The organism is Streptomyces sp. MUSC 14, from assembly GCF_001866675.1.
Lineage (GTDB): Bacteria > Actinomycetota > Actinomycetes > Streptomycetales > Streptomycetaceae > Streptomyces.
In genome coordinates this window covers 55,798-111,525 of sequence record NZ_MLYN01000005.1, presented here as the reverse complement: position 1 = coordinate 111,525, position 55,728 = coordinate 55,798, and the positions used below count along the sequence as shown (strand labels likewise).

The window sequence follows — 55,728 nt, the reverse complement described above, 5'->3', positions numbered from 1 at the left end:
CGGTGATGCCCGATGAGCGCCACCGTCCCCACACGCGAGGCGGCCACCGCCGCCGACGCGCCCGTCTTCTCCGTCTCCGGCCTGTGGAAGGTCTTCGGTCCGAAGGCCGAACGCGTCCCCGCCGACGCCGAGCTCACCGCCCTGGACCCCGCGGGCCTGCGCGCCCGCACCGGCTGCACGGCCGCCGTCCGGGACGTCTCCTTCGACGTCCGCAAGGGCGAGGTCTTCGTCGTCATGGGCCTGTCCGGCTCCGGCAAGTCCACCCTGGTGCGCTGTCTGACCCGGCTCATCGAGCCGACCGCCGGCACGATCGCCATCGACGGCGAAGACGTCCGCGCCATGGACAAGACCCGGCTGCGCGAACTGCGCCGGCACCGCGCCGCCATGGTCTTCCAGCACTTCGGCCTGCTCCCGCACCGCACCGTCCTCGACAACGTCGCCTACGGCCTGGAGATCCAGGGCATCGGCAAGGCCGAGCGCCGCGCCCGCGCCGCCGAGGTCGTCAAGAAGGTCGGCCTGGAGGGCATGGAGCAGCGCCGACCCAGCCAGCTCTCCGGCGGTCAGCGCCAACGCGTGGGCCTGGCGCGGGCGTTGGCGGTCGATCCCGAGGTGCTGCTCTTCGACGAGCCGTTCAGCGCCCTCGACCCGCTCATCCGCCGCGACATGCAGGACGAGGTGGCCCGGCTGCACCGCGAGGAGGGCCGCACGATGGTCTTCATCACCCACGACCTCGCCGAGGCCCTCAAGCTCGGCGACCGGATCGCCCTGATGCGCGACGGCAAGGTCGTCCAGCTGGGCACCCCGGAGGAGATCGTCGGCTCCCCGGCCGACGACTACGTCCGCGAGTTCGTCCGCGACGTGCCGCGCGAGCAGGTCATGACGGTCTGCACCGCCATGCGCCCGGCCTCCTCCGACGAGGACGGCGGCCCGGCCGTACGCCCCGACGCCACCGTCGCCGAGGCCATCGAGGCCGTCGCCCGGGCGGGCGCCCCGGCCCGTGTGATGGACGAGGGCACGTGCCTGGGCGTCGTCGACCACGAGCGTCTGCTGGACGTGGTCGCCGGCGTCACGGACCTGCCGAGCAGCACCCCGGAGGCCGTCTGATGGCAGCGCTCACCGTGTCGGCCGCCCGCGGCGCCACACCCAAGATCCTCAAGAGCCGGGCCGTGGGCAAGCTCCTGCTGCTCGCCCTCCTCACCGCGGTCCTGCTGCCCGTCCTCGGCCGCTGGGGCAACGGCGCCTGGCCGCACGAGCTGACCGTCAGCCTGACGGGGCCGCTCACGTCGGCCAGCAACTGGGTCATCGACAACCGGGACAGCCACCCCCTGTTCCTCTACTTCTTCGGCTACATCAGCAACGCCGTCGTCCTCTCCGTCCGCGCCGTCTACCTCACCCTGCTCGCCCTGGGCTGGGCCGGCGCCACGGTCCTCGGCGCGCTGGTCGCCTGGCGCGTCGCCGGGGTCCGGCTCGCGGCCGGCACGGCCGCCGCCTTCCTGGCGTGCGGCGCGCTCGGCATGTGGGTGCCGACCATGCAGACCCTCGCGCTGATGGTCGCGGCCGTGCTCGCGTCCGTGCTGGTGGGCGTGCTGCTCGGCCTCGCCGCCGGGCTCTCCGACCGCCTCGACCGCGCCCTGCGCCCGGTCCTGGACACCATGCAGGTGCTCCCGGCCTTCGCCTACCTCCTCCCCGTCGTCCTGGTCTTCGGCATCGGCGTCCCCGCGGCCGTCCTCGCCACCGTCGTCTACGCCGCCCCGCCGATGGCCCGCCTCACCTCGCTCGGCCTGCGCGGCGCCGACCCCGAAGTCCTGGAGGCCGTGGAGTCACTCGGCGCCACCCGCCGCCAGCGGCTGCTGACCGCCCGGATCCCGCTGGCCCGGGGGGAACTCCTGCTCGGCCTCAACCAGACGATCATGATGGCGCTGTCCATGGCCGTCATCGCCTCGGTCATCGGCGCCGGCGGCCTCGGCGACCGCGTCTACCAGGCCCTCGCCTCCGTCGACGTCGGCCAGGCCCTCGCGGCCGGCATCCCGATCGTGCTGCTCGCGATCGTCCTGGACCGCGTGACCGGAGCGGCCGGTGCCGCGCGGGAACCAGGCGTGCGGACCATCGGCTGGGTGTACGCCCTCGCCGTCACCGCGGCCGTCGCCCTCGCCACCCGTCTGCTGCACGGCCTGAACTGGCCCACCGGCTGGACCCTCGGCATCGCCGCTCCGGTCAACAGCGCCGTCGACTGGATGACCGCCCACCTCTACTCCGGCGTCCCGGTCATCGGCGGTACCGCCGACTGGGCCGGCCACTTCACCACCTGGGTCCTGGACCCGGTCCGCAGCGGCCTGCAGTGGCTGCCCTGGTGGGCCCTGCTGCTGATCGTCGCCGCGCTGGCCTGGCTGATCGGCACCTGGGCCACCGCCGTGACCGCCGTCCTCGCGATGGCCGCGATCGGCGTGCTCGGCGTCTGGGACCCGGCCCTCGACACCCTCTCCCAGGTGCTGGCCGCCGTCGCCGTCACCCTGGTCCTCGGCTTCGCGACCGGCATCGCCGCCGCCCGCAGCGACCGCGTCGAACGCGCCCTGCGCCCGGTCCTGGACGTCTTCCAGACGATGCCGCAGTTCGTGTACCTGATCCCGGTCGTCGCGCTGTTCGGCGTCGGCCGCGCCCCGGCCGTGGCCGCCGCCGTCGTCTACGCCCTCCCGGCCGTCGTCCGCATCACCGCGCAGGGCCTGCGCCAGGTCGACCCGGCCGCGCTGGAGTCGGCGCGCTCGCTCGGCGCGACCGGCCGTCAGCAGCTGTGGCAGGTCCAGCTCCCGCTCGCCCGGCGCTCGTTGCTGCTCGCCGTCAACCAGGGCGTGGTCCTGGTCCTCGCCGTCGTCATCATCGGCGGCCTGGTCGGCGGCGGTGCCCTCGGCTACAACGTCGCCTTCGGCCTCGCCCAGGGCGACCTCGCCACCGGCCTGGTCGCCGGTGCCGCCATCGTCTGCCTGGGCCTGATGCTGGACCGGGTGACCCAGCCCACCGAACGCCGCGCGAGGAAGGGAGCCTGACATGCGCGTACGTACGACCGTCCCGGCCGCCCTCGCCGTCCTGGGGCTCGCCACCGGATGCGGGGCCGCCGACATGACCAAGCAGGCCTCGCCGTTCGCGAACGCCCAGGGCGCGAAGTCCGTGACCCTGTCCGTGCAGTCCTGGGTGGGCGCGCAGTCCAACGTGGCCGTCGCCCAGTACCTGCTGGAGCACGAGCTCGGCTACCGCGTCGACACCGTCCAGGTCGACGAGGTGCCCGCGTGGGACGCGCTCAGCCAGGGCCGCGTCGACGCGATCCTGGAGGACTGGGGCCACCCGGACCAGGAGAAGCGGTACGTCGAGGACAAGAAGACCATCGCCCGCGCCGGCGACCTCGGCGTGACCGGCCACATCGGCTGGTTCGTGCCGACCTACCTGGCCGAGCAGCACCCCGACATCACGGACTGGAAGAACCTGAACAAGTACGCCGGCCTCTTCCGCACCCCGGAGAGCGGCGGCAAGGGCCAGCTGATGGACGGCTCCCCGTCCTACGTCACCAACGACAAGGCCCTGGTCGGCAATCTGAAGCTGAACTACCAGGTGGTCTTCGCCGGTTCCGAGGCGGCGCAGATCACCCAGATGAAGCAGTTCGCCAAGGCGAAGAAGCCCTTCCTGACCTACTGGTACTCGCCCCAGTGGCTGTTCAAGAAGGTCCCGATGACGGAGGTGAAGCTGCCGCCGTACAAGGACGGCTGCGACGCGGACGCGGCGAAGGTCGCCTGCGCGTACCCGCACACCCCGCTGCAGAAGTACCTCAACGCGGACTTCGCCAGGTCGGGCGGCAAGGCGGCGGCCTTCCTGAAGAAGTTCCGGTGGACGACGGAGGACCAGAACGAGGTCTCCCTGATGATCGCCGACCAGAAGATGTCCCCGGCGGACGCGGCGAAGAAGTGGGTGGACAGCCACCCCGGCGTGTGGAAGAAGTGGCTGTCCTGAACCGCCCTACTCCGCCTGCTGTCTCATCAGCTGTTCGGCCATCCCCTGCAGCGCCAGCGCAGCCCAGCGCTGCAGCCCCGGTCCGAACGTGATGCGAGTGGCCCCGAGTTCGCCGAGTCCGGCGAGCGAGGGGCCGCCGCCGTCCAGGTGGCCGTGGACGTTGATCGGGCCCTGGACGGCGGACCGCAGCAGCGGCAGTACATCCTCGGGGGCGCGGATCGGAAAGACGCAGTCCGCGCCCGCCGCCACGTACAACGCGGCCCGCTCGACGGCCCGTTCGGGATCCTTCTCGCCGCGCAGGAAGGTGTCGACGCGGGCGTTGAGGAACAGCCGGTCGCCCGCGGCCGCGCGGAACCCGGCGAGGAACTCCGCCTGCTCGTGCGGGTCCCTGAGGACACCCCCGTCCGAGTCCTCCAGGTTGCAGCCGGCGGCCCCCGCCTCCAGCAGCCGCTCCACGATCTCCCGCGGCGCGAGTCCGTACCCGGCCTCGATGTCCGCCGACACCGGCACGTCCACGGCCCGCGCGATCCGGGCGACCGCGGCGAACATCTCGTCGGCCGGGACGGCCCCGTCCTCGTACCCGAGCGACGCGGCGACACCCGCGCTCGGCGTGGCCAGCGCCGGGAACCCGGCCGCCACGAACACCCGCGCACTGGCCACGTCCCACGGGCCGGGCAGGACCAGCGGATCACCCGGGGCGCGCCCCAGGTGCAGCGCGCGGAACTCCTCGGCCTTGCTGCTCATGGCTGGTAACCCCCTGGCTGGACTCGACGGCTGACCATCAGGCGGTTCCAGCCGTTGATGACGGTGATCAGGCCGATCAGATGGGCGAGTTCGCCTTCGGTGAAGTGTCGCGCGGCCCGCTGGTACACCTCGTCCGACACGCCGCCGGTCAGCAGCGTCACGGCCTCGGTGAGCGCCAGTGCGGCCCGCTCCCGCTCACTGTAGAGCCCCTCGGCCTCCTCCCACGCGTCGAGCAGCTGCACGCGTTCCTCCGACTCCCCGTTCTTCCGGGCCAGTTGGAGGTGCATGTCGAGGCAGAAGGCGCAGTGGTTGAGCTGCGAGGCGCGGATCATGACCAGTTCGGCCAGGGCCGGATCGCCGAGTCCCTTCTTGGCGGTCGCGCTGAGGGCGGACATCGCCCTGCCGACGGCCGGGTCGAGCAGCTGCGTACGGCTCACGCGTGCTGCCCCGGCTGGTAGTGGCCGGGCACCATCCGGGTGCTCACGCCGATCCGGTTCCAGGCGTTGATCACCGTGATCGCGGCGATCAGCTGCGCCAGTTCGGGCTCCTCGAAGTGCTTCGCGGCGTGCTCGTACACCTCGTCCGGCACGAAGCCGTCGGTCAGGACGGTGATCGCCTCGGTCAGCTCGATCGCCGCCAGCTCCTTCGCGGTGTAGAAGTGCTTCGACTCCTCCCACGCGCTGAGCTGCACGATCCGCTCCACGCGCTCACCGGCCGCGAGCGCGTCCTTGGTGTGCATGTCGAGGCAGAACGCGCAGTGGTTGAGCTGCGAGGCGCGGATCTTGACCAGCTCGTACAGCGTGGGGTCCAGCCCGCGCCGGGCGGCGGCGTCCAGCCGGACCATCGCCTTGTAGACCTCGGGCGCGTGCGCGGCGAACTGCATCCGGGGCGTGTGCTCGGGGACGTACCCGTCCTGCTTCTCGGTGCTGATGTCAGTGCTCATGTCCGTACTCATGTCATCGACCCTACGAACGAGGCAGCCCAGGAGTATGGTCCATTTCCATGGCGAAACCTTGGGCCACTCTGGGCGTCGACCTCCACCTCGAACCGACCGGCGCGGGCGGGCTGCGCCGGGGTCTGACCGACGCCCTGCGCGACGCCGTCCGCACCGGCCGCCTCGCCCCCGGCACCCGGCTGCCGTCCTCCCGCAGCCTCGCCACCGACCTCGGCATCGCCCGCAACACCGTCGCCGAGGCCTACACCGACCTGGTCGCCGAGGGCTGGCTCACCGCCCGCCAGGGCTCCGGCACACGGGTGGCCGAACGGGCCGCCGTCACCCCGGCGGACCCGGCGCGGAGCAGGGCGGCGGCCCCACGGCCCAGGGCACCGGCCCGCCCGGCGTACAGCCTGCTGCCCGGCAGCCCCGACCTGGCCGCCTTCCCGCGTGCCGCATGGCTCAAGGCCGCCCGCCGCGCCCTGGCCACCGCCCCGCACGACGCCCTCGGCTACGGCGACCCGCGCGGCCGCCCCGAACTGCGCACCGCCCTCGCCGGCTACCTCGCCCGCGTCCGCGGCGTCCGCACCGACCCGGAGACCCTCCTCATCACCTCGGGCTTCGCCCACGCCCTGCGGATCATCGGCCCCGTCCTCGCCGCGCGCGGGGTGCGCGCGGTGGCGGTGGAGTCGTACGGCCTGGACGTGTACCGGCGCCTGCTCCAGCAGGCGGGTCTCGCGACGCCCCCGCTCCCGTACGACGCACTCGGCACGGACCCCCGGGTGCCGGGCGAGGCCGGTGCGGTCCTGCTCACCCCCGCCCACCAGTTCCCGATGGGCCTGCCGCTGCACCCCGACCGGCGGGCCGCCGTCGTGGACCGGGCACGGCGCACCGGCGGGCTGATCCTGGAGGACGACTACGACGGCGAGTTCCGCTACGACCGCCAGCCCGTCGGCGCCCTCCAGGGCCTGGACCCCGACCACGTGGTCTACTTCGGCACCGCCAGCAAGTCCCTCGCCCCCGGCCTGCGACTGGGCTGGATGGCACTGCCGCCCGCCCTGGCCCGGGAGGCGATCGCGGCCAAGGGCAGCCAGGACACCGTGGGGGTGCTGGAGCAGCTCACCCTCGCCGAGTTCATCACCTCCGGCGCCTACGACCGGCACGTCCGCTCCGCCCGCCAGCGCTACCGGCGCCGCCGCGACGCCCTGGCCGAGGCGGTCGCCGCCCGCGCCCCCGAGGTCACGGTCACGGGCATCGCCGCCGGCCTGCACGCCCTCCTGCGCCTGCCGCCCGGCCTGGAGGAGTCGGTGGTCCAGGCCGCCGCCTGGCAGGGCCTGGCCCTCCAGGGCCTGGCCTTCCACCGGCACCCGGAGGCGGCCACCGAGCCGCTGGACGCGCTGGTGGTGGGGTACGCGACCCCGACGGACAGCGCGTGGACGGGCGCACTGGAGGCCCTGTGCCGGGTGTTGCCGTAGGAACCGAGCGTCGCCGGTACGTCGACCGGAGCAGGCTTGAAGATGCCGTTTTCCACGAATCGGACCACGGTCGCCCCCCCGCTCCTCGTCCTTGAACGCGCCACCCGCTCAGGCGGGCTGCTCCTCCGCGGGCGCCTCCCCGAAGCGCGCCAGCGCCATCGCGCCCGCCACGGCCACGGCGAACCCAAGCACCGCCAGCCAGGTCAGCCCCTCGCGGGTACGGTCGCCCAGCCAGACGACGCCGACCGCCGCCGGTCCGAGCGTCTCGCCGATCACCATGCCGGCCGTGGCCGTGGTCACCGCACCGCGGGTCAGGGCGGAGGTCAGCAGCATGAACGCGGCGCCGCTGCCGATGATCAGCGCGTACGTCGCCGGGTTGGTGAGCAGCTGGGCCGGCCGCAGCGAGTCGATCAGGCGCACCGACACCTCCACCACCCCGAACCCGAACCCGGCGCCCAGCCCGAGAACCAGCGACCGGCTCCGCCCGGTCAGCCGCCCGCCCGCCAGCGCGAGCAGCAGCATGCCGACGGCCACCGCGAGCATCACGTACCGCAGGGTGTCCGACCCGTCCTGCCTGCCCTCCGGCCCGGACGCCAGCGCCAGCATGGCGAGCCCGGCGCACACCACGGCCACCGCGCCCCACTCCGTGCCGTTCAGCCGTACCCGCAGCAGGCGCGCCGCCACCACGGCCGTCACCGCCAGGCTCGACGCGAGGGCGGCGCTGACGGCGTAGATCGGCAGGGACCGCAGCGCCACGATCTGGAACAGGAAGCCGAGCCCGTCCAGCGACAGCCCGGCGATGTACTTCCACTGTCTGAGCGCGCGCAGCAGCAGCGCGGCCTCACCGCCCTCGCCCGTACCGGCCGTCCGCGCGGCCACCGCCTGCAACACCGTCGCGGTACCGAAACAGACCGCCGCGCCCAAGGCGCACACCATTCCAAACAACACAAAGGGACTCTAGGTGAGTGGTAAAGCCGCAGGCCGCCTGTACGGCGGTTCTCACCGATCTCTCGTCTGATCCGAACGTCCTACGAACCAAAGTCCGATACCGGAGGGGGGAGACACCACGATGGAGAACACGCGCCGCCGGCTGCGGTCCGGCACCGTCGTCCTCGGCGGCATGGGCCTGCTGCCCGCCTACCTGGACGGCCCGCGCGAGCCGGCCACGACCGCGGGCTACGTCGCCAAGCCCCTGCTCGGCCGCGAGGGCGAGGGCGTCACCGTGCACCGGCCGGGCGCCGCGCCGGTCCCGCGCGACGAACCCTGCTGCTACCAGCGGCTCGCCCCGCTGCCCGCCTTCGACGGCAACCACGTCGTGCTCGGCGCCTGGGTCGTCCAGGGCCAACCGGCGGGCCTCGGCATCCGCGAGTCCTCGGGCCTGATCACGGACGAGTACGCCCGCTTCGTGCCGCACGTGATCCTCTAGGACACGCCGAGAACCGCCCGTACCTGCTCCAGCCCCCAGTCCAGATCCGCCTCGGAGACGACCAGCGGCGGCGAGAGCCGGATCGTCGCGCCGTGGGTCTCCTTCACCAGCACCCCGCGCCCCATCAGCCGCTCCGCGACCTGCCGCCCGCTGCCGACGTGCGGGGCGACGTCCACCCCGGCCCACAGCCCCCGCCCCCGCACCGCCGTCACCGCGCCGGTGGCCGGCAGCTGTGCCAGCGCCCGGTGCAGCCGCGCGCCCAGCTCGGCCGCCCGCGCCTGGAACTCGCCGGTGCGCAGCATCGCGATCACCTCCAGCGCCACCGCGCACGCCAGCGGATTCCCGCCGAACGTCGACCCGTGCTCGCCCGGCCGGAACACCCCGAGCACCTCCGCGCTCGACACCACCGCCGACACCGGCAGGATCCCGCCGCCCAGCGCCTTGCCCAGCACGTACATGTCCGGCACGACCCCCTCGTGCTCGCACGCGAAGGTCCGCCCCGTCCGCCCGAGCCCCGACTGGATCTCGTCGGCGACGAACAGCACGTTCCGCTCGCGGGCCAGCTCCCGCACCGCCGCCAGATAACCGGCCGGCGGCACGATCACCCCGGACTCGCCCTGGATCGGCTCCAGCAGCACCGCGACGGTGTTCTCCGTCAGCGCCGCCCGCATGGCGGTCAGATCGCCGTACGGCACGATCTGGAAGCCCGGCGTGTACGGCCCGAAGTCCGCGCGGGCCTCCGGGTCGGTCGAGAAGCTGATCACCGTCGTCGTACGCCCGTGGAAGTTGCCGCCCGCGACCACGATCTTCGCCATCTCGGCCGGCACGCCCTTGACCTTGTACCCCCACTTCCGGGCCGTCTTGACCGCGCTCTCCACCGCCTCCGCGCCGGTGTTCACGGGCAGCACCATCTCCATCCCGCACAGCTCGGCCAGCTCGGTGCAGAACGCGGCGAACCGGTCGTGCAGAAACGCGCGCGACGTCAGCGTCACCCGCCCCAGCTGCGCCGTCGCCGCCTCGATCAGCCGCCGGTTGCCGTGCCCGAAGTTCAGCGCGGAGTACCCGGCCAGCAGGTCCAGATACCGGCGGCCCGCCACATCCGTCACCCACGCCCCCTCGGCCGTGGCCACGACGACGGGCAGCGGATCGTAGGTGGGCGCGCAGTGCCTTTCTGCGGCGGCGATGAGATCTTCGGCGGTGGTCATGGTCGCTCCCGGTGCGGCGGTGCCCCCTTCGATGCCCTCACCCCATCCTCGCTCGCATGGTGGACGCGCGGCCTGTCGTGCGCGGCACGCCCGGTAGGCTGATCAGCGGGCCGTGACTGGCGCGCTGGGATGGGACCGACCATCAGGGAGCGGCCCTGCGGGACAGTGGGGTCCCGCGGGAAAACAGTGCCGTGCGCCTGGGCCGAACGTGAACGCTGTACGCACACCGTCCGGAGGTCCCCGATGCCTGAGCAGCAGCCCCTCTCCACCGAGTCCACCGCCTTCCGCGCCGCCCTCGACGTGATCCGCGCCGTCGAGCCGCGCGTCGCCGACGCCATCGGCCAGGAGGTGCACGACCAGCGCGAGATGCTCAAGCTGATCGCCTCCGAGAACTACGCCTCGCCGGCCACGCTCCTGGCGATGGGCAACTGGTTCAGCGACAAGTACGCCGAGGGCACGATCGGCCGCCGCTTCTACGCCGGCTGCCGCAACGTCGACACGGTCGAGTCCCTCGCCGCCGAGCACGCGAAGGCGCTCTTCGGCGCCCGGCACGCCTACGTCCAGCCGCACTCCGGCATCGACGCCAACCTCGTCGCCTTCTGGGCCGTACTCGCCGACCGCGTCGAGGTCCCCTTCCTGGAGAAGGCGGGCGCCCGCCAGGTCAACGACCTCAGCGAGGCCGACTGGGCCGAGCTGCGCCAGGCCTTCGGCAACCAGCGCATGCTCGGCATGTCCCTGGACGCGGGCGGCCACCTCACCCACGGCTTCCGCCCGAACATCTCCGGCAAGATGTTCGACCAGCGCTCCTACGGCACCGACCCGGCGACCGGCCTGATCGACTACGAGGCGCTGCGCGCCCAGGCCCGTGAGTTCAAGCCGCTGATCATCGTCGCGGGCTACTCGGCGTACCCCCGTCTGGTGAACTTCCGGATCATGCGCGAGATCGCCGACGAGGTCGGCGCGACGCTGATGGTCGACATGGCGCACTTCGCCGGTCTGGTCGCCGGCAAGGTCCTGACCGGCGACTTCGACCCGGTCCCGCACGCCCAGATCGTCACCACGACCACCCACAAGTCGCTGCGCGGCCCGCGCGGCGGCATGGTCCTGTGCGACGACTCCCTCAAGGACCAGGTCGACCGCGGCTGCCCCATGGTCCTCGGCGGCCCGCTCCCGCACGTCATGGCCGCGAAGGCCGTCGCCCTGGCCGAGGCCCGGCAGCCCGCCTTCCAGGACTACGCCCGGCGCATCGTCGACAACTCCCGCGCCCTGGCCGAGGGCCTGACGCGCCGCGGCGCGACGCTCGTGACCGGCGGCACGGACAACCACCTGAACCTCATCGACGTGGCCACGTCGTACGGCCTCACCGGCCGCCAGGCCGAGTCGGCCCTCCTCGACTCCGGCATCGTCACCAACCGCAACGCCATCCCGGCCGACCCGAACGGTGCCTGGTACACCTCCGGCATCCGCATCGGCACCCCGGCGCTCACCACCCGCGGCCTGGGCACGGCGGAGATGGACGAGGTCGCGGGCCTGATCGACCGCGTCCTCGCGACGACGCAGCCGGGCACCACGAAGTCGGGCACGCCGAGCAAGGCCTCCCACGTCCTGGACGCGAAGGTGGCCGAGGAGATCGCCCAGCGGGCGACGGACCTGGTGGCGGGCTTCCCGCTGTACCCCGAGGTCGACCTGGGCTGAACCCGCCGCGGAGCGCGGGGTCGCGCGCGTGCCGTCGCCACTGTCCACACCTGAGAGAATGATGAACATGGCCTCTGCTGACCGACCCCGCGTGCTCTCCGGCATCCAGCCCACCGCCGGCTCGTTCCACCTCGGCAACTACCTCGGCGCCGTCCGCCAGTGGGTCGCGCTCCAGGAGTCCCACGACGCCTTCTACATGGTCGTCGACCTGCACGCGATCACGGTCCCGCAGGACCCGGCCGAGCTGCGCGCCAACACCCGGCTCGCCGCCGCCCAGCTGCTCGCCGCGGGGCTGGACCCGGACCGCTGCACCCTCTTCGTGCAGAGCCATGTCCCCGAGCACGCCCAGCTCGCCTGGATCATGAACTGCCTCACCGGCTTCGGCGAGGCCAGCCGCATGACCCAGTTCAAGGACAAGTCCGCCAAGCAGGGCGCGGACCGGGCGAGCGTCGGCCTGTTCACGTACCCGGTCCTCCAGGTCGCCGACATCCTGCTCTACCAGGCCAACGAGGTGCCGGTCGGTGAGGACCAGCGCCAGCACATCGAGCTGACCCGGGACCTGGCCGAGCGCTTCAACGGCCGCTTCGGCGAGACCTTCGTGATCCCGTCGCCGTACATCCTCAAGGAGACGGCGAAGATCTACGACCTCCAGGACCCGACGATCAAGATGAGCAAGTCGGCGTCCACGCCGAAGGGCCTCATCAACCTCCTCGACGAGCCGAAGACCACCGCCAAGAAGGTCAAGAGCGCCGTCACCGACACCGACACCGTGATCCGCTACGACGCGGAGCACAAGCCCGGCGTGTCGAACCTCCTCACCATCTACTCCACGCTCACCGGCAGGACCGTCGCCGAGCTGGAGCGGGAGTACGAGGGCAAGATGTACGGCGCCCTGAAGACCGACCTCGCCGAGGTGATGGTCGAGTTCGTGACGCCGTTCAAGGAGCGCACCCAGCAGTACCTGGACGACTCCGAGACGCTCGACTCGATCCTGGCCAAGGGCGCGGAGAAGGCGCGCGCCGTCGCCGCCGAGACGCTCGCGCAGGCGTACGACCGCGTGGGATTCCTGCCGGCGAAGCACTGAGCCGGCTGCCGCACCGGGCAGAGCGCTGCACATCACTTCCCTCGCGCCTGCCCACAGGACACCCGTGGCCGTACAGTCAATAGCCACGGGCGGGGAAGAACGCGGTAAGGAACGCAGGGCGCGGACGACAGGAGACGACGTGGGGACCGTAACGATCGGCGTGTCGATCGCGGTCCCGGAGCCTCACGGCAGCCTGCTTCAGAAGCGGCGCGCGGGCTTCGGCGACGCCGCGGCTCACAGCATTCCGACGCATGTCACGCTGCTGCCGCCGACCGAGGTCGACGCGGCGGACCTGCCGGCCGTCGAGGCGCACCTCACCGAGGTCGCCGCGGCCGGCCGGCCCTTCCCGATGAAGCTGTCGGGCACGGACACCTTCCGCCCGCTCTCGCCCGTCGTCTACGTCCGGGTCGTCCAGGGCGCCGAGGAGTGCGCCCGGCTCCAGCAGCGGGTGCGGGACGCCTCCGGGCCGGTGCCGCGCGAGCTCCAGTTCCCGTACCACCCGCACGTCACCGTCGCGCACGGCATCTGCGACGCCGCCCTGGACCGCGCCTTCGCGGAGCTGTCCGGCTTCGCGGCCGACTGGCCGTGCACCGGCTTCGCCCTCCACGAACAGGGTCTCGACGGCGTCTGGCGCAAGCTGCGGGAGTACACGTTCGGGGGCTCCGTGGTCCCGCCCCAGGCCGGCGGCGCCGACGTGGAGCGGTGCGCTAGGCCGGGAGTCGCCTGAACAGCGCCCTCGGCGTGTGCCGCAGCGCGGCCATCACCACCCTGAGCACGCCCGGCACCCACACGGTCTCCGCGCGGCGCCGCAGGCCCAGCTCGATCGCCGCGGCGATGGCCTCCGGGGTGGTGGCGAACGGGGTCTCCGGCCGATCGACGGACCCGGGGCGTACGACCATGACGTGCACGCCGGTGCCGTGCAGGGCGTCGCCGAGGCCCTGGGCGAAGGCGTCGAGGCCCGCCTTGCTGGAGCCGTAGATGAAGTCCGCGCGGCGGGCCCGCTCACCGGCGACGGAGGACAGCACGACCAGCGAGCCGTGGCCCTGCGCCTGGAGGGCGCCCGCGGCGACCAGGCCGGCCGAGACCGCCCCGGTGTAGTTGGTCTGGGCGACCCGCACGGCCCGCGCCGGCGCGCGCTCGTCCTCGGCCTGGTCGCCGAGGATGCCGAAGGCCAGCAGCACCAGGTCGATGTCGCCCTCGGCGAAGACCTTGCCGAGCGCGGTCTCGTGGGAGTCGGGGTCGAGGGCGTCGAAGTCGGCCGTACGGACGTCCGCGCCGAGCCCGCGCAGGCTCTCGGCGGCCTCCTCCAGCGCGGGGGAGGGGCGCCCGGCCAGCCACACCGTGCGGGTGCGCCGGGCGATCAGCCGGCGCGCGGTGGCCAGCGCGATCTCCGACGTGCCGCCGAGGACGAGCAGGGACTGGGGGAGACCGAAGGCGTCCTTCACGGAAGCTCCTGGGGGGCCTGGAGGGCTAGAGGGCGAGGCGGCGGGCGAGGTCGGAGGCGAAGACGCCGCGGGGGTCCAGCCGGGCGCGCAGGGCGCGGAAGTCGGCGGTGCGCGGATACATGGCGGTGAGCAGGTCGGGGCGGAGCCGGGAGTCCCGGGCGAGTCCGACCCGGCCGCCGGCCGCGGCCACCTCCTCGTCGAGTCCGTCGAGGAGGGCGGCGAGCCCGGTCAGCGCGACCGGCAGGTCCAGCGTCAGCGACCAGCCGGGCACGGCACCGGAGAGCCAGCCGGGACCGCCCGCCCCGAGGCGCTGGAGGACGGCGCGGGCCGAGGGACAGCGGCGGTCGGCGACGCGCCGCACGATGCGGTGCAGTGCCTCCTCCTGGCCATGGCCGAGGGCGAACTGGTAGCACACGCGGCCGAGACGGCCGTAGCAGCGGCCGCCGAGCGAGACGGTGTCCAGCGGGTGGCGGAAGGCGGACAGGTGCCGGAGCCGGCCGGGGTGCGCGCGGGGCGTGGTGGGATACCGGATCCCGGCGGGGACGAGGGAGCCCAACTGGCGGACGGGCGGGAGGAGTTGGAGGGAGCGCGGGGAGAGCGGGTGTCGCCGTGCGCGCGGAACGGCGCCGCGCAGGGCGTCGCGCGGGGCGTGGCCGGCGCGGGTGAGGACCGCCCGTCCGGCGGCCGCACCCCGGGCCGTCAGGTCGATGCGCGCGGCCGCGTAGCCGTGCGGCCGGCCGGTGTCAGGGGCCGTCAGGCGGGCCAGCAGGTCGTCGAGGCCGGCGGCGCGCTCGGTGCCGACGGTCAGGTACGCCGTCTCCACCGGCAGCAGCCGGATCGTCGCGGTCAGGATCACCCCGGTCAGGCCGAGTCCGCCGGCCGTCGCCCCGAACAGCTCGCTGTCCGGGCGGACCGCGCGCACCTCGCCGTCGGCCGTGAGCAGTTCCAGGGCCACCACATGGCGGCTGAAGGAGCCCGCGGCATCCTGGGCGAAGCCGTGCAGGTCGGCGCCGATCGCCCCGCCGACGGTGACGTGCCGGGCGGCGGGGAAGGCGGGCACCAACCAGCCGAGCGGGAGCAGGAGTTCGGCGAGCCGGTGCAGGCCGAGGCCCGCGTCGCACAGCACGACGCCCTCGGCGGCGTCGACGACATGGACGCGGTCCAGCCCGGTCATGTCGAGGACGGCACCGCCCGCGTTCCGTGCCGCGTCCCCCAGGGCCCGGTCCGGTCCGCCCCGGGCGACGGCGCCCCGCACCCCGCACGCGCGGACGGCGACCGCGGCCTCCTCGTGGGTCCGCGGACGGATGACGGACACCGTGTCTCCTGACATGTCGGGGACCGTATCGCCCCTGTATGGGAGGTTGGTTACGGAACATTCGCGCACTGCACACAACGGGTGATTAGTGGGATGTCATACGAGCGCGTGGGCGGGGGCAGGAGCGGATCATGGACTGGCTGAAGAGACTCCCCGGCATCGGGCCGATCGTCACCCGCCTGATGACCACGCACGCGTGGCACTGCTACGAGCGGCTGGACCGGGTGAAGTGGTCGCGGCTGGCCGCCGCCATGACGTTCATCAGCTTCGTCGCGCTGTTCCCGCTGCTGACCGTGGCCGCCGCGATCACCGCCGCCACGCTCAGCCCGTCCCGGCAGAAGACCGTCGAGCAGAAGATCGCCCAGCAGTTCCCGGGCGTCGTCTCGGACCAGCTGAACATCACCACGCTCGTGCACAACGCCGGCACCGTCGGTCTCATCGCGGGCGCGGTGCTGCTGCTGACGGGCATCAACTGGGTCGGCCAGATGCGCGGCTGCCTGCGCACGGTGTGGGAGCTGCCGGACAAGGCGGACAACCCGTTCCTCGCCAAGGCCAAGGACGCCGGCATCCTCGTCGGCCTCGGCGGCGCCCTGCTGCTCACCTTCGCCGCGTCCACGCTCGCCTCGGCCACCGTCAGCCTGGTCTCGCGCCAGCTGGGCCTCGCCGAGTACGGCTGGGGCAGCGCGCTGCTGCGGGCGGCCGCCGTCGCCGTCGCCGTCCTCGCCGACTTCCTGATCCTGCTCTACGTCCTGACCCTGCTGCCCGGCGTCGAGCCGCCGCGCCGCCGCCTGGTGGTGGCCGCCCTGCTCGGCGCGATCGGCTTCGAGTTGCTGAAACTCCTGCTCAGCGGCTATATCCAGGGGGTCGCCGCGAAGAGCATGTACGGCGCGTTCGGCGTCCCCGTGGCGCTGCTGCTGTGGATCAACTTCACCGCGAAACTCGTCCTCTTCTGCGCGTCCTGGACGGCGACACAGAACGGCCGGCCCGAGTCGGCCGGGGCCGCCGAGGTCACGGGCGGTTCCGGCGGCGCAGCAGGTCCGGCAGCGGCCAGCGCCGGTTGACCAGGAAGGCCCCGCCCGCGAGCAGCACCAGCACCCCGCCCGTGATGGCCGCGGCGGTGCCGATCCCGGCGCCGGATCCGGCGGCGGCACCCGCGACGGGCTTCGCCCCGGACCCGTGCCCGGCACCGGAGCCGGACGCGCTCGGCCCGGGGCTCGGCACGGCGTTCTTCGGCGGCACCAGCTCGCCCACCGGCTTGACCTTCCCGGCCGCCTGGAAACCCCAGTCGAACAGCTTCGCCGTCTCCTTGTAGACCTCGTTGTGCTCGTGCTTCTCGGGGTTCATCACCGTGACGAGCAGCACCCGCCCGTTCCGCTCGGCGACTCCGGTGAAGGTGGCGCCCGCATGCGTCGTGTTGCCGTTCTTCACGCCCGCGATGCCCTGGTAGACGGGGACGTCGGCGTCCCCGCTGAGCAGCCGGTTGGTGTTCCGGATCTCGCCCGGGCCGAACTTCGCCCGCACCGTCGAGCAGTAGTCCCGGAAGTCCTTCTTCTGGAGCCCGGAGCGGGCGAACAGCGTCAGGTCGTACGCAGACGACACCTGCCCCGGCTCGTCGTAGCCGTCCGGGGTCACCACATGCGTGTCGAGGGCCTGCAGCTCGTCGGCGTGGTTCTGCATGTCCTTGACCGTCTGCTGGACCCCGCCGTTCATCGCGGCCAGCACGTGCACGGCGTCGTTGCCCGAGCGCAGGAACACCCCGAGCCACAGGTCGTGGACGCTGTAGCTGTTGCCCTCCTTTATGCCGACCACGCTGGAGCCCTCGCCCATGCCCGCGAGGTCCGAGGGCGCCACCTTGTGCGTGGTGGTCCTGGGGAAGCGGGGCAGCACGGTGTCGGCGAACAGCATCTTCAGCGTGCTCGCCGGCGGCAGCCGCCAGTGCGCGTTGTGCGCGGCCAGCACGTCGCCCGACTCGGCGTCGGTGACGATCCAGGAACGGGCGGTGATGTCCTTCGGCAGCACGGGCACGCCCGGGGCGAGGTTCACCTGCGTACCGGGCCGGCCGAGCCGGGTGCCGCCGACGACCGACATCCCGGCCTGGGGCGTGGCGGTCGGGCTCGTCGAGGGGGCGGGTGCGGCGAGCGCGGCGGGAACGGCGCCGGCGAGGGACAGCAGCGTGGCGGAGGCGACCAGCAGTGATCGCTGGACGATCTTCTTCGGTGCGGACACGGTCGGAAACCTACCCGTCACGGACGGCGAAGTCCCGCGTACGCCCCCACCCCCGACGGGGAACCGGACCCGGCCCGGCGATACTGGACCCATGACGCTCAGCCGCCGCCTCTCCTGGTTCCTGCTCGCCTTCGGGGTGTGGAGCTGGGTCATCTGGATCACTTTCGTCAAGAACCTCGTCAAGGACGGCAGCGGGCTGGCCTTCGACCATGGTCGTCCGACCGCGTACTTCTGGGTACACCTGCTGCTGGCCGTCGTCTCCTTCGTATTGGGGACGGTCATCGGGGGCATCGGGTTGCGTGGTCTGCGCACACTGCGCCGCACGTCATAACGGGGGTTCGTCCGGTCCGTAGATCACGTAGCATCCTGGTCGAATTGACCAACTGTCGTAGTTGTCCGTTTGGCTGGAGACATCTCCCGCCTCGACCAGGGACGACTGCGCAAGGGGGAAGGAAAAGACCAGGATGACCTCATCGAGTCTGCGCCGACGCGTCGCCGGAACCGCCGCCACCGTTCTGCTGATCGGTGCCGGAGCCCTGGCGACCGCGCCGTCGGCGGTGGCCAAGGCCAACCTGCTGTCCATCGACAAGGTGTCCCTGCACACCCCCGGCCTGCAGGTGAAGGTCACCTACTCCTGCGACGTCGGCATGGACCACGAGCTCGTGGCCAACGCCACCACGCTCGACCACAGCCCGCACGACCAGTCCATCGCCGCGGGCACCGTCAAGAAGGACCGGCTGGTCTGCGACTACGACCAGCATGTCGCGCTGGTGACCATGCGCCCGGCCGCGGGCGCGCACTTCGACAAGGGGGACAAGGCCAGGGTCACCGTCTTCTACTTCGACAACGACGGCTTCCGGTACGGCGACACGGAGACGGTCGCCGTCCTGTAGAACGGCGCCGCGGTGCTGCCCTCCCTGACCGGAATCGCTTCCACCCCTGTGAAGACGCTGTGAAACCCGGAGAAACAACGCCTGGGTAAGTTCTTGCTCATCTGGTCAGAAAGCCCTTCCCCCGGATCAAACTCATGTGATTAGGTGAGCCGCGTCACTTGGGGGAGTGGCCAAAACGTGCTGGCCAGGGGTAGGGGCCTGTTGGGGTCCTGGGGAGGGCACCATCCATGCGATCTGTTCGCATGCGCATTCTCGTGACGCTGCTCGTGCTCGCGGTCGTGGGAATCGGCGGCTGGCAGCTGCTGCCGTCGCAGGAGAACAAGAACAAGACGATCACGGTCGGTACGACGGACGCCGTCACGGACCTGGACCCGGCCGGCGCCTATGACGCCGGCTCGTGGGCCTTGTTCAGCAACGTCTTCCAGTCGCTGCTGACCTTCGATCCGGGCGGGGTCACCCCGGTCCCGGACGCGGCGAAGAGCTGCGCCTTCCAGGGCTCGGACCTGAAGACGTACCGGTGCACGCTGCGCTCCGGGATCACCTTCCCGAGCGGGCGGAAGATGACCGCCGAGGACGTGAAGTACTCCTTCGACCGGGTCAAGAAGATCAACTCCGATGTCGGCCCGGCGTCGCTGTTCGCCACGCTCGGCTCGGTGACCGCCGACGACGCCGCCACCGTCACCTTCCACCTGACCTCCCCGGACGCCACCTGGCCGCTCAAGGTCGCCACCGGCGCCGGGTCGATCGTCGACAAGGACACGTATCCGGCGAACGCCCTGCGCACCGGCACCTCGGTCGACGGCACCGGCCCGTACACGCTGACGTCGTACACGAAGGACGAGAAGGCCCAGCTCGCGCCGAACGGGCACTACGTGGGCTACCTCGGCGGCACCGGCCGGCCGGTCGAGCTGCGCTACTACACCGACTCGGCGAAGCTCGACAGCGCCTGGAAGGCCAAGCAGGTCGACGTCGCCACCCGGACCCTCTCGCCGGGCGTGCTCGCCCAGCTGAACCCCAGCGACCCCGACGAGCGCGTCACCGAGTCCGACAGCTCCGAGACCCGCAACCTGTACCTCAACACCCGCGCGGGCTCCCCGCTGCACGATGTGCGGGTGCGCCGCGCGATGGCCTGGCTGGTCAACCGCGAGCAGCTGGCCGCGACGGTCTACCAGGGCACCGTCGACCCGCTGTACTCGCTGATCCCGGCCGGCATCACCGGCCACGCCACGTCGTTCTTCGACGACTACCCGACGCAGTCCGCCGCCAAGGCCCGCGCACTGCTCACCCAGGCCGGCGTGAGCCTGCCGGTGCGCTTCACCTTCGGCTACGGCATCGGGCACGGCGCCGGCGCCGAGGAGGCCGCGCAGCTCAAGAAGCAGCTGGAGGCGAGCGGCCTGTTCCAGGTGGACGTCAAGGGCTACGAGTGGACCGACTTCCAGAAGCGCTGGGCCGCCGGGAAGATGGACGCCTGGGCGGTCGGCTGGGTGGCCGACTACCCCGACCCGGACACCTTCGGCGCCGCCCTCGTCGGCTCCGGCTCCACGATGAGCACCGGCTACAGCAACAAGGTCGTCGACCATCTCATCCAGGACAGCCAGCAGTACGCCGACCGCAGCGAGACCGTGAACGACTTCAAGGCCATCCAGTCGGACGTCGCCCAGGACGTCCCGCTGATCCCGCTGTGGCAGCGCAAGGAGTACGTGGTCAGCACCGAGGACGTCGGCGGCGGCCAGTACCTGGACGACGGCACGGGCGTCTTCCGCCTGTGGCGCCTGAACTGGATCTGATCAACCGCCCTGCCGCGCCCGCCCCTTGGCGCCGGGGTCCGGCAGGGCGCGGGTCATGCCGGGCAGGAAGTCCGTGAACAGCTCGTGGACCTCCAGGACCAGGGGGCGCAGCACCCGGAACCGGGCGAGCGCCACGCCGCGGGCGGTCAGCCGGGCGCCGCGCCGGGCCAGCCGGTAGCTGCGCTCGCGCCCCTCGGTCCGGTCGAAGATCCAGTACAGGACGAGCCCCATCTGGGCGAGCCACATCAACTCCGGGAGCACGTCCCGCAGTTCGGCCGGCACCTTGGACTTCGACCCGGCCAGCACCTCCCGGTGGATGGCGATCGCCTGGGCACGGGCGGGCGCGCTCTCCGGCGAGAAGGGGCTGAGCGGGCTGTCGGGGTCGGCGGCGTTCTTGAAGAACTGCACGGCGAACTCGTGGTACGGCCGCGCGATGTCGAGCCATCCGGTGAGCACGCCCGCGAGCCGCTCCTCCAGGCCCGTCTCCCGGTCTAGGACCTCCCGCACCGCGGCCTGCTGCTCGGCGGCGATCCGGTCGTAGAAGCCCTGGATCAGGTGTTCCTTGCCCGCGAAGTAGTAGTAGGCGTTGCCGACGGAGACCCCGGCCTCCTGCGCGATGGCCCGCATCGTGGTCTTGTCGTACCCGCGCTCCTGGAACAACCGCATCGCGGTCTCCAGGATCAGCGCACGGGTCTGCTCGGACTTGCTGCTGGGGGAGTCGGCCGGCTCCGGGCCGTCGTTCATCGCGGGCACGGTAGAAGAGCCTAGTCAGTGCGGGCGGGCCCGCGGTCAGCCCCTGCGTGCCAGTTCCCGGCGCTTGGTGTAGTCCGTGAAGCCGAGGATGTTGCCCCAGGGGTCGGCGATCTCGACGGTCCAGCCGGTGACCGTCCGGAACGCCTCGTCGAGCGGCCGGATCCCGGCCCCGGCCAGCCGCCGCGCCGCCGTCCGCGCGTCCGGCACCTCCAGCCAGATCCGCGGGGACGGCCAGGGCGGGGTCCGGCGCATCAGGGGCTCCTCGACCCGCAGCAGGATCCCCGGCGTCTCGCCGCCGACCCCCAGCTGCGCGATCCCGGCCTCGTCGAGGCGGAACCTCACGCCGAATCCGGCCCGCTCGTAGAACGCGACGGCCTCGCCGAGGTCGCCGACGGGCAGCAGGACGTTGTCGAAGCCGAGCAGTTCGTACGACTCATCGTCTGACATGACGTCAGATTAGAACCGGCCGACCGGGAAATCCGACCAAAACGCCCGAGGGCCCCGCTTCCGGAGTCGGAAGCGGGGCCCTCGGTGCGGTGGGCCGTCAGGCTCAGTAGCGGCGCGTGATCAGCGCGCGCTTGACCTCCTGGATCGCCTTCGTGACCTCGATACCGCGCGGGCAGGCGTCCGTGCAGTTGAAGGTCGTGCGGCAACGCCACACGCCGTCACGGTCGTTCAGGATCTCCAGGCGCTGCTCGCCCGCCTCGTCACGGCTGTCGAAGATGAAGCGGTGGGCGTTCACGATCGCGGCCGGACCGAAGTACTGGCCGTCGTTCCAGAACACCGGGCAGGACGACGTGCACGCGGCGCACAGGATGCACTTGGTGGTGTCGTCGAAGCGCTCGCGGTCCTCGGCCGACTGCAGACGCTCGCGCGTCGGCTCGTTCGTGTCCTTGGTGACCAGGAACGGCATGACGTCCCGGTACGCCTGGAAGAACGGCTCCATGTCGACGACCAGGTCCTTCAGGACCGTCAGGCCCTTGATGGGCTCGACCGTGATCGGCTTCTCGGGGTTGATGTCCTTGATCAGCGTCTTGCAGGCAAGGCGGTTCTTGCCGTTGATCCGCATCGCGTCCGAGCCGCAGATGCCGTGCGCGCACGAGCGGCGGAAGGTGAGGGTGCCGTCGACGTCCCACTTGATCTTGTGGAGGCCGTCGAGGACACGCTCCTTCGGGTCGATCTCCAGCTGGAAGTCTTCCCAGGTCGACTCCGCCGAGACCTCCGGGTTGAACCGGCGGACCCGGAAGGTGACCGTGATCAGGTGGGACGAGGCCGCGGCTTCCGCCTCCACCTTGTCCAGAACGGGGGTAGCCATCAGTACTTACGCTCCATCGGCTGGTAGCGGGTCTGGACGACCGGCTTGTAGTCGAGACGGATGGACTCGGCGCCGTCGTCGCCCACCTCGCGGTACGCCATGGTGTGGCGCATGAAGTTGACGTCGTCGCGGTTCGGGTAGTCCTCGCGGTAGTGACCGCCGCGGGACTCCTTGCGGGCCAGCGCGGACACGGCCATGACCTCGGCCAGTTCGAGCAGGTTGCCCAGCTCGATGGCCTCCAGCAGGTCGGTGTTGAACCGCTTGCCCTTGTCCTGGATCGAGACGTTCTTGTAACGCTCGCGCAGCTCGGCGATCTTCTCGACGGCCGTCTTGATCGTCTGCTCGGTGCGGAACACCATGACGTTGGCGTCCATGGTCTCCTGCAGCTCCTTGCGGAGCGTGGCCACCCGCTCGTTGCCGGTGGACTCGCGCAGCTGCTCGATCTGCTCGACGACGAACGCCTCGGGGTTCTCCGGCAGCTCGACGAAGTCGGCCTTCTGCGCGTACTCGGCGGCGGCGATGCCCGAACGGCGGCCGAACACGTTGATGTCCAGCAGCGAGTTGGTGCCGAGCCGGTTGGCGCCGTGCACGGAGACGCAGGCGACCTCGCCGGCCGCGTACAGACCCGGGACGACCGTGGTGTTGTCCGCCAGGACCTCACCCTCGACGTTCGTCGGGACGCCGCCCATCGCGTAGTGCGCGGTCGGCTGGATCGGGATCGGGTCCGTGTACGGCTCGATGCCGAGGTAGGTCCGCGCGAACTCGGTGATGTCCGGCAGCTTGGCGTCCAGCTGCTCCGGCGGCAGGTGCGTGAGGTCGAGGTAGACGTGGTCGCCCTCGGGACCGCAGCCGCGGCCCTCACGGATCTCCGTGTAGATGGAGCGGGACACGACGTCACGGGACGCGAGGTCCTTCATGACCGGCGCGTACTTCTCCATGAAGCGCTCGCCGTCCTTGTTGCGGAGGATGCCGCCCTCACCACGGGCGCCCTCCGTCAGCAGGATGCCCATGCGCCAGATGCCGGTCGGGTGGAACTGGAAGAACTCCATGTCCTCCAGCGGGATGCCCCGGCGGTAGCACGCGGCCTGGCCGTCACCGGTCAGGGTGTGCGCGTTGGAGGTCACCTTGAAGAACTTGCCGGTGCCGCCGGACGCGTAGATGACCGACTTCGCCTGGAAGATGTGGATCTCACCGGTGGCCAGCTCGTACGCCACGACACCGGCGGAGTGCTTGACCCCGTCGACCTCGGTGATCAGCTGGTCCAGGACGTAGAACTCGTTGAAGAACTCCACGCCCTCCTTGACGCAGTTCTGGTACAGCGTCTGGAGGATCATGTGGCCGGTGCGGTCCGCGGCGTAGCAGGACCGGCGCACCGGCGCCTCGCCGTGGTTGCGGGAGTGACCGCCGAAGCGGCGCTGGTCGATGGTGCCGTTCGGGGTCCGGTTGAACGGCAGGCCCATCTTCTCCAGGTCGAGGACGGCGTCGATGGCCTCCTTCGCCAGGATCTCGGCGGCGTCCTGGTCGACCAGGTAGTCACCGCCCTTGACCGTGTCGAAGGTGTGCCACTCCCAGTTGTCCTCCTCCACGTTGGCCAGCGCGGCGGCCATGCCGCCCTGCGCGGCGCCCGTGTGGGAGCGGGTGGGGTAGAGCTTGGTCAGCACGGCGGTGCGGCTGCGCTTCGTCGACTCGATGGCCGCACGCATGCCCGCGCCGCCGGCGCCGACGATGACGGTGTCGTACTTGTGGATCTTCATGATTCTCGCAGCCCCGTGCCTAGCGGATGTTCGGGTCGAAGGTGAAGATCACCAGCGAGCCAAGCAGGATGGTGAACACCGTGGCGGTGTAGAGCAGGCCCTTGAGCCACAGCCGGGTGTTCGCGCGCTCCGCGTAGTCGTTGATGACCGTGCGCAGGCCGTTGGCGCCGTGCAGCATGGCGAGCCACAGCATCAGCAGGTCCCAGACCTGCCAGAACGGGGAGGCCCAGCGGCCGGCCACGAAGGCGAAGCCGATCTTAGAGACACCGCCGTCCAGCACGAGCTGGATCAGCAGGTGGCCGAGGACCAGGACGACCAGCACGATGCCGGACAGGCGCATGAACAGCCAGGCCGCCAGCTCGAAGTTGCCCCGGGTCGACTTGGGGGTCTTCTTCGTGCGCTTGCGCGGCGCCTCGATCAGCGGGGCCGGGTTGTCGACGTCGTAGAACGCGTCGCCCTCGACGGGGCCGACACCGGACGCGGTGGTTTCAGTCGTGGACATCGGCGTCAGCTCCCGAACAGGACACGAGCGGCGTGGCCGAGCACGGGGTAGATCGCGCCGACCATCAGGACGATCCAGACACCCATCACGGTCCAGAACATCTGCTTCTGGTAGCGCGGGCCCTTCGACCAGAAGTCGACGGCGATGACGCGCAGGCCGTTGAGTGCGTGGAAGAGGATGGCGGCGACGAGGCCGTATTCGAGGCACGCGACGATCGGCGTCTTGTACGTGGCTACGACCTTGTCGTAGTCCTCAGGGGAGACACGCACGAGAGCGGTGTCGAGCACGTGGACGAACAGGAAGAAGAAGATGAGGACGCCGGTGACTCGGTGAGCCACCCAGGACCACATTCCTTCCCGGCCGCGGTACAGCGTTCCAGCCGGCACGGAAGTCCCTCCGGGAGCGGGGATTGGGGCCGCGCCGGCTTCTCTGTCGGTCGGGCCCGGCCGGGTACGGTCCACCGGCCCCCAGCATCGTATCCATGCGGTGCGGTGGCGCTTACGGGGGGCCTACCGGTGTGATCAAACTGGCACCGGATGGGGTATCGGCCGGGCGGCCACCGGGGTGGGGTGTCCGGTTATCTGCCGACTGCCGGTGCGTTGGGGCTGGTCGCTCCCCCACTCTCGGCTGCGCTCGAGCGGGGGGACCCCCATCGCGGCGGAGCCGCTGACGGATGCAGCCCCGCGCCCCCCAGGGAAACTGCCAGCCGGTTCCTCGCGAGGCGGCGGAGTTCCTCCGCGGCCACCACCCGTTCCTCCTCCGGATCGTTCGCCAATCGTGATCGGATGGCTTCGAGGATGCGGTCGAGGGTCTCGTCCGGGTGGACGTCACCCAGATAGATGACGAACGTGTGACCGAATCGAGCCTCGTACGCGGCGTGCGCCGCGCTCAGTGCCATGTGGGCCGCCGAGTACGTGCCCTCGGGGAGCTCGGGCAGCGACTCGCCCGCCAGGGCCTCCGACAGATCGCCCGGGGACAGGTCGTACGCCGCCTCGTCCGCCGCGGCCAGGAGGGCGTCCAGGTCGGGGTAGGGGCGGTGGTCCGTGATGCGGCGGGACCAGCGCAGGCTGTGCAGGCAGTGCAGGAGCAGCGCGTGGGCCTCTTCGGTGGGGGCCGCGTTGAAGGCGTCGAGGGGCCTCGGGAGAGACGGCAGGCGGTGGGCGGGCAGCGTGGGTCCTCGCGTCACATGTGGTGTGGCAGGGGATGCTGTGAAAGATGTGTCGTCAGGTTATCGAGAGTGGTCACTCCGTGTCTGGGTGGCGCCTGAAATTCACTCGCACGGAAGCGTTTCGGGGCGCGATGATGACGGGTGAACACACGAACGGCCGTACGTTGACCGCGTGACCCAGCACAGGCGCCGTGGCTCGGCGCAGCAGGTGATACGTAAGCGGGCCGTCGTGGCGGCCGCGTTCGTCGGGACCGTCGCGCTCGGCGTCGGGGTCGGCGTGTGGGCCTCGTCGGGCGGCGGGGGAGCCGGCGGCGCGGCCGCGGCGTCCCCCGCGAGTCCCACGCCGACCCGGTCCTATCCGTTGTCGCGGGCGCCGCGGACGATACCCGCGGTGCGCGCCTTCACGGCGGCGCGCGGGCCGGGCTGGACGCCGCGGAAGGGCGACCGGGTGGTGATCGGCGACCCCGCGCTGGCCGGCACGGGGCGGCTCATGGCCGGGGAGCTGGGCATCGCCTACGCGGGGGTGAAGGACGAGGGCGACGTCCGCGCGGGGGACGTCCGGCTCGCGCTCGGCGGCGGGGGCGGGAACCAGGAGTCGTACACGATGACCGTCCACGACGGGCGGGTGGACATCGGCGGACCCGGCGCGGCGGGGGTGTTCTACGGGACCCGCACGCTGAAACAGGAGGTCCACGGCGGCGGTACGGCGCCGGAGGGGGTCGTACGGGACGAACCCGCCAAGCAGGTGCGCGGGCTCATGCTCGACATCGCGCGCAAGCCGTTCTCCGAGTCCTGGATCGAGGACCGGATACGCGAGCTGGGGGACCTGAAGTTCAACGAGCTGGGGCTGCACTTCTCCGACGACCAGGCCTTCCGGATCGAGTCCGCCGGCCACCCCGAGATCGTCTCCAAGGACCATCTGACCACGGCACAGGTCAAGAGGATCGTGGCGCTGGCGGACAGCCGGCACATCACCGTCGTACCCGAGATCGACTCGCCGGGGCATCTGGGCGCCGCCCTCGCCGCCCACCCCGACCTGCAACTGCGCAACGCGAACGGGGTGCCGACGAAGGGTGCGATCGACATCTCGAAGCCCGCGTCCGGGAAGCTCGTGGACGACCTGCTGAACGAGTACGCGGGCCTGTTCACCGGCAACCGGTGGAACCTGGGCGGCGACGAGTACCAGGCGCTGACGGTGACGAACCCGCAGGTCTCGTACCCGCAGCTCGCGGACGCCGCGCGCAGGGCCCACGGCTCCGGCGGCACGGTCGCCGACCTGACCACCGGCTGGCTGGGCGACCGCGCCGACACCGTCCGGGCCCACGACCGCACGATCCGGGTCTGGAACGACGGCTTCTTCACGGGCACCTCCGTGCAGCCTGCGAAGGACCTCCAGGTCGCCTACTGGACCGGCAAGGAACTGGGCGCCCGGCAGCCGGTGGAGTACCTGAGCGCGGGCCGCGAGGTCGTCAACTACAACGACGAGTTCCTCTACTACGTCCTCGGCCAGCCGCAGACCTTCGTCTATCCGACCGGGCGGCGGATCTACGAGCAGTGGACCCCGCGGGTGCTGCGCGGTACGACCGCCGTACCGGCGCGGTACGACGGGCAGATCCTCGGCGGGTCGTTCGCGGTGTGGTGCGACTTCCCGAACGCGCAGACCGAGGCGCAGGTCGCGGCCGGGATCCGGCTGCCGCTGCAGGCGACGGTGCAGAAGCTGTGGGACCCGGGCAGGCCGTCCCTGTCCTGGGCGGACTTCCAGCGACTTTCGGCCACGCTGGGGTGAACGGGCGGTGCGCGTGCGGTCCCTGTGACACCCGGTGGAGTCCCGGCGCAGTAAGGGGAAGGACGGGGTCCGTACCGGTCGGCGCCCTGGCGTCGAGGGAGAGAGTCATGAGCCTGGTGGAGCGGATCGCTCAGGCCGACGAACGCGGGCTGGCCGCCAGTGGTTTGGCTTGTTTGGATCGGTGTCTGCCGTTGCTCGGCGCCGACGACGAGCTGCTGCGGCCCCTGTGGGCGAGCCTCGCCGACGGCTCCGACTGGGCCGCGGGCCTGGAGCGGGCCCGGGCCGGCGTCGACGCCGCGGAACCGGCCGGGGACGAGGCCGCGCGGCTGGCGCGGCGGATGCTGGAGGGGGCTCCGGCCGCGCGTACGGCCGAGGCGGTACGGCCCTGGGCCGACGCCTGCTCGGTCGCCTCGCTGCGGATCCACCGGCTGCTGGACCCCGCCGCCGACGACACCCCGGCCGCCGAGGGCCTCGACTCCGGGCGCGCGGGCGACACGGCGGACCTGCCGCCGCTGGTCGCTGCGGAGCTGCGCCGCCAGCGCACCGTCCTGGACCTCCTCGCCGAGCACGGCACCCACGGGCTGCGCGGCGCCCTGGACGTCTCGGTGGAAGGGCGCCGGGTGCTGCGGGCAGTGGTGTCGCGGCGGGCACGGAGTGCTCCGTGAGGACGCCGGACGGTATGCGCGCGGGCGGTCCTGTGATCGGCCTGCGGCGGACCTGGGGCGGACCTGGGGTGGTCCTGAAACGGTTGGCGCATCGACGCGAAACGCGGTGACGCTTCGCCCGTCCGGGTCGCTCTTCCCTATGTGACAGCCCAGGACGTGACAGCACAGCAGGAGACCCGGCCGCATGCCGCGGCGAAGCCGGTGCGGTGGGCGGCCGACACCGTGGCGATGGCGCGCGAGGGCGCCCGGGTGCGGCTCGACTACTCGGCGCAGAGCCTGTGGCGGGTGGACCGCATGATCGACGAGATCCGCCGCGAGAGTCCGCCGTACGCCGCCGTCGAGAGCGCGCTGCGCGGCTTCGGTGCCTACGCCGGCGAGGTGATCGTCCGCCAGTCGGGCGCCGAGTGGTGGGCGACCGGCGGAGAGCACTGGGTGCGCACCCCCGACGGCCGCATCTGGGACCCCATCGACGAGGCCCGCCGGGCCTACGGCGGCCACGGCTCCCTGCGCCTGCTGTGCCGGGACGCGAGCACCGGCCGGTGACGCGCGGAAGACCTGCGGCAGGCCCCGGCACTGTGACGTTTCCATGAGCTCCGGCGCTGATCTGGCTGGGGGCACGCGCGAGGCGGGAGGACACCGGGTCGCGCCGCGCGGATTCGCTGGGTACGGACGAGGACGGTTCTTGGGCCACGGAGGGGAACGCCGGCGCCGACAGGCGTACGACGCCGAGCTGGGCGAGGCCGTCGCACGTGCCCAGGAGGGGGACGAGGCCGCGTTCGCGGTCGCGTACCGCATCGTCCAGCCCGGGCTGCTCGGCTATCTGCGTGGCCTGGTCGGCGACGACGCGGAGGACGTGGCCTCCGACGCCTGGCTGGAGATCGCCCGGGACCTGGGCCGGTTCAAGGGCGACGGCGCCGGATTCCGCGGCTGGAGCGCCACCATCGCCCGGTACCGGGCCCTGGACCATCTGCGCCGGCAGCGGGTACGGCCCCGGGGGACCGCGCTCGAACAGGACGTACTGGACCTGCCCGGGCCGCACAGCACCCACGACCAGGCGCTGGAGTCCCTGTCCACCGAGCGCGCCCTCGAACTGGTCCGGGGGCTGCCCCCCGACCAGGCGGAGGCGGTGCTGCTGCGCGTCGTCGTCGGTCTGGACGGACCGGCCGCCGCGCGCGTCCTCGGCAAGCGGCCCGGCGCCGTGCGCACGGCCGCGCACCGGGGCCTGAAACGTCTCGCCCGCCAGCTGGGTGTGACGGATGACGGCTCCGGCACGCTGGGGGAGTCGACATGAACCATGGCGGACCGGCACCCGCGAGCGCGCGGATGAACGCCGGCGGCCATGGGCCGTATGGAACAGGGCCGAGCCGGGACGCCACGTGCGCCCCGCGCACGGCGAGGCGTGCGACCGGCCAGGCGGACGGCACGCGTGCGGCAGTTGTGGCGGACAGATCGGACAGGGACGGGAACTGACATGGGTGAACGGCACAGCGGCGGCGGACTGCCCGGCCGTCGGCACGTACACCCCGGCGCGGACGCCGCCCCCGGCTCCCGGTCCACCGCCGACGTGCCCGGCGGCGGCATCGCCGCGCTGGAAGCGAGCCTCGCCTGCGCCCTGCGCACCCGCCACCTCGACCCCGACGCCGAGCAGCATGCGGTGAGCGCGTTCCGCGCGGCACGGGACGCCGGCCCGCACCGGGCGCGGACCCGGCGCCGTGACGACTGGCGGCCCCGGCAGCCGTGGCGTGCGCGGCTGTCGGTGAAGGCCACGCTCTCGGTGTTCGCCGCGAGCCTCACGCTGGGCGGCGTCGCCGTGGCGGCGATCGGCGCGGTCGGCTCCTCGTCGGGCGGCGACCACGGCGACGCCCGTCCCGCGCACCCGGTGACGAGCGCCCCGGGGCGGGCCGGTGCCGGCGCGTCCGCCGGGTCGTCCGCCGCGCCCGGCGCGCACCCGGACCGCCCGGACACCGCCAAGGACACCCTGGCGCACTGCCGCGCCTACGCGCAGGTCACCGGTCAGGGCAAGTCGCTCGACGCCACGGCCTGGCAGCGCTTTCTGACGGCCGCGGGCGGCAAGGACCATGTCGCGGCCTTCTGCGCCCAGGCGGAGACGAGCAGCAAGAGCAGTAAGAGCAGTAAGAGCAGTAAGAACAGCAGCAGGGGTAGTGCCGGCAGATCTGCCGACAAGTCCCAAAGCGCCACTGAGAAGGGCAGGAGTGGTAAGTCCGGCCATTCTGCCGCGAGTTCGAAGCCGCCCCGCAAGAAGAAGTAGCGGTCCGGGAGAGGGGAAAGCGGTCCGCCGGGGCAACGGCCGGGGCCGCCACCCGTGGCTTGAAGAGCCTGTCGGCCAAGCCGGACGCCGCGCTTCGAGGGCCTGGCCCGCGACTCTCATCAGAGGCGAGCTCGTCCTGGGGAAACGCTGTCAGCTGCGCATCCATGCAGGTGATTCGACCCCGTTGAAGTCGTTCCACGCCACGCAGCAGGTACGGCACTCGGGCCCCACGTGTTGCCACACAGACTTGAGATCGAAGCCTCTGTCCCAGGCGTTCAGGAGCCACCGCGCCACTTCTCAACGTCTGCCCGATCTTCAGAAGCAAGCATGTCGCTGATCGCGAGCAGGTCGTCCCACCACGGTGGTGTCGACATTGATCCCACTTCACATGCGACGCGTCTTGTATGTCACGAATCTGCCTTTCCAGATATTTCGATCCGCTTGGCGACCTTAGTCGGCCCCCGGCCGTGCAGAGGTCTCGGCCGATGCGAGGCATCCCTCGCCGGGCTGCATCATGGCCCGGTACGGAGGGCGCGGGGTCGAAGGGGTCCGCAAGCCGACGTCCGGCACGGCTCGGCGCATCGTGCTGGACAGGATCACGTGAGGCGTCTGGCCCGCTGGTCGCGCGTTGGTCGCGCCGGTCCCGGGCTTCGCGCAAAACCCCAGGTCAGAGCCGTAGGATCGAAGCAACGGCCGGGGCCGCCACCCCCCACAGGAGAGGCCCCGGCCGTCGCGCGGACGGGCCGCGCACGGCCCGTACTTCCTACAGCGCCATGAGTGCGTTTTCTGTCACACCCCGATCCCGCACATGCTCACCCTGCGCACTCCCGCACCTGGTCACGAGTTAGTTGCATCGTCTACATACTCGTCGACGGACGTGGACGAGGACCGCTTTGACGCCGTAACGTGCCTTTCGCGCCGGACCAGGAAACAGGCGTAAAGGGAGTCACGTGCTGGGGGACGACGCGGAGCTGACCGCCGCGGTGCGTGCGGCACAGGACGGGGACGAGGCCGCATTTCGTACGGTGTACCGCGCCGTGCAACCACGGCTGCTCGGTTACGTCCGCACGCTGGTCGGGGATCCGGATGCCGAAGACGTCGCGTCGGAGGCCTGGTTGCAGATCGCCCGCGACCTGGACCGCTTCAGCGGAGACGCGGACCGGTTCCGCGGCTGGGCCGCCCGGATCGCCCGCAACCGTGCCCTGGACCACATACGGATGCGCGGCCGGCGCCCCGCCATAGGCGGCGACGAGACGGAACTGACCGGCCGGGCAGCCGAGTCCGACACGGCCGGCGAGGCCATCGAGGCGCTGGCCACCGACAGCACCCTCTCCCTCATCGCGCGGCTCCCGCAGGACCAGGCCGAGGCGGTCGTCCTGCGCGTGGTGGTCGGCCTCGACGCCAAGACCGCCGCCGAGACGCTCGGCAAACGCGCCGGTGCCGTACGCACCGCGGCGCACCGAGGCCTGAAGCGGCTCGCGGAGCTGCTCGGCCAGGATCCGGAATCGGCGGGTGCCCTCGACGCGCTCCCACCCCAGCGAGAACCGCGCCGCGGCGCGGTGTCGTCCGCAACTGTGACGCATACGCGTACGCGGACGCAGAAGGACATGTGATGGCCGACGAGCACGACAAGTGGCTGAACCGTGAGACGGCGGAACGTCTGCTGCGCGGTGAGTCGCTGGAAGTCGTCGACGCTCGCGCACGTGACCAGGCCGAACGCCTTTCCCGCGCGCTCGGCGCGCTGTCCGCGCAGGGGGCTGCCGCCACCGGTGAACTTCCCGGCGAACAGGCCGCCCTGGCCGCGTTCCGCAAGGCCCGCGAGGCCGCCGAGGCCGAGCGGACCGCCGCCGCCCTCGCCGAGGGCGCCTTCGGCGAGCGCTCCGGCAGCCCCGCCCCGCCCTCCGACGCCGGTCTGATCCGCATCGGCGCCCCGGCCCGCACGGCCCGTACCGGAATCCCGGGCGGCCGTCCCCGTCGCCGCCGCTGGGCCCGCCCGGTGCGCCTCGCGCTCGCCGCGGGAGTGAGCGCGGGCATGCTCGGCGGGGTCGCCATGGCCGTCGGGAGCGGGGTGCTGCCCACGTTCGGGACCGAGCGGCCCGGCCCCGCCGCCTCCGTCTCGGCCGGCCAGAGCTCCGCCTCACCGCTCGCCTCGGTCGCGCCGTCCGCCCCCGTGAGCCCCGGCCCGGGCGTGCCGAGCGGCGCGGGCACGAGCCCGGGCGCCACCCCGGGCGCGGGCACCGGACCGGGCCCCGGCGCAAGTCCGGGCGCCCCGAGCGGGGCTCCGGACGGCAGTGGGCAGGATCTCGCCGGGGTCTGCCGGGCCATTCGCGACGGCAAGGCGCCCGACCCCGGCCGGATGCGCATGCTGGAGGACCTGGCGGGCGGGTCCTCGCGGGTCGACCGCTTCTGCAAGCTGCTCCTGGGTGCCGTCGGCTCCGGGCTCGGCGGCGACGCCGGTGACCCGGGAAAGCACCTGGGCAAGGGCAAGGGGAACGGCGGCGGCCAGGGCAAGGGCGGTGACGGCGCGGGGCAGGGTGACGACGGCGGTCACCCGGGAGGCGGCGACCACGGCGGCGACCGCTCCGGTCAGGGCGGCGGTCACGGCCAGGGCGGTGACGGCGGCAGCGGCGGTGACCAGGGCAACGGTGGCGGGTCCCACGGCGACGCCGCACCAGCAAGCCCCTGACCTGCGATTTTGTAATCGGCGAAAATTTTTCGGCGCAGGGTGTGACGTTTCCGGAGCCCACGGCGCAGTACAGAGTGAGCCGACTGGTCATCGGCCGTCGCACTGAGCCGGGGTTCCCCCCGTACCCACGGCTCGTGCCCTCGGCGCGGGCGGGACACGTTCCCCCGGTCCCGCCCGCGCCCTATCTCCCTCGCCCCGTCACCGGCGGGTCCGTCACCAGTGGACGACGACCGTGTCGCCCACCCGCACCTCCCCGAACAGCTGCCGGATCGCCACCTCGTCGCGGACGTTCACGCAGCCGTGCGAGCCGCCCGCGTAACCGCGCGCCGCGAAGTCGTAGGAGTAGTGCACCGCCTGCCCGCCGCTGAAGAACATCGCGTACGGCATCGGCGAGTGGTAGAGCGTGGAGACCCAGGTCCGCGCCTTCCAGTAGACGTGGAAGACGCCCTCGCGGGTCGGTGAGTACTGCGCGCCGAAGCGCACCGACATGACCGACACCGTCCGCCCGTCGACCATCCAGCGCAGCGTCCGCGTGGTCTTGTCGATGCACAGCACGCGCCCGGTCAGGCAGCGCGGGTCGGGCGGGCCGGCCGGCTGACCGCCCATCAGGTACAGCTCCCACTGGCCGGGCGGGTGCGTCATCGCCACCAGCCGCTGCCAGGTGACGGCGTCCGTCCGCCCGGTCCGGGGCAGCCCGCGCCTGCCCTGGAACCCCTCGACGGCGCGCTCGGTCAGATCGTCGTACGACCCCGTCGGCCCGTCGAACAGCCAGTCCAGCTGGCGCAGCCGGGCCTGGAGTTCCCGCACGCCGGGCCCGCTGTCGCCCGGTGACCACAGCGCCGGGGACGCCGGTACGGCACTCGGGGCCGGGACCGTCCGGGTGGTGCGGGGAGTGCCGCCCGACGGCAGCCCCACGCGCACCGGCGGGACGGGTTTGCCGTCGGCGCCGGTCACCGGCTGCACGGTGCAGCCGACGAGGGCGGTGAGAGCGGCGAGAGCGGCGAGAGCGGCGGAGGAGACGCGTACGGCGGCGAGCGGGCCGCTGATGCCCCTGATCCTCATGCCGGGGATGCTTCCCCGCGTGACCGCCGCCGAACTACGGGGCATGGTGAGAGGGGACAAGGGGACAAAACGTACGGCGGGCGGAGGCGTTCATGGCAGGCGGGCCGGAGGCACGCGAGTCGGAGTCGGGGCTGCCCGTCGAGCCGGTCTACGGACCGGCCGACCTCGCCGGCTGGGACCCGGCGCGGCAGCTGGGCGAACCGGGCGGGTACCCGTTCACGCGCGGGGTCTATCCGAGCATGTACACCGGCCGCCCCTGGACGATGCGCCAGTACGCCGGCTTCGGCACGGCTGCCGAGTCCAACGCCCGCTACCGGCAGCTGATCGCGCACGGCACCACCGGCCTGTCCGTCGCCTTCGACCTGCCCACCCAGATGGGCCACGACTCCGACGCGCCCCTCGCGCACGGCGAGGTGGGCAAGGTCGGCGTGGCCGTCGACTCGGTCGAGGACATGCGGGTGCTGTTCGACGGCATCCCGCTGGACCAGGTCTCCACGTCGATGACGATCAACGCTCCGGCGGCCCTGCTGCTGCTCCTGTACCAGCTGGTGGCGGAGGAGCAGGGCGTCCCGGCCGGCCGGCTGACCGGCACGATCCAGAACGACGTGCTGAAGGAGTACATCGCGCGCGGGACGTACATCTTCCCGCCGAAGCCGTCCCTGCGGCTGACGGCCGACATCTTCAAGTACTGCGCCGCCGAGGTCCCCCGCTGGAACACGATCTCGATCTCCGGCTACCACATGGCCGAGGCGGGCGCCTCGCCCGTGCAGGAGATCGCGTTCACGCTCGCCGACGGCATCGAGTACGTCCGTACGGCGGTGGCGGCGGGCATGGACGTGGACGCGTTCGCACCCCGGCTGTCCTTCTTCTTCGTGGCCCGTACGACGCTGCTGGAGGAGATCGCCAAGTTCCGTGCCGCGCGCAGGATCTGGGCGCGGGTGATGAAGGACGAGTTCGGCGCGCGCGACCCCAGGTCGCTGATGCTGCGCTTCCACACCCAGACCGCCGGGGTCCAGCTGACCGCGCAGCAGCCGGAGGTGAACCTCGTCCGGGTCGCCGTCCAGGCCCTCGGCGCGGTGCTCGGCGGGACTCAGTCGCTGCACACCAACTCCTTCGACGAGGCGATCGCGCTGCCGACGGACAAGAGCGCCCGGCTGGCGCTGCGCACCCAGCAGGTGCTGGCGTACGAGACGGACGTGACAGCGACGGTGGATCCGTTCGCGGGGTCGTACGCGGTGGAGCGGATGACGGACGACGTCGAGGCGGCGGCCGTCGATCTGATGCGCAGGGTCGAGGACCTGGGCGGGGCGGTCGCGGCGATCGAGCACGGCTTCCAGAAGGCCGAGATCGAGCGGAACGCGTACCGCATCGCCCAGGAGACCGACTCCGGCGAGCGGGTCGTCGTGGGCGTCAACCGCTTCCGGCTGGACGAGGAGGAGCCGTACGCGCCGCTGCGGGTGGACCCGGCGATCGAGGCCCGGCAGGCGGAGCGGCTGGAGCGGCTGCGGGCGCGGCGCGACCGGGGGGCGGTGGGTACCGCACTGGACGCGTTGCGGAAGGCGGCCGGGGGCGAGGACAACGTGCTGTATCCCATGCGGGAGGCGCTGCGGGCCCGGGCGACGGTCGGGGAGGTGTGTGGCGCGCTGCGGGAGGTGTGGGGGAGGTACGAACCTGGCGAGCCCTTCTGAGCTGGGCGGATACTTCGGTTGGGTGATCATGGGCGGAATCCCTCCGTTCCCGGTTACTCTCGTGGAGAGTGCTCCCGAAAGGAGGTTGCCGTGGCTGTGATAGAGCGCGAGATGACGATTGCCGAAGCTGCCGACCGTGTCTCCAGCTGGCTCCCCGGACACCGCGTTGAGATCCTCCGAGGGAGCCTTATTGTGTCGCCGCCGCCGGATGAACCGCACCAGGGGACCGTGTTCGAGGTCGGTTGTGAGATCCAGCAGGCCGGGGCGAAGAAAGCCGGCCTCAAGATCCGTCCCGGTATCGGTCTGTGGCTGCCGACCGGCCCAGCGGACTACGCGATCCCGGACCTGTCTGTGGTCGACGCCGACATCGCAGACGCGCTCGTCCGGAACAACTGCTACGCGCCACATGTCTTCCGCATGGTGCTGGAAGTGACCTCTTCCAATTGGTCCGATGACACGGCCCTCAAGGTCGAGCTCTACGCCGAGGCCGGGATCCCCGTGTACATGGTGGCCGATCGCCGACACGAGGAAGTCGTGCTCTACCAGAACCCCAAGGACGGCAAGTACCCCGTCCCTACGCGCTACAAGCGAGGCGAGTCGGTCCCCCTCCCCGACTCCGTCGGCGTCACCCTCGACCTCTCCGTCGACACCCTCCTCGACGGCGACGACTGACCACCAGCCGGGTCAGATACCGACCTTGGCCAGGTAGGCCTCGGCTCCGTCCGAGGAGTTACCCGCCCAGCCCACATAGCCGTCCGGGCGGACCAGGAAGACACCCGGGCCGTACGACTCCGGGGCCGCCGGCAGCGAGCGCACCCCGGGGACCGTGCCGTCGGGAGCGCCCAGCAGCGTCCAGTGCGGCCCCCGGAACGCGTCGAAGAGGCGTACGCCGTCCACCGTGCCGTCGGGCGCGCGGTCACCGGCCCGCACTCCGGCCGGGTTCGTGCGGGTCTCCTCCGTGAGGCCCGACTCCCGGTAGCCCAGGTCGAGTTGGACCGTCGCGGGGCCGCGGCGCACCTCGCCCCGGTGCACCCCGGTCGACAGGTCCAGCATGGCCGCCGCGTTCGCCCGGCGCTCCTCCTCGTAGGTGTCGAGAAGGGCGTCGGGGGCGCCGTCCCGCAGGACCGCGCCCAGTTTCCAGCCCAGGTTGTAGGCGTCCTGGACGCTGGTGTTCAGGCCCTGGCCGCCCGCGGGGGAGTGGACGTGGGCCGCGTCGCCCGCGAGCAGGATCCGGCCCACCCGGAAGCGGTCCGCCAGGGCGGCGCGCGGGCGGAAGTCGGACGCCCAGCGCAGCGCCGTCACGTCGGCGCGGTTCAGGTGCGTGCACGCGGCGACCAGCGTGCGGATGCCGTCCAGGGACAGGTCGGGGGCGGTGCCCTCGGGGAGGCGGGCCTGGAGCTGGAAGTCGTCCGTGCCGGCCAGCGGGCACAGAACCACGACCGTGCCGTCGTCCTTCGGGAACGTGTGCCAGTACACACGGTCCAGGCCCCGCAGCCGGACGTCCGCCACCATGAACGGCGCCGGGTCCACGCTCTCGCCGGCCATGCCGATTTCCAGTGCCCGCCGGATCGCCGAGCGTCCGCCGTCGGCCGCGACGACGTACCGCGCGCGCAGCGCCGTACCGTCGGCGAACTCCACGGTCGCCCCGTCCGCGTCCTGCCCGACGCCCGTCACCTCGCACCCGAAGGCGACCCGGCCGCCCAGCTCCAGCAGCCGCGCGTACAGCACCTCCTGCGTGCGCCACTGCGCGACCATCAGCGGCTCGGTGTACGGCGCGCCCTCGTCCGCCGCGACCGTGTCGAACATCGGCTCCCCGCCGACGCGCTCGCCGTCCTTCCAGATCATCCGTTCCGGGTACGGACCGCCCGCCGCGCGGATCGCGGCCAGTACGCCCAGGTCGTCGAAGACCTCCTGGGTGCGGGGCTGGATCCCCTTGCCGCGCGAGCCGGGGAACAGGCCGTCGGCCCGCTCCAGCACGAGCGCCTCCACCCCGCGCCGGGCCAGGTCGATGCCGAGGGCGAGACCGGTCGGCCCCGCGCCCACGATCAGAACGTCCATCGCGATACTCCTCCATCTCCTTAACGGCGTTAACCTCCGTTGCCCGGGAGCGTGCCCTTAACGCTGTTAAGCTGTCAAGTGTGAGCCCCGAGAAACGCGCCCCCCGAGCCCCCCTGGACCGCCGCCGCGTCGCCGACACCGCGCTGCGGCTGCTGAACGAGACGGGACTGGACGGCCTGACCCTGCGCGCCATCGCCAACGAGCTGGACGTCAAGGCGCCCGCCCTGTACTGGCACTTCAAGGACAAGCAGGCGCTGCTGGACGAGATGGCGACGGAGATGTACCGGCGGATGGCCGCCACCGCGCCGCTCGATCCGGGCGACAGCTGGCAGGAGCGGCTGCTGAAGACGGGCCGGGGGCTGCGCGGCGCGCTGCTCGGCTACCGCGACGGCGCCAAGGTCTACAGCGGATCACGCTTCACGGGCACCGAGCACGCCCCCGCCCTGGAGGCGAACCTGCGGCTGCTGACCGACGCCGGGTTCACCCTCGCCCAGGCGGTCGACGCGGGCCGGACGACGAACGCGTACACGATCGGCTTCGTCACCGAGGAACAGGGTGTACGGCCCCTGCCGGACGAGCGCCGGGAGGGGTACGACGTCGCGGAACGGGCCCGGCGGCTCGCCGACTTCCCGCTCGCGGCGGCGGCCGGTGAACTGCTCTTCGACGACTACGACCGCCAGTTCGAGGAAGGACTGGCGGTCGTCGTCGCGGGGATCGGCGCGCGGTACGGAATCGGCTGACCCGGGGGTCAACTCGCCTGAATCCGCGCCGTCTTGAGGGCCCGCTTCAGCCGGGGCCCGAACGGCTTCTCCACGAACCGGTGGATCAGCCAGGCCAGCACCAGCATGCCCAGCACGGTCACCACGAGCGTCGGCCACGGTCCGAGGCCCAGACCCCGGTGCAGCACCCGGATGACGAACCAGCCCAGGTGCTCGTGGACCAGGTAGAACGGGTACGTCAGCGCGCCCGCCGTCACCAGCCAGCGCCCCCTGGCCCAGCTCGCCCAGCCGAGCGCCACGACGGCGACGGCCGCGAAGGCGACGGTGACGATCAGGATGACGACGTACGGGTCACGGTGCGGGTGGTGGCCCCACAGGCCGACGGTGGCCTCCCGCTGGGCGAGCAGCCAGGACATCGCGACGATGCCCCACGAGAGCAGGTCGCTGCCGAAGCGGTGGATCAGGTACAGCGCCAGGCCGCCGATGAAGAAGGGGGCGTACTCGGGCATGACCACCTGGTTCAGCAGCTCGCTCTTCGAGCTGTGGCACAGCACCGCCGCCAGCGTCCACACGCAGGCGAACAGCACCACCCGGCGCCGGGTCACCCCGCGCACCACGACGAGCAGCGCGAACAGCACGTAGAAGCGCAGTTCGACCCAGAGCGTCCAGCACACGCCGAGGACCCGCTTCGCACCCATCGGCTGCTGGAGCATCGTCAGGTTGACCAGGAACTCGTCCAGCCGGACCGCGTGGACGACCACCGGCATGGCCAGGGACGCCCCGGTGACCAGGAACAGCGCCACCCAGTAGGCCGGGTACAGGCGCGAGACGCGGGAGCGGAAGAAGTCGCCGAGCGTGCGGCCCCAGCTGCTCATGCAGATCACGAAGCCGCTGATGACGAAGAAGAACTGCACCCCGAAGTTGCCGTAGACGGCCGCCCGGGACAGGGTCGGGAAGAGGTGCGCCGGGCTGCCGTGCCAGGACGCGGAGACCGTGCCGCCGCGTCCGGTGTAGTGGTAGAGGCAGACCATCAGAGCGGCCACGAGCCGCAGCCCGTCCAGGGCCATGAGGCGGCTCGCGCGCCCGCCCGCGGTGGTGGGCGGGGCGGCGGCCGGGCGGGGTATCAACGGGCCGGGCGCGGCGGCGAGGCCGGGGGGTGACGGTGACGCTGCCATGGAGGTCGAGTCCTTCCTGGATGGTCTTCACGGTTGTGCCGTCGCCGGGCCCGGCCGCTCACGCGCCGCTGCCGCGCGGCCCGGTTCAGTTGCGTGCGCCCCGGCGCAGGCTGCGGGCCTTGCGGGCGACCCGGCGGACCGTGGCGTTGCGGGGGATGAACGCCAGCTGGGCCGGCACCCCGCCGGGGAGGGCCAGGGAGGTCAGGCGCCGGCGCTTGAAGTAGCGCAGGGTCCGCGGGTTCTGGTGCCGCGCCAGCCAGGCCTCGACCTCGGAGCGCAGCCGCGGCAGGATCTTCGGCTGCATCGCGAAGCCCACCGCCCGCACCAGCGCGCCGAGTTCCTCCACGTCCATGCCCCGGCGCTGCTCCTCGACGGCCGCCCGGTCGCCCAGTTCGGGCAGCAGCGCGTCGACGATGGTGACCGGGATCCGGTTGCTGTTCTCGTACGGCGTGACCTGCTCCAGCAGCACCTCGGTGCCGATCCGGGCGACGGGCAGACCGTAGAGCGCCTGGGCCGTGAGCAGGGCGGTGGAGAAGCAGCCGACGACCAGCGCGGGACGCATCCGCTGGTACAGCACCTCGGCGAGGACCGGGGTGTCGAGCACGGTCAGCTCGACCTTCAGCTTCTCCGCCTCCCGCTCCAGCGAGCGCGTGAAGCTCGCCGGCGCGGACGGGTGCGGCTTGAACACCACCTTGCTGTGCCCGAGCGCGGCCGCGCCCCGCAGCATCCGCACGTGCAGCTGGTCCTCCTGCTCGGCGGTGAGGAGCTCCAGCGCCGAGAGGTACTGGCCGAGCAGCAGCGCCGGCTCCTCGACGTCCGGCAGCGCCGCGTCCCCGGAGTCCGCGGGCCCGAGGCCGGCGAGCACCTTCGTGAAGGCGGCCGTCGGCACGATCTCGCCCTCGACGCCGAACTCGGTGAGCAGCAGCGGCTTCAGGCCGGGCACGAGGTCCAGGTGCAGCACCCGGTCCACCCGGGTGCCGACCAGCGGGTCGATCTTGTTGCGGGTGGGGCCGTAGCTCATCAGGCCGTCGGCGTAGACCGTCACGGGGGCGCCGGTGAAGATCTGGCCGAGCGCCAGCGACGGGTTGACCTGGATCGACTCGACGGCCAGCTCGACGTCGTCCTCGCCCAGTCGCCACTCGTGGCGCAGGAAGCGTTCCCACAGCGGCATGTCGTCCACCCGCGGGGCCCAGCCGCCCGGGTGGAACGGGAAGATCGTCTCGTTGTACGAGATCACCTCGTCGAAGCGGTCGCGCAGCTTCTCGAAGCCGGGCGCCTCGTCGAGGGCGGGCGTCGTCTCCGGGGTGGTGGAGTTGTTGCAGACCAGCAGGATCCGCCGGTCGGCCGGTCCGAAGCAGCCGGAGTCCAGGGCGGCGGCGAGCGTGGCCGTGCCGTACAGCGTCGACGCCTGGAAGATCTGGGTCGTCACGCGGCGGCCCCCGCGGGAGCGGGACGGCGGCGCAGCCGGCGCAGCTTGGAGGCACGCTGGAGGTCCATGGAGTCCAGCGCCTCGTCCAGCACGCCCTGCGGCATGCGCCGCAGGGCCGCGGCACTCATGGATTTCAGCTTTTTCGCCACCGCGGGCTCGAACCTTTCGATGGTTCCCAGATGATGGGAAATGATGGCGCAATAGGTGCGCACGGCCTTCGGCAGCAGTTCGTCCGCCTGCGGATCCTCGGCGGTTTCCGCGACGACCTCGTCGAACGCACGAATGAAATCCAGCTGCCGGACATCACCGATCTGGGTGAGCGACGAGGCGACCCCGCGCCGGTAGAACACACCGAGCATGCTCACCGCGGCGAAGGATTCCGCCTCCCGGTGCAGCTTCCAGATCCACGGCCGGTCCTCGGCCGTGCGCAGCCCGTCCGTGAAGTGCAGCAGGCCCTTGTCCACGAGCCGCCGGTGGTAGATGCCGGCCCACGCGTACGCGTAGTCGACGGACGTCGAGCGGTCGGCGGGCAGGATCGCCTCGCGCGGGCTCATCACCACGCCGCGCCGGCCGACCGGCACCCGGTGCACCTGGCGCGAGCGCGCGGTGCACTGCACATGGTCGGTACGGATGAAGTCGCAGCCCAACTCGTCTATGGCAGCGACGAGTTGGGGGAAGTAGCCGGGGGCGAGCCAGTCGTCGCCGTCCAGGAACGTCAGGTACTCACCACGCGCCCGGTCGATCCCGGTGTTGCGCGCGGTCGCCAGCCCCCCGTTCTGTTCGTGCCGGACATGGACCGCCCCGGGCAGCTCGCGCTCCGCGCGCGCGAGAATGTCCGGTGTCCCGTCGCGGGAACAGTCGTCGACGAGAATGAACTCAAAGTCGTCCCGAGCATTCGCCTTGAGACTCCTGAGGGTGTCGGGCGCGTATTGCTGCACGTTGTAGAACGGCACGATGACGGAGAGCTTGACCACGTCAGGGACGTTAGGGGGAAGCCCGTGATTCGTCTTGACGTCTTGCTTGATGCTGAGTGAACGACACGTGGCGAAGCTGTGAACCGGGCTTTTTCCGGGCGGGTTGACGGCCCGATTCTCCATTCGGCGATGTGCTGTTAACCGTTTGTTGCATTCAGGTTGGGCCGGACAACGGAATCGCTTCCTAGCGTCTTCGGCGTGCCAGCAAGTGCTACGAAGTCCCTGCGGGTCGCCGTCCTCGCCGATTCCGACACCCGGTGGAAGTGGGGGGCGCTCACCGCGCAGCGCCTCGCCCCCACCGGCTCCGAGATCCGGCTCGACGGCTACCTCCTGCGGGGGCGCGCCACCCCTACGGCCCGTCAGTTGAGCGAAGTGGGCGTCCGGGCGGACTCGCTCCGCGAGGTCACCGGCGTCGAGTTCCTGCGCGCCATGGCCGACCCGACGACCGAGGAGCCCTACGACCTCCTCGTCCTCGCGCTGGTCGGCGGCGGCGTCCAGGCCATGCTGCACGGACTGCGGCATGCCTGGGGCTCGGGCGCGCGCCCGGTGGTCGTCACCGGCTACGTCGGTGTCGTCTACGAGAAGCTCGCCGACGGCCTGCTGCTGCGGCACGGCGCCGACCTCGTCCTCGCCAACTCCCGGCACGACGCGGACCGGTTCCGGGCCGTGTACGAGGGCGTGGGCGCGGCCGCCTCCGCGGTCACCGAGGTCGCGCTGCCCTTCCTCGGCGGGGCGCCGTACACCGGTGAACACGAGCCGTACACCGTCGTTTTCGCGGCCCAGCCGTCCGTCCCGGACAGCCGCAAGGACCGTACGTACCTGCTGAACCGGCTCATCGGGCACGCCCGCCGGCACCCCGAGCGCGAGGTGCTGCTCAAGCTGCGCTCCAAGCCCGGCGAACACACCACCCACATCGAGGAGCTGCCGTACCAGAAGCTGGTCCAGGGCACGGACGTGCCCGCCAACTTCCGGCTGGTGTACGGCCACATGGGCGAGGTGCTGGACCGCACCGACCTGCTGGTCACCGTCAGCTCCACGGCCGCCCTGGAGGCCCTGCACCGCCGTATCCCCACGGTCGTCCTCACCGACCTGGGCGTGCGCGAGGTGCTCGGCAACCACCACTTCACCGGCTCGGGGTGCCTCGCCTCCTGGGACCAGCTCGACGCCGGGCACCGGCCGGCGGCGGACGAGGAGTGGGTGGCCCGGCAGGGTGTGGCCGCCGAAGGCTCGTACGAGACGGCCTTCGACACCGCGCGCGAGCGCATCGCCGGCCTGCTGGAGCGGCCCGGCGGGCTGCCCCCGCTGAACCCCTACTACACACCCGAGACGGCGCCCGGATACCTGCCCGGCATCCTCGCCCGCCACCATCTCGGCCCCGACGGCGCCCCGCTGCCCGGCGCGCCGGCCGCCGACAAGGAACCCGGCCCGGTCCGCCGGATCGTGCGCCGCGCCGCGCGCGGGGCCTACCGCCACGGCGTGCAGCGCGTGGCCCCCGTGATCCGGCGGATGGGGGAGCTGTGACCTTCCAAGGAGACTCCATGTCCAACCCCGAGGCGGGACCGGGTGCGACGCTGCGCCGGGTGCTCGCGGTGATCCCCGCGCGCGGCGGCTCCAAGGGCGTGCCCGCCAAGAACCTGGCCCCCGTCGGGGGTGTGCCGCTGGTGGCGCGCGCGGTGCGCGAGTGCCGGGCGACCCGGTTGGTGACCGACGTCGTCGTGTCCACCGACGACCAGGCCATCGCGGCCGCCGCCCGGCAGGCCGGTGCCGAGGTCGTGCTGCGGCCCGCCGCCATCGCGGGGGACACGGCCACCTCCGAGGCCGCCGTCCTGCACGCCATGGACGCCCACGAGGCGCTGCACGGCGCGGCGGTCGACGCGGTCCTGCTCGTGCAGTGCACCAGCCCGTTCATCGTCCGTGAGGACATCGACGGGGTGGCCGGCGCGGTCGTGGAGAACGGCGCGGACACCGCCGTCACGGTGGCTCCCTTCCACGGCTTCGTCTGGCGCGAGGCCGACGCGGAGGCCGAGGGCGGGGTGGGCGTCAACCACGACAAGTCCTTCCGCCCCCGCCGCCAGGACCGCCCCCAGGACTTCCTGGAGACCGGCGCCGCCTACGCGATGGACGCGGCCGGCTTCCGCAAGCACCAGCACCGCTTCTTCGGCCGCACGGAACTCGTCCGCACGGACCCCGCGCGCGTGCTGGAGATCGACGATCCGCACGACATGGCCCGCGCCCGCGCGCTGGCCCCCCTCTTCGACGCGGACCGGCCCGGTTCGCTGCCGGCCGCCGACGACATCGACGCGGTCGTACTCGACTTCGACGGCACCCAGACCGACGACCGGGTGCTGATCGACTCCGAAGGACGGGAGTTCGTCTCCGTGCACCGCGGCGACGGACTCGGCATCGCGGCCCTGCGCAAGAGCGGCCTGAAGATGCTGATCCTGTCCACGGAACAGAACCCTGTGGTCGCCGCCCGCGCCCGGAAGCTGAAGCTCCCGGTGCTGCACGGCATCGACCGCAAGGACCTCGCGCTGAAGCAGTGGTGCGAGGAGCAGGGCATCGCGCCGGAGCGCGTGCTCTACGTCGGCAACGACGTCAACGACCTCCCGTGCTTCGCCCTCGTCGGCTGGCCCGTGGCGGTCGCGAGCGCCCACGACGTCGTACGCGGCGCCGCACGCGCGGTCACCACCCTCCCCGGCGGTGACGGCGCCATCCGAGAGATCGCCAGCTGGATCCTCGGCCCCTCTCTCGACTCCCTCCCCAAGTAAGGACATCTCCTGCCATGAGCACCAACTCCCGTCTGCGTTCGTTCGGTTCGCGCGAGGTCGGCCCCGGCAAGCCCGTCTACATCTGCGGCGAGATCGGCATCAACCACAACGGTGAGCTGGAGAACGCCTTCAAGCTGATCGACGTGGCCGCCGAGGCCGGCTGCGACGCGGTCAAGTTCCAGAAGCGCACCCCGGAGATCTGCACCCCGCGCGACCAGTGGGACATCGAGCGCGACACCCCCTGGGGCCGGATGACCTACATCGACTACCGCCACCGCGTGGAGTTCGGCGAGGACGAGTACCGCCAGATCGACGAGTACTGCAAGGAGAAGGGCATCGCCTGGTTCGCCTCCCCGTGGGACACCGAGGCCGTCGCCTTCCTGGAGAAGTTCGACGTCCCCGCCCACAAGGTGGCCTCCGCCTCCCTCACCGACGACGAGCTGCTGAAGGCCCTGCGCGCCACCGGCCGCGCCGTCATCCTCTCCACCGGCATGTCGACCCCGAAGCAGATCCGCCACGCCGTCGAGGTCCTCGGCAGCGACAACATCCTGATGTGCCACGCCACTTCGACCTACCCGGCGAAGGCCGAGGAGCTGAACCTCCGCGTGATCAACACGCTGGAGAAGGAGTTCCCGAACGTCCCGATCGGCTACTCCGGCCACGAGACGGGCCTGCAGACCACCCTCGCGGCGGTCGCCCTCGGCGCCACCTTCGTCGAGCGCCACATCACCCTCGACCGCGCGATGTGGGGCTCCGACCAGGCCGCCTCCGTCGAGCCGCAGGGCCTGACCCGCCTCGTCCGTGACATCCGCACCATCGAGGCCTCCCTCGGCGACGGCGTCAAGAAGGTCTACGACTCCGAGCTGGGCCCGATGAAGAAGCTGCGCCGCGTCGCCGGTGTCGTCGCCGAGGCGGAGATCGCCGCGGCGGCGGGCGAGCCGGTCACGGTCTGACCTCCGGCCCCCGGCCGGTTGAGCCCCTTACGTGTCCTACGACGGGACGGTCGTACGCCGATGAGCCCCCGCGCCGGTCAGCCCGGCCATCCTCCCCGCACGCTCGCCTTCGTGGAGAGCCCGGTCCAGCTGCTGAACGTACTGGAGTGGGCACACCTGCACGGACTGCAGGGCCCGGCCCCGGACCCGCTGCCGTCCGTGCCCGCGCAGGTGCGGCGGACGATGGCCGGTGACTCCTCACCGGCCGGCGCGGAACTCACCCTCGTCGTGCTGTCGCCGACCGACCCGATGACCCGGGGCCAGCTGCGCCGCATGGCGGACCTGGCCCGGGACGAGGGGCACACGGTGCGCTGGGAGGAGGCGCGCGGCGGTACGACCGCGCCCTTCTCGACGATCGGCGGCCTGGCGGGCGCGCTCCGCCGGGCCGACCGGATCGTGATGGGAGACCCGTTCTCCCGTTACGTCCAACTGCTGCTGACGATCACCAAGGCCCGCGACCTGGTCGTGGTGGACGACGGCACGGCCACGATGGAGTTCGTGGCCCAGCTCGCCCGCGGCGAACGCCTGGTCCGCTGGCACCGCAAGGGCGGCCGGCCCGGCCCGCGCGACCTGCTCTTCGCCCCGGTCTCCGCCGCGGCCCGCCGACGGCTCACGCCGAGCGCGAAGCGCCGGGTGGAGGTCTTCTCCTCGATGCCGGTGACGGAGACGCCCGAGGGCGTGACCGTCACGGCCAACGACTTCTCGTGGACCCGCGCCCGCTTCGGCCCGCCGCGCATCACCAAGGGCGCGGACATGGTCGGCACGTCACTGGTGGAGACGGGCGTGGTGGACGCCGACCACTACGTGGAAGCGGTCCGCACCCTCTCCAAGGCCCACGGCGCGACACGCTACTTCGCCCACCGCCGCGAGAGCACGGACAAACTCCACCGCCTGGCGACCGAGACGGGCCTGGAGATCGTCCGCCCCGAACTCCCCCTCGAACTGATCGCCCGCCGCGGCCCGATCGGGCGCACGATCCTCAGCTTCCCCTCGACGGTCGTGCACACCCTGCCGCTCGCGCTGGTCGGCACGGGCGTGAAGGTGGCCGTCTTCGACATCGACCCGGCCTGGCTGACCCAGACCGCCTCCCCCCGCGCCCAGGGCTTCCTGTCGGGCGTCACGGGAACGGCCCGCGACGTGCACCGGCTGCAGGCGGTGGGGCTGGCCTAGCCGTCGCGCCGTCCGCCTGCACCGCATGCGCAACGCCGCTTCTCCGTACGGCAGTTGCCGGCCGACGGTGGGCGGCAGCCGCGCGAGGCCAGGTCCAGGGTCCACCAGGCGCCGTCGGGGCTGTCCGTCCGGCCCACGCCGGCGTCGGTGTAGCGGCAGGTGAGGAGGATGGCGCGGTGCGGCGGGCCGGCCATCCACTCGGCGACGGCCGCGTCCGCGCCGGCCGGGCCGACCTCGATGACCTCGCCGGTGGCGACGGGGCGGTAGCCGGCGGTCCGCATCCGGTCCTGCGGGGCGCTGCCGTCCGTTCCGGTGTGGGTGAGGTGGCGGTGGGCCGCCATGTCGGAGCTGTGCCCCTGGGCGGCCCGGCGCAGCGAGGCCCGCAGCCGTACGGCGGCGCACCCCGCCCCGGCACGGAGCTGGTTCAGCCCGGCCACCACGGCGTCGCCGCCGGCCGGGGACGAGGACGCCGGTCGCCCGGCCCGGGCCGGCGGTGCGCAGGACAGGAACGCCAGGAGCACGGTCAGGAGTGCCGCCGCCGGCCCTGCGGCAGCTCGTGAGAGAACGCCCATTGTCCAGCCCCCTCGCGGCAGTCTGTCACTCACGGTGATTCTGGCGTCACCGCGCACTCGCCCACCAGGCGGCGCCCGAAGCGCAAACCGCCGGTAACCGGCGCGCTCAGCCGGCCTTTCCCACCAGCACGAACGCCCGCGCCCGGCGCTCCTCCCCGGACGGCTCCCGCCGTACCGTCGCGACCAGCTCCAGCCCGGCCCCCGCCAGCAGCGCGGCGACCTGCTCCGGCGTACGCCAGTGGCAGTCGAGGTCGATCTCGTGGCCGAAGCGCTCCGTGAGGTGGAGGCGGCCGGGCTCGTCGGCGGTCTGGAAGGCGAGCAGGGCGTGACCGCCGGGGCGCAGGACGCGGTGGAACTCGGCGAAGGCGGCCGGCAGGCGCTCGTCGGGGACATGGATCGTGGAGTAGAGGGCGAGGATGCCGCCCAGCGTGGCGTCCGGAAGATCCAGGGCGGTCATCGAACCCACATGGAAGCGCAGGCCGGGATGGGTTTCGCGGGCCAGGGCCACCATGGCGGGGGAGAGGTCCACGCCGAAGACCGGGACCCCGAGGCTGTGCAGGAGCGCGGTGACCCCGCCGGGGCCGCTGCCCAGGTCGGCGACCGGGTCCGGGCCGTTCGCCGAGACCAGTTCGGCGAAGGCCGTGATCAGGGTGCGGTCCAGGGGGTGCGTGAGCCCGGTCGGGTACCGGGCCGCGTAGTCCTTGGCGATCGCGTCGTACGAGGTCCGGGTGGGATGGAGGAACGTCTCCGTCGCGTCGGTCACGCGCCCGGACCCTATCGGGTGGCGGCGCTGCTCCGGTCCGGCTCCTGGACAGGCCGAGCAGGACTGTAGTGAGGCATGGTATCCGTGGAAGGAGAAACAGTGGTTTTACCCGTCAGAGTCCGCCACCATGCGTCCGCTGGTCAGATTTTCTCCCCTAACGGGCTGAACTTTTGTTGATCGAGGGGCAGTTGACCACCCGGGCGTCCTACCCTTCAGAGGGTGAAGCAATTGATGTCCCTAGAGTCCGAGGCCGGCCTCGCGGGGGATGTGCTCCCCGGCGCGCTGAGCGAAGCCCTGCACGCCGAACTCGTCGCCTTCCGCCGCGACTTGCACATGCACCCCGAGCTGGGCAACCAGGAGTTCCGTACGACAGCCGCGATCAAGGAGCGGCTGGAGCAGGCAGGGCTGAAGCCCCGCGTGCTCGGCAAGGGAACGGGACTCGTGTGCGACATCGGGCTCACCGAGGGTGAGCGGACGGCCGTACCGATGCTCGCCCTGCGCGCGGACATCGACGCCCTGCCTATCCCGGACACCAAGGCCGACTGCCCCTACCGCTCCACCGTGCCCGACCGGGCGCACGCCTGTGGACACGACGTGCACACGACCGTCGTGCTCGGGACCGGCCTCGTCCTCGCCGAACTGCACGGCAAGGGCCTGCTGCCCCGGCCCGTGCGGCTGATCTTCCAGGCCGCCGAGGAGGTGATGCCGGGCGGTGCCATGGACGCGATCGAGGACGGCGTGCTGGCGGGCGTGAGCCGGATTCTCGCCGTGCACTGCGACCCGCGCGTCGACGCCGGGCGGGTCGGGCTGCGGCACGGGCCGATCACCAGCGCGTGCGACCGGGTGGAGATCGCGCTCGACGGCCCCGGCGGGCACACCGCCCGGCCGCATCTGACCACCGACCTCGTCACCGCCGCCGCCCGCGTCGCCGTCGACGTGCCCGCGCTGGTGGCCCGCCGGGTCGACACCCGGGTCGGGCTGGCGCTGACCTGGGGCCGGATCGAGTCGGGCCACGCGCCGAACGTCATCCCGCAGCACGCCGAGCTGTCCGGCACCGTGCGCTGCCTGGACCTGGAGGCCTGGCGGGAGGCGCCCGACATCATCCACGCGGCCATCGACGAGGTCGCGACCATGCACCGCGCCAAGTCCGAGATCACCTACGTGCGCGGGGTGCCACCGGTCGTCAACGACAAGGAGTCCGCCGAACTGCTGCGCCGGGCGATGTCCGCGCGCCGGGGCCGTGAGTCCGTGGAGTCCACCGAGCAGAGCCTCGGCGGCGAGGACTTCTCCTGGTACCTGGAGCACGTCCCGGGCGCCATGGCCCGGCTCGGCGTCCGGCGCCCCGGCGAACGCACGGTCCGCGACCTGCACCAGGGCGATTTCGACGCCGACGAGCACGCGATCACGGTCGGCGTGGAGATGTTCACGGCAGCGGCCTTCCTGGACGCGAACGGCACCGAGGCCTGAGTCCTGGGCAGAGGGGGAATGAGTGAGAAGGGGTCTCTTCGGCGCCCCTTCTTACGTGTTCTTACTTATTCGACCGGCTGGCGCAACATCTCCGTAAGCCATTCGTGCACGCACCGCGACACCCCCGATCAAGGGCGCAGAGGGTGAGTTCAGATGCTGTTTGCCTCGAATCGATAACGGCTTCGAGAGGGGGTTTTTTGCGACATCTACGCGCGTTACGATGCCGCGAAGCCGACGCCGACGGGGCGTCCCGGCTGGAGCACCGGCAAGGTGCTCCCATCAAGCGCCGACACGGCGCTCAGGTCAGGTGAAGGAGCCTCCCGTGCGCCGGGTAGCCAAGCTTTCCGCTGCGTGTCTCGCGACCGCGGCACTCGCCGTGACTGCCACCGCGTGTGGCAGCACCTCCTCCGACAACGCCAGCTCCTCCTCCTCGGGCGGTGCCAAGGGCGGTATCAAGATCGGTCTCGCCTACGACGTCGGCGGCCGTGGTGACCGCTCCTTCAACGACTCCGCCGCGCGCGGTGCCGACAAGGCCGAGAAGGAGTTCGGCGGTTCCATCAAGGAACTGACCGCGAAGACCTCGGACACCCCCGCCGACCGCGTGCAGCGCCTCACGGACCTGGCCCAGGCCGGCTACAGCCCGATCGTCGCCGTCGGTTACACCTACGCGCCCGCCGTGCAGCAGGTGGCGAAGCAGTTCCCGAAGACCTCGTTCGGCCTCATCGACTCCGTGGTGCCCGGCGCCAACGTCAACAGCATCACCTTCACCGAGGAGGAGGGCTCCTACCTCGCCGGTGTGGCCGCCGCGCTGAAGACGAAGAAGGACTCGGTCGGCTTCATCGGCGGCGTCGACAGCCCGCTGATCAAGAAGTTCGAGGCGGGTTACGTCCAGGGCGTCCACGACACCAACCCGAAGATCAAGGTCGCCACCCAGTACCTGAGCCACGGCGCCGACACCTCCGGCTTCTCCAGCCCGGACAAGGGCCAGCAGGCCGCGCAGGGCATGCTCGACAACGGCGCCGACGTCATCTACACGGCCGCCGGCTCCTCCGGCAACGGCGCGATCGAGGCCGTGCACGGCGTCAAGGGCGCCTGGGCCATCGGCGTGGACTCCGACCAGTACAACATCCCGGGTCTCGCCCAGTACAAGAGCTCGATCCTGACCTCGATGGTCAAGAACGTCGACGTCGGTGTCTACGACTTCATCAAGTCCGTCAAGGACGGCAAGCCGCTGACCGGCAACAACGTCTACTCGCTCGCCAAGGGCGGCGTGTCGCTCGCCACGAGCGGCGGCTTCATCGCCGACATCCAGCCCAAGCTGGACGCCGCGAAGAAGAAGATCGTCGACGGTCAGATCAAGGTCAAGACCGACCCGTCCCAGAAGTGACCTGATCGGTCCGGCCGGTCCGTGTGACCGGCCGGACCGACCGGTCGCGGTATCGAGGCTCGGCGAGGGAACGTCGCCCCCACGACCCCCCGCCGAGCCATAACAATGTGTCAACTCTACGCGTGTAGCACGGAGTTGCCGCGCTAGCGTCGCCGACGCCTGCCACCTCCCCTATGCAGCCCCTTTCCCCGAGGAGAGTGCGCCATCAACGCGTCCAGCCCTCCCGCTGCCGTCGAACTGCGCGGCATCACCAAGCGTTTCCCCGGCGTCGTCGCCAACAAGGACATCGACATCACCGTCCGCACGGGCACCGTCCACGCCCTGTGCGGTGAGAACGGCGCCGGCAAGTCCACCCTGATGAAGATCCTCTACGGCATGCAGCAGCCGGACGAGGGCACCATCACGGTCAACGGCGAGCAGGTCGTCCTGCACAACCCCGGCGACGCCATCGCCCGCGGCATCGGCATGGTGCACCAGCACTTCATGCTCGCCGACAACCTCACCGTGCTGGAGAACGTCGCCCTCGGCGCGGAGAAGCTGTACGGCATCGGCGGCAGGGCCCGCGCCAAGATCAAGGAGATCTCCGACGCGTACGGCCTGAACGTCCGCCCGGACGTCCTCGTCGAGGAGCTCGGCGTCGCCGACCGCCAGCGCGTGGAGATCCTCAAGGTCCTCTACCGCGGCGCCAAGACCCTCATCCTCGACGAGCCCACCGCTGTGCTCGTGCCGCAGGAGGTCGACGCGCTCTTCGACAACCTGCGCGAGCTCAAGGCCGAGGGCCTCACCGTCATCTTCATCTCCCACAAGCTGGGCGAGGTGCTCTCCGTCGCCGACGAGATCACCGTCATCCGGCGCGGTACGACGGTCGGCACCGCCGAGCCGTCCACCACCACCCCCAAGCAGCTCGCCGAGCTGATGGTCGGCAGCGAGCTGCCCACCCCGGAGACCACGGAGTCCACGGTCACGGACGTCCCGATGCTCGATGTCGACGGCCTGCACCTGGCGCAGACCGACCTCGACGGCATCGAGCGCATCGTCCTGGACCAGGTCTCCTTCACCATCCACAAGGGCGAGGTCCTCGGCATCGCCGGCGTGGAGGGCAACGGCCAGTCCGAGCTGGTCGAGGCGATCATGGGCATGCGCGACCCCGACGCCGGCGTGATCACCCTCGACGCCGCCGACATCTCCCACGCCGCCACCCGCCGCCGCCGCGAGGCCGGCATCGGCTACATCCCCGAGGACCGCCACCGCCACGGCCTGCTCCTCGAAGCGCCGCTGTGGGAGAACCGCATCCTCGGCCACGTCACCGAGAAGCCCAACTCGAAGGGCGCACTCCTCGACATCAAGGCCGCCCGCGCCGACACCGAGCGGATCGTCGAGGCGTACGACGTCCGCACTCCCGGTATCGACGTCACCGCGGCCTCGCTGTCCGGCGGCAACCAGCAGAAGCTGATCGTCGGCCGTGAGATGAGCCACGCCCCCAAGCTGCTCATCGCCGCCCACCCCACCCGCGGCGTGGACGTCGGTGCCCAGGCCGCCATCTGGGACTACATCCGCGAGGCCCGCCGCGAGGGCCTGGCCGTGCTGCTGATCTCCGCGGACCTGGACGAGCTGATCGGGCTCTCCGACACCCTGCGGGTGATGTACCGCGGCCGTCTGGTCGCCGACGCCGACCCCGCCACGATCACCCCCGAGGAGCTGGGCTCCGCCATGACGGGTGCGGCCTCCGGCCACCTGGAGCACACAGAGGACGACGAGCGATGAACAAGCTGACCTCACGGATCGACAAGGAGCGGCTGCTCCTCGGCCTCGCCGCGCCGCTGCTGGCGGTCGTCGCCGCGCTCGTCGTCACCGCCCTGGTGATCCTCTCGACCGGCAAGAACCCCGGCCCCGCCTTCAACGACATGCTGACCTACGGCTTCGCCAGCGACAGCCAGGTCTACATCCTCAACAAGGCGACCACGTACTACCTCGCGGGTGTCTCGGTGGCCATCGGCTTCCGGATGAACCTGTTCAACATCGGTGTCGACGGCCAGTACCGGCTCGCCGCGTTCTTCGCCGCCGTCCTCGGCGGCGCGCTGACCGTCCCCGGCTGGCTCGCCATCCCGCTGATCCTGATCTGCGCCATGGCGACCGGCGCCCTGTGGGCGGCGATCGCCGGCATCCTCAAGGTGACCCGCGGCGTCAGCGAGGTCATCTCGACGATCATGCTGAACTCGATCGCCACCGCGATCATCGCCTACCTGCTGCAGCCCGGAAAGCTGGCCCAGCTCTACCAGGGCGGCACGGTCGTCGCCACCAAGCCGCTGCGGTCCTCGTCGCACTTCTTCAACATCAACACCGGCCCGTCCGGCGAGCTGTGGGGCTTCATCTTCATCGCCGCCGCCGTCGGCGTCGCGTACTGGTTCATCCTCGGCCGCACCCGCTTCGGCTACGACCTGCGCACCGTCGGCCAGTCCGAGAGCGCCGCCGCCGCGAGCGGTGTGTCGGTGAAGAAGATGATCGCCACCAGCATGATCATCTCGGGTGCGGTGGCCGGTCTGATCGGCATGCCGACCCTGCTCAACGACAGCTACCAGTTCAGCAGCGACTTCCCGACCGGCATCGGCTTCACCGGCATCGCCATCGCCCTGCTCGGCCGCAACAACCCGATCGGCATCGCCATCGGCGCCCTGCTGTGGGGCTTCCTGGAACGCACCACCAACCACTTGGAGTTCCAGGGCTACGACAAGGAGATCCTCGGCGTCATCCAGGGCGTCATCGTCCTGTGTGTCGTCATCGCCTACGAGGTCGTGCGCCGCTACGGCCTCAAGCGCCAGCAGCAGAAGGTCGGCGCCGAACTCGCGGCCCAGGCCGCCGCCGCGACGAAGAAGCAGGAGGTGGCGTAATGACTGCCACGATGACCGACACGCCGCCGCCCGCGGCGCCCAAGGCGGCGGGCGCGCCGCAGCGCTCGGGCCGCTCCGTCGGCCAGATCCTCATGATCGTCGCCGGCGGACTGCTGCTCCTCGCCGCCGTCCGCATGATCACCGGCTCGCAGGACCTCGACTCCGCCGGACAGGTCAGCGCCGCCCTCGGCCTCGCCGTGCCGATCGGCCTCGCCGGTCTCGCCGGTCTGTGGTCCGAGCGGGCCGGCGTGGTCAACATCGGCCTCGAAGGCATGATGATCCTCGGCACCTTCGGCGCCGGCTGGATCGGCTGGCAGACCAACCCCTGGCTCGGCCTGCTGATGGGCATCGCCTTCGGCGTCCTCGGCGGCCTGGTGCACGCCGTCGCCACCGTCACCTTCGGCGTCGACCACATCGTCTCCGGTGTCGCGATCAACCTCCTCGCGCTCGGCGCCACCCAGTACCTCGCCAAGCTGTTCTTCAACAACGGCGCGGCGGTCAACGCGGGCGGCAACCCCAAGCAGTCCCCGCCGGTGGCCGCGCTGCCCGACGTCACCGTGCCCGGCCTCTCCGACGCCCTGCAGTCGGTCGAGAGCCACCACTGGTTCCTGATCTCCGACCTCGCAGGCATCCTCGGCGGCCTGGTCACCCACCTGTCCGTCGTCACGGTCCTGGCCGCGCTGCTGTTCGCCGGCACCTGGTGGCTGCTGTGGCGCACCCCGTTCGGTCTGCGGCTGCGCTCCTGCGGCGAGAACCCGACCGCCGCGGAGTCGCTCGGCGTCAACGTGTACTCGTACAAGTACGCGGCCGTCGCCGTCTCCGGCGGCCTCGCCGGCCTCGGCGGCGCCTTCCTCGCCCTGGTCACCTCGCACACCTACCTGGAGGGCCAGACCGGTGGCCGCGGCTACATCGGCCTCGCGGCGATGATCTTCGGCAACTGGCGTCCGGGCGGCCTGGCGATGGGTGCCGGCCTGTTCGGCTACTCCGACGCGCTCCAGCTGCGCAACGGCGGTACGACCGTCCACGCGCTGCTGCTCCTGCTGGTGGTCCTGCTCGTGGCCCTGGCCGCCTGGAAGCTGTACCGCAAGGCGACGCTCCAGGGCGTGATCAGCCTCGCCGTGGCCGCGGTGATCCTGGTCTGGTACCTGGTCACCGACACGGTCCCGAGCGACTTCGTGGGCGCCACCCCGTACGTCGTCACACTGCTGGTGCTGTCCCTGTCGGCACAGCGCCTGCGGATGCCGAAGGCGGACGGCATGCGCTACCGGAAGGGCCAGGGCAAGTGACGGGCGCGGCCGGCGAGTTCGACTGGGAAGCCCTGCGGGTGGTGGCGCGCGAGGCGATGTCCCATGCGTACGCCCCCTACTCCGGCTACCCGGTCGGAGTGGCGGCCCGGGTCGACGACGGCCGCACGGTCACCGGCTGCAACGTGGAGAACGCCTCGTACGGGCTCAGCCTGTGCGCCGAGTGCGGTCTGGTCTCGGACCTTCAGC

The 55,728-nt window shown here is 71.7% G+C and carries 54 protein-coding genes and 1 pseudogene (2 of these 55 cut by a window edge); 33 read left to right on the top strand and 22 right to left on the bottom strand.

All coding sequences use genetic code 11. From position 1 onward, the window contains the following. The 4 genes in view from BIV25_RS00545 to BIV25_RS00530 are tightly spaced (at most 1 nt apart) and all read left to right on the top strand, a layout consistent with a single transcriptional unit that may run on beyond the window. Positions 1–16 carry the 3' portion of a GMC family oxidoreductase gene (locus BIV25_RS00545; RefSeq protein WP_071370055.1) on the top strand. Its footprint begins 1,541 nt before the window's first position, so 16 of the gene's 1,557 nt are visible here — the last part of the coding sequence; the start codon falls outside the window, past its left edge; its stop codon occupies positions 14–16. After that, positions 13–1,104: a glycine betaine/L-proline ABC transporter ATP-binding protein gene (locus BIV25_RS00540; protein WP_071370054.1), complete on the top strand. Its 1,092-nt coding sequence runs from the start codon at positions 13–15 to the stop codon at positions 1,102–1,104. Before BIV25_RS00545 ends, BIV25_RS00540 begins: the two co-directional genes overlap by 4 nt. Beyond that, positions 1,104–3,041, top strand: coding sequence for a proline/glycine betaine ABC transporter permease (locus tag BIV25_RS00535; protein WP_107485822.1), 1,938 nt, complete (start codon positions 1,104–1,106; stop codon positions 3,039–3,041). The genes BIV25_RS00540 and BIV25_RS00535 overlap by 1 nt, the downstream gene beginning before the upstream one ends. 1 nt (position 3,042) lies before the next feature. Continuing rightward, a complete protein-coding gene (locus BIV25_RS00530) occupies positions 3,043–3,996 on the top strand; it encodes an ABC transporter substrate-binding protein (RefSeq protein ID WP_071370053.1) in 954 nt (317 codons plus the stop codon). Positions 3,997–4,002: 6 nt separating this feature from the next. On the opposite strand, the gene BIV25_RS00525 is transcribed toward BIV25_RS00530, so the two are convergent. The 3 genes from BIV25_RS00525 to BIV25_RS00515 are packed head-to-tail and all read right to left on the bottom strand — an operon-like array spanning position 4,003 to position 5,683. Beyond that, positions 4,003–4,740 carry an isocitrate lyase/phosphoenolpyruvate mutase family protein gene (locus tag BIV25_RS00525; protein ID WP_071370052.1) on the bottom strand — a complete coding sequence of 246 codons (738 nt, stop codon included), beginning with the start codon at positions 4,738–4,740 and terminating at the stop codon, positions 4,003–4,005. Continuing rightward, on the bottom strand, positions 4,737–5,177 hold the full coding sequence (locus BIV25_RS00520) for a carboxymuconolactone decarboxylase family protein (RefSeq protein WP_079176349.1): 441 nt from the start codon (positions 5,175–5,177) through the stop codon (positions 4,737–4,739). The genes BIV25_RS00525 and BIV25_RS00520 overlap by 4 nt, the downstream gene beginning before the upstream one ends. Continuing rightward, positions 5,174–5,683, bottom strand: coding sequence for a carboxymuconolactone decarboxylase family protein (locus tag BIV25_RS00515; RefSeq protein WP_071370051.1), 510 nt, complete (start codon positions 5,681–5,683; stop codon positions 5,174–5,176). The genes BIV25_RS00520 and BIV25_RS00515 overlap by 4 nt, the downstream gene beginning before the upstream one ends. Positions 5,684–5,742: 59 nt before the next feature. Between BIV25_RS00515 and BIV25_RS00510 the strand changes: the two genes are divergently transcribed. Then, positions 5,743–7,149, top strand: coding sequence for a PLP-dependent aminotransferase family protein (locus tag BIV25_RS00510; protein WP_071370050.1), 1,407 nt, complete (start codon positions 5,743–5,745; stop codon positions 7,147–7,149). A 108-nt stretch (positions 7,150–7,257) separates the two neighbouring features. On the opposite strand, the gene BIV25_RS00505 is transcribed toward BIV25_RS00510, so the two are convergent. After that, positions 7,258–8,085, bottom strand: a complete 828-nt coding sequence (locus BIV25_RS00505) for a DMT family transporter (RefSeq protein WP_071370049.1) — start codon at positions 8,083–8,085, stop codon at positions 7,258–7,260. 190 nt (positions 8,086–8,275) lie between these two features. Between BIV25_RS00505 and BIV25_RS00500 the strand changes: the two are divergent. Beyond that, positions 8,276–8,575 (top strand): annotated as a pseudogene (locus BIV25_RS00500) (glutathionylspermidine synthase family protein); the annotation flags it as partial. Here the strand turns inward: BIV25_RS00500 and rocD are convergent. Beyond that, on the bottom strand, positions 8,572–9,780 hold the full coding sequence (rocD, locus tag BIV25_RS00495; RefSeq protein ID WP_071370047.1) for an ornithine--oxo-acid transaminase: 1,209 nt from the start codon (positions 9,778–9,780) through the stop codon (positions 8,572–8,574). The pseudogene BIV25_RS00500 and the gene rocD sit on opposite strands and share 4 nt — an antisense overlap. A 243-nt stretch (positions 9,781–10,023) precedes the next feature. Between rocD and BIV25_RS00490 the strand changes: the two genes are divergently transcribed. From BIV25_RS00490 to BIV25_RS00480, 3 genes are all read left to right on the top strand, one after another. Further along, complete coding sequence (locus BIV25_RS00490; protein WP_071370046.1) at positions 10,024–11,475, top strand: glycine hydroxymethyltransferase; 1,452 nt, start codon at positions 10,024–10,026, stop codon at positions 11,473–11,475. A 58-nt stretch (positions 11,476–11,533) separates the two neighbouring features. Then, entirely contained in the window at positions 11,534–12,559 is a 1,026-nt protein-coding gene (gene trpS, locus BIV25_RS00485; protein WP_371272969.1) for a tryptophan--tRNA ligase, read from the top strand. 139 nt (positions 12,560–12,698) lie between these two features. Continuing rightward, entirely contained in the window at positions 12,699–13,286 is a 588-nt protein-coding gene (locus BIV25_RS00480) for a 2'-5' RNA ligase family protein (protein WP_071370045.1), read from the top strand. On the opposite strand, the gene BIV25_RS00475 is transcribed toward BIV25_RS00480, so the two are convergent. Next, positions 13,267–14,004, bottom strand: a complete 738-nt coding sequence (locus BIV25_RS00475) for a decaprenylphospho-beta-D-erythro-pentofuranosid-2-ulose 2-reductase (RefSeq protein ID WP_071370044.1) — start codon at positions 14,002–14,004, stop codon at positions 13,267–13,269. The two genes, BIV25_RS00480 and BIV25_RS00475, sit on opposite strands and share 20 nt — an antisense overlap. Before the next feature lie 25 nt (positions 14,005–14,029). Further along, positions 14,030–15,334, bottom strand: a complete 1,305-nt coding sequence (locus BIV25_RS00470; RefSeq protein ID WP_071370043.1) for an FAD-binding oxidoreductase — start codon at positions 15,332–15,334, stop codon at positions 14,030–14,032. A 116-nt stretch (positions 15,335–15,450) separates the two neighbouring features. Between BIV25_RS00470 and BIV25_RS00465 the strand changes: the two genes are divergently transcribed. Next, on the top strand, positions 15,451–16,380 hold the full coding sequence (locus BIV25_RS00465; RefSeq protein WP_071370042.1) for a YihY/virulence factor BrkB family protein: 930 nt from the start codon (positions 15,451–15,453) through the stop codon (positions 16,378–16,380). On the opposite strand, the gene BIV25_RS00460 is transcribed toward BIV25_RS00465, so the two are convergent. Then, the gene (locus BIV25_RS00460; RefSeq protein ID WP_071370041.1) at positions 16,328–17,545 is read right to left on the bottom strand and encodes a D-alanyl-D-alanine carboxypeptidase family protein; all 1,218 of its coding nucleotides are present in this window, start codon (positions 17,543–17,545) and stop codon (positions 16,328–16,330) included. The genes BIV25_RS00465 and BIV25_RS00460 overlap by 53 nt on opposite strands. Positions 17,546–17,636: 91 nt before the next feature. On the opposite strand from BIV25_RS00460, the gene BIV25_RS00455 reads away from it, so the two are divergent. From BIV25_RS00455 to BIV25_RS00445, 3 genes are all read left to right on the top strand, one after another. Then, positions 17,637–17,876 carry an SCO4848 family membrane protein gene (locus BIV25_RS00455; protein ID WP_071370040.1) on the top strand — a complete coding sequence of 80 codons (240 nt, stop codon included), beginning with the start codon at positions 17,637–17,639 and terminating at the stop codon, positions 17,874–17,876. Positions 17,877–18,009: 133 nt separating this feature from the next. Next, positions 18,010–18,438, top strand: a complete 429-nt coding sequence (locus BIV25_RS00450; RefSeq protein ID WP_071370039.1) for a hypothetical protein — start codon at positions 18,010–18,012, stop codon at positions 18,436–18,438. A gap of 242 nt (positions 18,439–18,680) precedes the next feature. Further along, on the top strand, positions 18,681–20,225 hold the full coding sequence (locus BIV25_RS00445) for an ABC transporter substrate-binding protein (protein WP_079176348.1): 1,545 nt from the start codon (positions 18,681–18,683) through the stop codon (positions 20,223–20,225). Here BIV25_RS00445 and BIV25_RS00440 read toward each other — a convergent pair whose 3' ends face one another. The 7 genes from BIV25_RS00440 to BIV25_RS00410 form a co-directional block, all read right to left on the bottom strand. After that, entirely contained in the window at positions 20,226–20,978 is a 753-nt protein-coding gene (locus BIV25_RS00440) for a TetR family transcriptional regulator (RefSeq protein WP_071370037.1), read from the bottom strand. 36 nt (positions 20,979–21,014) lie between these two features. Further along, on the bottom strand, positions 21,015–21,425 hold the full coding sequence (locus BIV25_RS00435; protein WP_071370036.1) for a VOC family protein: 411 nt from the start codon (positions 21,423–21,425) through the stop codon (positions 21,015–21,017). 103 nt (positions 21,426–21,528) lie between these two features. Then, positions 21,529–22,293: a succinate dehydrogenase iron-sulfur subunit gene (locus BIV25_RS00430; protein WP_071370035.1), complete on the bottom strand. Its 765-nt coding sequence runs from the start codon at positions 22,291–22,293 to the stop codon at positions 21,529–21,531. Then, positions 22,293–24,047 (bottom strand): succinate dehydrogenase flavoprotein subunit, encoded by a 1,755-nt coding sequence (gene sdhA, locus BIV25_RS00425; protein ID WP_071370034.1) that lies wholly within the window; start codon positions 24,045–24,047, stop codon positions 22,293–22,295. The genes BIV25_RS00430 and sdhA overlap by 1 nt, the downstream gene beginning before the upstream one ends. A gap of 19 nt (positions 24,048–24,066) precedes the next feature. Then, the gene (locus BIV25_RS00420) at positions 24,067–24,549 is read right to left on the bottom strand and encodes a succinate dehydrogenase hydrophobic membrane anchor subunit (RefSeq protein WP_071370033.1); all 483 of its coding nucleotides are present in this window, start codon (positions 24,547–24,549) and stop codon (positions 24,067–24,069) included. A 5-nt stretch (positions 24,550–24,554) separates the two neighbouring features. Continuing rightward, positions 24,555–24,935 (bottom strand): succinate dehydrogenase, cytochrome b556 subunit, encoded by a 381-nt coding sequence (gene sdhC, locus BIV25_RS00415; RefSeq protein WP_079173146.1) that lies wholly within the window; start codon positions 24,933–24,935, stop codon positions 24,555–24,557. A gap of 191 nt (positions 24,936–25,126) precedes the next feature. Continuing rightward, positions 25,127–25,735 carry a 2-oxo-4-hydroxy-4-carboxy-5-ureidoimidazoline decarboxylase gene (locus tag BIV25_RS00410; RefSeq protein ID WP_079176347.1) on the bottom strand — a complete coding sequence of 203 codons (609 nt, stop codon included), beginning with the start codon at positions 25,733–25,735 and terminating at the stop codon, positions 25,127–25,129. A gap of 154 nt (positions 25,736–25,889) precedes the next feature. Here BIV25_RS00410 and BIV25_RS00405 point away from each other — a divergent pair, with 154 nt between their 5' ends. The 7 genes from BIV25_RS00405 (at position 25,890) to BIV25_RS00375 (ending at position 33,123) form a co-directional block, all read left to right on the top strand. Further along, on the top strand, positions 25,890–27,503 hold the full coding sequence (locus tag BIV25_RS00405) for a glycoside hydrolase family 20 protein (protein ID WP_079176346.1): 1,614 nt from the start codon (positions 25,890–25,892) through the stop codon (positions 27,501–27,503). Between the two features lie 107 nt (positions 27,504–27,610). After that, the gene (locus tag BIV25_RS00400) at positions 27,611–28,168 is read left to right on the top strand and encodes a hypothetical protein (RefSeq protein WP_071370031.1); all 558 of its coding nucleotides are present in this window, start codon (positions 27,611–27,613) and stop codon (positions 28,166–28,168) included. A 156-nt stretch (positions 28,169–28,324) separates the two neighbouring features. Further along, positions 28,325–28,711 (top strand): hypothetical protein, encoded by a 387-nt coding sequence (locus BIV25_RS00395; RefSeq protein WP_079176345.1) that lies wholly within the window; start codon positions 28,325–28,327, stop codon positions 28,709–28,711. 139 nt (positions 28,712–28,850) lie between these two features. Beyond that, a complete protein-coding gene (locus BIV25_RS00390; protein ID WP_071370029.1) occupies positions 28,851–29,459 on the top strand; it encodes an RNA polymerase sigma factor in 609 nt (202 codons plus the stop codon). A 180-nt stretch (positions 29,460–29,639) separates the two neighbouring features. Further along, positions 29,640–30,437, top strand: a complete 798-nt coding sequence (locus BIV25_RS00385; RefSeq protein WP_071370028.1) for a hypothetical protein — start codon at positions 29,640–29,642, stop codon at positions 30,435–30,437. Positions 30,438–31,387: 950 nt separating this feature from the next. Continuing rightward, positions 31,388–32,050: an RNA polymerase sigma factor gene (locus BIV25_RS00380; RefSeq protein WP_071370027.1), complete on the top strand. Its 663-nt coding sequence runs from the start codon at positions 31,388–31,390 to the stop codon at positions 32,048–32,050. Continuing rightward, the gene (locus BIV25_RS00375; RefSeq protein WP_071370026.1) at positions 32,050–33,123 is read left to right on the top strand and encodes a hypothetical protein; all 1,074 of its coding nucleotides are present in this window, start codon (positions 32,050–32,052) and stop codon (positions 33,121–33,123) included. Before BIV25_RS00380 ends, BIV25_RS00375 begins: the two co-directional genes overlap by 1 nt. Positions 33,124–33,336: 213 nt before the next feature. Here BIV25_RS00375 and BIV25_RS00370 read toward each other — a convergent pair whose 3' ends face one another. After that, positions 33,337–34,185, bottom strand: coding sequence for a L,D-transpeptidase family protein (locus BIV25_RS00370; protein WP_071370025.1), 849 nt, complete (start codon positions 34,183–34,185; stop codon positions 33,337–33,339). A 92-nt stretch (positions 34,186–34,277) separates the two neighbouring features. On the opposite strand from BIV25_RS00370, the gene BIV25_RS00365 reads away from it, so the two are divergent. Next, on the top strand, positions 34,278–35,873 hold the full coding sequence (locus tag BIV25_RS00365) for a methylmalonyl-CoA mutase (RefSeq protein ID WP_071370024.1): 1,596 nt from the start codon (positions 34,278–34,280) through the stop codon (positions 35,871–35,873). A 90-nt stretch (positions 35,874–35,963) separates the two neighbouring features. Further along, on the top strand, positions 35,964–36,545 hold the full coding sequence (locus BIV25_RS00360) for a Uma2 family endonuclease (RefSeq protein ID WP_177235109.1): 582 nt from the start codon (positions 35,964–35,966) through the stop codon (positions 36,543–36,545). Positions 36,546–36,557: 12 nt separating this feature from the next. Here BIV25_RS00360 and BIV25_RS00355 read toward each other — a convergent pair whose 3' ends face one another. Further along, the gene (locus BIV25_RS00355; RefSeq protein ID WP_177235112.1) at positions 36,558–37,937 is read right to left on the bottom strand and encodes an FAD-dependent monooxygenase; all 1,380 of its coding nucleotides are present in this window, start codon (positions 37,935–37,937) and stop codon (positions 36,558–36,560) included. Between the two features lie 74 nt (positions 37,938–38,011). On the opposite strand from BIV25_RS00355, the gene BIV25_RS00350 reads away from it, so the two are divergent. Further along, positions 38,012–38,671 (top strand): TetR/AcrR family transcriptional regulator C-terminal domain-containing protein, encoded by a 660-nt coding sequence (locus BIV25_RS00350; RefSeq protein WP_071370022.1) that lies wholly within the window; start codon positions 38,012–38,014, stop codon positions 38,669–38,671. Between the two features lie 8 nt (positions 38,672–38,679). On the opposite strand, the gene BIV25_RS00345 is transcribed toward BIV25_RS00350, so the two are convergent. The 3 genes from BIV25_RS00345 to BIV25_RS00335 all read right to left on the bottom strand — a co-directional run bounded on the left by BIV25_RS00345 (position 38,680) and on the right by BIV25_RS00335 (position 42,228). Next, positions 38,680–39,825, bottom strand: coding sequence for an acyltransferase (locus tag BIV25_RS00345; RefSeq protein ID WP_177235108.1), 1,146 nt, complete (start codon positions 39,823–39,825; stop codon positions 38,680–38,682). Between the two features lie 85 nt (positions 39,826–39,910). Beyond that, positions 39,911–41,254 (bottom strand): polysialyltransferase family glycosyltransferase, encoded by a 1,344-nt coding sequence (locus tag BIV25_RS00340; RefSeq protein WP_071370021.1) that lies wholly within the window; start codon positions 41,252–41,254, stop codon positions 39,911–39,913. Then, a complete protein-coding gene (locus tag BIV25_RS00335) occupies positions 41,251–42,228 on the bottom strand; it encodes a glycosyltransferase family 2 protein (RefSeq protein WP_071370020.1) in 978 nt (325 codons plus the stop codon). Before BIV25_RS00335 ends, BIV25_RS00340 begins: the two co-directional genes overlap by 4 nt. A 198-nt stretch (positions 42,229–42,426) precedes the next feature. Between BIV25_RS00335 and BIV25_RS00330 the strand changes: the two genes are divergently transcribed. Genes BIV25_RS00330 through BIV25_RS00315 form a run of 4 tightly spaced genes read left to right on the top strand, consistent with a single transcriptional unit; the run spans position 42,427 to position 47,158 of the window. Continuing rightward, the gene (locus BIV25_RS00330; RefSeq protein WP_071370019.1) at positions 42,427–43,749 is read left to right on the top strand and encodes a DUF6716 putative glycosyltransferase; all 1,323 of its coding nucleotides are present in this window, start codon (positions 42,427–42,429) and stop codon (positions 43,747–43,749) included. Positions 43,750–43,766: 17 nt separating this feature from the next. Beyond that, complete coding sequence (locus BIV25_RS00325) at positions 43,767–44,996, top strand: N-acylneuraminate cytidylyltransferase (protein ID WP_071370018.1); 1,230 nt, start codon at positions 43,767–43,769, stop codon at positions 44,994–44,996. A gap of 14 nt (positions 44,997–45,010) precedes the next feature. Continuing rightward, positions 45,011–45,949, top strand: a complete 939-nt coding sequence (locus BIV25_RS00320) for an N-acetylneuraminate synthase family protein (protein ID WP_071370017.1) — start codon at positions 45,011–45,013, stop codon at positions 45,947–45,949. A 60-nt stretch (positions 45,950–46,009) separates the two neighbouring features. Next, entirely contained in the window at positions 46,010–47,158 is a 1,149-nt protein-coding gene (locus BIV25_RS00315) for a hypothetical protein (protein WP_071370016.1), read from the top strand. Here the strand turns inward: BIV25_RS00315 and BIV25_RS00310 are convergent. Further along, the gene (locus BIV25_RS00310) at positions 47,155–47,730 is read right to left on the bottom strand and encodes a CAP domain-containing protein (protein WP_079176342.1); all 576 of its coding nucleotides are present in this window, start codon (positions 47,728–47,730) and stop codon (positions 47,155–47,157) included. The two genes, BIV25_RS00315 and BIV25_RS00310, sit on opposite strands and share 4 nt — an antisense overlap. Positions 47,731–47,836: 106 nt before the next feature. Then, the gene (locus BIV25_RS00305; protein WP_071370014.1) at positions 47,837–48,493 is read right to left on the bottom strand and encodes a class I SAM-dependent methyltransferase; all 657 of its coding nucleotides are present in this window, start codon (positions 48,491–48,493) and stop codon (positions 47,837–47,839) included. A 231-nt stretch (positions 48,494–48,724) separates the two neighbouring features. On the opposite strand from BIV25_RS00305, the gene BIV25_RS00300 reads away from it, so the two are divergent. From BIV25_RS00300 to BIV25_RS00275, 6 genes are all read left to right on the top strand, one after another. Beyond that, on the top strand, positions 48,725–49,960 hold the full coding sequence (locus BIV25_RS00300; protein WP_071370013.1) for an amidohydrolase: 1,236 nt from the start codon (positions 48,725–48,727) through the stop codon (positions 49,958–49,960). A gap of 322 nt (positions 49,961–50,282) precedes the next feature. Further along, entirely contained in the window at positions 50,283–51,347 is a 1,065-nt protein-coding gene (locus BIV25_RS00295) for a BMP family protein (RefSeq protein ID WP_071370012.1), read from the top strand. 237 nt (positions 51,348–51,584) lie between these two features. Then, positions 51,585–53,111: an ABC transporter ATP-binding protein gene (locus BIV25_RS00290; protein WP_256255501.1), complete on the top strand. Its 1,527-nt coding sequence runs from the start codon at positions 51,585–51,587 to the stop codon at positions 53,109–53,111. Continuing rightward, the gene (locus BIV25_RS00285) at positions 53,108–54,235 is read left to right on the top strand and encodes an ABC transporter permease (protein WP_071370010.1); all 1,128 of its coding nucleotides are present in this window, start codon (positions 53,108–53,110) and stop codon (positions 54,233–54,235) included. The genes BIV25_RS00290 and BIV25_RS00285 overlap by 4 nt, the downstream gene beginning before the upstream one ends. Continuing rightward, complete coding sequence (locus tag BIV25_RS00280) at positions 54,235–55,521, top strand: ABC transporter permease (RefSeq protein WP_071370009.1); 1,287 nt, start codon at positions 54,235–54,237, stop codon at positions 55,519–55,521. Before BIV25_RS00285 ends, BIV25_RS00280 begins: the two co-directional genes overlap by 1 nt. Further along, a protein-coding gene (locus BIV25_RS00275) for a cytidine deaminase (RefSeq protein ID WP_071370008.1) crosses the window boundary here: on the top strand, positions 55,518–55,728 show its 5' portion. It continues 194 nt past the right edge of the window; the window shows 211 of its 405 coding nt (coding positions 1–211); the start codon lies at positions 55,518–55,520; its stop codon lies beyond the right edge, outside the window. The genes BIV25_RS00280 and BIV25_RS00275 overlap by 4 nt, the downstream gene beginning before the upstream one ends.

What these genes read in the sequence shown, in the direction of transcription:
- BIV25_RS00540 (WP_071370054.1), top strand. Translation starts at nt 13, where the DNA reads ATGAGCGCCACCGTCCCCACACGCGAGGCGGCCACCGCCGCCGACGCG.
- BIV25_RS00535 (WP_107485822.1), top strand. Translation starts at nt 1,104, where the DNA reads ATGGCAGCGCTCACCGTGTCGGCCGCCCGCGGCGCCACACCCAAGATC.
- BIV25_RS00530 (WP_071370053.1), top strand. Translation starts at nt 3,043, where the DNA reads ATGCGCGTACGTACGACCGTCCCGGCCGCCCTCGCCGTCCTGGGGCTC.
- BIV25_RS00525 (WP_071370052.1), bottom strand. Translation starts at nt 4,740, where the DNA reads ATGAGCAGCAAGGCCGAGGAGTTCCGCGCGCTGCACCTGGGGCGCGCC.
- BIV25_RS00515 (WP_071370051.1), bottom strand. Translation starts at nt 5,683, where the DNA reads ATGAGCACTGACATCAGCACCGAGAAGCAGGACGGGTACGTCCCCGAG.
- BIV25_RS00510 (WP_071370050.1), top strand. Translation starts at nt 5,743, where the DNA reads ATGGCGAAACCTTGGGCCACTCTGGGCGTCGACCTCCACCTCGAACCG.
- BIV25_RS00505 (WP_071370049.1), bottom strand. Translation starts at nt 8,085, where the DNA reads ATGGTGTGCGCCTTGGGCGCGGCGGTCTGTTTCGGTACCGCGACGGTG.
- rocD (WP_071370047.1), bottom strand. Translation starts at nt 9,780, where the DNA reads ATGACCACCGCCGAAGATCTCATCGCCGCCGCAGAAAGGCACTGCGCG.
- BIV25_RS00490 (WP_071370046.1), top strand. Translation starts at nt 10,024, where the DNA reads ATGCCTGAGCAGCAGCCCCTCTCCACCGAGTCCACCGCCTTCCGCGCC.
- trpS (WP_371272969.1), top strand. Translation starts at nt 11,534, where the DNA reads ATGATGAACATGGCCTCTGCTGACCGACCCCGCGTGCTCTCCGGCATC.
- BIV25_RS00470 (WP_071370043.1), bottom strand. Translation starts at nt 15,334, where the DNA reads ATGTCAGGAGACACGGTGTCCGTCATCCGTCCGCGGACCCACGAGGAG.
- BIV25_RS00465 (WP_071370042.1), top strand. Translation starts at nt 15,451, where the DNA reads ATGGACTGGCTGAAGAGACTCCCCGGCATCGGGCCGATCGTCACCCGC.
- BIV25_RS00455 (WP_071370040.1), top strand. Translation starts at nt 17,637, where the DNA reads ATGACGCTCAGCCGCCGCCTCTCCTGGTTCCTGCTCGCCTTCGGGGTG.
- BIV25_RS00450 (WP_071370039.1), top strand. Translation starts at nt 18,010, where the DNA reads ATGACCTCATCGAGTCTGCGCCGACGCGTCGCCGGAACCGCCGCCACC.
- BIV25_RS00445 (WP_079176348.1), top strand. Translation starts at nt 18,681, where the DNA reads ATGCGCATTCTCGTGACGCTGCTCGTGCTCGCGGTCGTGGGAATCGGC.
- BIV25_RS00435 (WP_071370036.1), bottom strand. Translation starts at nt 21,425, where the DNA reads ATGTCAGACGATGAGTCGTACGAACTGCTCGGCTTCGACAACGTCCTG.
- BIV25_RS00430 (WP_071370035.1), bottom strand. Translation starts at nt 22,293, where the DNA reads ATGGCTACCCCCGTTCTGGACAAGGTGGAGGCGGAAGCCGCGGCCTCG.
- sdhA (WP_071370034.1), bottom strand. Translation starts at nt 24,047, where the DNA reads ATGAAGATCCACAAGTACGACACCGTCATCGTCGGCGCCGGCGGCGCG.
- BIV25_RS00420 (WP_071370033.1), bottom strand. Translation starts at nt 24,549, where the DNA reads ATGTCCACGACTGAAACCACCGCGTCCGGTGTCGGCCCCGTCGAGGGC.
- BIV25_RS00400 (WP_071370031.1), top strand. Translation starts at nt 27,611, where the DNA reads ATGAGCCTGGTGGAGCGGATCGCTCAGGCCGACGAACGCGGGCTGGCC.
- BIV25_RS00385 (WP_071370028.1), top strand. Translation starts at nt 29,640, where the DNA reads ATGGGTGAACGGCACAGCGGCGGCGGACTGCCCGGCCGTCGGCACGTA.
- BIV25_RS00375 (WP_071370026.1), top strand. Translation starts at nt 32,050, where the DNA reads ATGGCCGACGAGCACGACAAGTGGCTGAACCGTGAGACGGCGGAACGT.
- BIV25_RS00370 (WP_071370025.1), bottom strand. Translation starts at nt 34,185, where the DNA reads ATGAGGATCAGGGGCATCAGCGGCCCGCTCGCCGCCGTACGCGTCTCC.
- BIV25_RS00365 (WP_071370024.1), top strand. Translation starts at nt 34,278, where the DNA reads ATGGCAGGCGGGCCGGAGGCACGCGAGTCGGAGTCGGGGCTGCCCGTC.
- BIV25_RS00345 (WP_177235108.1), bottom strand. Translation starts at nt 39,825, where the DNA reads ATGGCAGCGTCACCGTCACCCCCCGGCCTCGCCGCCGCGCCCGGCCCG.
- BIV25_RS00325 (WP_071370018.1), top strand. Translation starts at nt 43,767, where the DNA reads ATGTCCAACCCCGAGGCGGGACCGGGTGCGACGCTGCGCCGGGTGCTC.
- BIV25_RS00320 (WP_071370017.1), top strand. Translation starts at nt 45,011, where the DNA reads ATGAGCACCAACTCCCGTCTGCGTTCGTTCGGTTCGCGCGAGGTCGGC.
- BIV25_RS00315 (WP_071370016.1), top strand. Translation starts at nt 46,010, where the DNA reads ATGAGCCCCCGCGCCGGTCAGCCCGGCCATCCTCCCCGCACGCTCGCC.
- BIV25_RS00310 (WP_079176342.1), bottom strand. Translation starts at nt 47,730, where the DNA reads ATGGGCGTTCTCTCACGAGCTGCCGCAGGGCCGGCGGCGGCACTCCTG.
- BIV25_RS00300 (WP_071370013.1), top strand. Translation starts at nt 48,725, where the DNA reads ATGTCCCTAGAGTCCGAGGCCGGCCTCGCGGGGGATGTGCTCCCCGGC.
- BIV25_RS00285 (WP_071370010.1), top strand. Translation starts at nt 53,108, where the DNA reads ATGAACAAGCTGACCTCACGGATCGACAAGGAGCGGCTGCTCCTCGGC.
- BIV25_RS00280 (WP_071370009.1), top strand. Translation starts at nt 54,235, where the DNA reads ATGACTGCCACGATGACCGACACGCCGCCGCCCGCGGCGCCCAAGGCG.